This window comes from Pseudomonas sp. MDV22-iso1 (genome assembly GCF_058145095.1).
The window spans coordinates 1-57,671 of the sequence record NZ_JBYVMF010000012.1 but is presented as its reverse complement, the minus strand read 5'-3'; the positions used below and the strand labels follow the sequence as shown (position 1 = coordinate 57,671).

General features: G+C 57.9%; 52 protein-coding genes and 2 tRNA genes (1 of these 54 running past the window's edge). 20 read left to right on the top strand and 34 right to left on the bottom strand.

Annotation, left to right across the window (positions count from 1 at the left end; translation table 11 throughout):
• A protein-coding gene (locus AC3ZVB_RS15285; RefSeq protein ID WP_162439080.1) for a DUF481 domain-containing protein crosses the window boundary here: on the bottom strand, positions 1-537 show its 5' portion. It extends 471 nt beyond the left edge of the window; 537 of the gene's 1,008 nt are visible here — the first part of the coding sequence; it begins with the start codon at positions 535-537; its stop codon lies beyond the left edge, outside the window.
• Between the two features lie 164 nt (positions 538-701).
• On the opposite strand from AC3ZVB_RS15285, the gene AC3ZVB_RS15280 reads away from it, so the two are divergent.
• From AC3ZVB_RS15280 to AC3ZVB_RS15265, 4 genes are all read left to right on the top strand, one after another.
• A complete protein-coding gene (locus tag AC3ZVB_RS15280; protein ID WP_162439081.1) occupies positions 702-1,055 on the top strand; it encodes an MGMT family protein in 354 nt (117 codons plus the stop codon).
• A gap of 43 nt (positions 1,056-1,098) precedes the next feature.
• On the top strand, positions 1,099-2,658 hold the full coding sequence (locus AC3ZVB_RS15275) for an AmpG family muropeptide MFS transporter (RefSeq protein ID WP_162439082.1): 1,560 nt from the start codon (positions 1,099-1,101) through the stop codon (positions 2,656-2,658).
• A 141-nt stretch (positions 2,659-2,799) separates the two neighbouring features.
• Positions 2,800-4,515 carry a proline--tRNA ligase gene (locus tag AC3ZVB_RS15270; protein WP_194691206.1) on the top strand — a complete coding sequence of 572 codons (1,716 nt, stop codon included), beginning with the start codon at positions 2,800-2,802 and terminating at the stop codon, positions 4,513-4,515.
• A gap of 17 nt (positions 4,516-4,532) precedes the next feature.
• Positions 4,533-5,486 carry a hypothetical protein gene (locus AC3ZVB_RS15265; RefSeq protein WP_162439084.1) on the top strand — a complete coding sequence of 318 codons (954 nt, stop codon included), beginning with the start codon at positions 4,533-4,535 and terminating at the stop codon, positions 5,484-5,486.
• Between the two features lie 122 nt (positions 5,487-5,608).
• On the opposite strand, the gene dinB is transcribed toward AC3ZVB_RS15265, so the two are convergent.
• Positions 5,609-6,670, bottom strand: coding sequence for a DNA polymerase IV (gene dinB, locus AC3ZVB_RS15260; RefSeq protein ID WP_490147004.1), 1,062 nt, complete (start codon positions 6,668-6,670; stop codon positions 5,609-5,611).
• A gap of 282 nt (positions 6,671-6,952) precedes the next feature.
• On the opposite strand from dinB, the gene AC3ZVB_RS15255 reads away from it, so the two are divergent.
• The 4 genes from AC3ZVB_RS15255 (at position 6,953) to AC3ZVB_RS15240 (ending at position 11,555) form a co-directional block, all read left to right on the top strand.
• Positions 6,953-7,029 (top strand) — tRNA-Met (locus AC3ZVB_RS15255).
• Between the two features lie 233 nt (positions 7,030-7,262).
• Positions 7,263-7,339 (top strand) — tRNA-Met (locus tag AC3ZVB_RS15250).
• 278 nt (positions 7,340-7,617) lie between these two features.
• Complete coding sequence (gene mprF, locus AC3ZVB_RS15245; RefSeq protein ID WP_162439086.1) at positions 7,618-10,260, top strand: bifunctional lysylphosphatidylglycerol flippase/synthetase MprF; 2,643 nt, start codon at positions 7,618-7,620, stop codon at positions 10,258-10,260.
• Positions 10,260-11,555: a virulence factor family protein gene (locus AC3ZVB_RS15240; protein WP_490147003.1), complete on the top strand. Its 1,296-nt coding sequence runs from the start codon at positions 10,260-10,262 to the stop codon at positions 11,553-11,555. The genes mprF and AC3ZVB_RS15240 overlap by 1 nt, the downstream gene beginning before the upstream one ends.
• A gap of 554 nt (positions 11,556-12,109) precedes the next feature.
• Here the strand turns inward: AC3ZVB_RS15240 and AC3ZVB_RS15235 are convergent.
• Complete coding sequence (locus AC3ZVB_RS15235) at positions 12,110-14,011, bottom strand: potassium transporter Kup (RefSeq protein ID WP_490147002.1); 1,902 nt, start codon at positions 14,009-14,011, stop codon at positions 12,110-12,112.
• A 289-nt stretch (positions 14,012-14,300) separates the two neighbouring features.
• On the opposite strand from AC3ZVB_RS15235, the gene rimO reads away from it, so the two are divergent.
• The 6 genes from rimO to tsaA all read left to right on the top strand — a co-directional run bounded on the left by rimO (position 14,301) and on the right by tsaA (position 19,380).
• The gene (gene rimO / locus AC3ZVB_RS15230; protein ID WP_162439089.1) at positions 14,301-15,638 is read left to right on the top strand and encodes a 30S ribosomal protein S12 methylthiotransferase RimO; all 1,338 of its coding nucleotides are present in this window, start codon (positions 14,301-14,303) and stop codon (positions 15,636-15,638) included.
• 112 nt (positions 15,639-15,750) lie between these two features.
• Positions 15,751-16,224 (top strand): acetyltransferase, encoded by a 474-nt coding sequence (locus AC3ZVB_RS15225; RefSeq protein ID WP_490147001.1) that lies wholly within the window; start codon positions 15,751-15,753, stop codon positions 16,222-16,224.
• Positions 16,225-16,409: 185 nt separating this feature from the next.
• A complete protein-coding gene (locus AC3ZVB_RS15220; RefSeq protein WP_162439091.1) occupies positions 16,410-17,120 on the top strand; it encodes an rRNA pseudouridine synthase in 711 nt (236 codons plus the stop codon).
• Between the two features lie 76 nt (positions 17,121-17,196).
• Entirely contained in the window at positions 17,197-17,667 is a 471-nt protein-coding gene (locus AC3ZVB_RS15215; RefSeq protein ID WP_162439092.1) for a YehS family protein, read from the top strand.
• Between the two features lie 156 nt (positions 17,668-17,823).
• Complete coding sequence (locus tag AC3ZVB_RS15210) at positions 17,824-18,594, top strand: SDR family oxidoreductase (RefSeq protein ID WP_490147000.1); 771 nt, start codon at positions 17,824-17,826, stop codon at positions 18,592-18,594.
• 87 nt (positions 18,595-18,681) lie between these two features.
• A complete protein-coding gene (gene tsaA / locus AC3ZVB_RS15205) occupies positions 18,682-19,380 on the top strand; it encodes a tRNA (N6-threonylcarbamoyladenosine(37)-N6)-methyltransferase TrmO (RefSeq protein ID WP_490146999.1) in 699 nt (232 codons plus the stop codon).
• Positions 19,381-19,561: 181 nt separating this feature from the next.
• Here tsaA and fpr read toward each other — a convergent pair whose 3' ends face one another.
• Positions 19,562-20,341 (bottom strand): ferredoxin-NADP reductase, encoded by a 780-nt coding sequence (fpr, locus tag AC3ZVB_RS15200; RefSeq protein ID WP_008054100.1) that lies wholly within the window; start codon positions 20,339-20,341, stop codon positions 19,562-19,564.
• A gap of 122 nt (positions 20,342-20,463) precedes the next feature.
• Between fpr and AC3ZVB_RS15195 the strand changes: the two genes are divergently transcribed.
• Positions 20,464-21,390: a LysR family transcriptional regulator gene (locus AC3ZVB_RS15195; protein ID WP_162439095.1), complete on the top strand. Its 927-nt coding sequence runs from the start codon at positions 20,464-20,466 to the stop codon at positions 21,388-21,390.
• Here AC3ZVB_RS15195 and AC3ZVB_RS15190 read toward each other — a convergent pair.
• The 3 genes from AC3ZVB_RS15190 to AC3ZVB_RS15180 all read right to left on the bottom strand — a co-directional run bounded on the left by AC3ZVB_RS15190 (position 21,387) and on the right by AC3ZVB_RS15180 (position 23,427).
• Positions 21,387-21,749 (bottom strand): diacylglycerol kinase, encoded by a 363-nt coding sequence (locus AC3ZVB_RS15190; protein WP_092272298.1) that lies wholly within the window; start codon positions 21,747-21,749, stop codon positions 21,387-21,389. The two genes, AC3ZVB_RS15195 and AC3ZVB_RS15190, sit on opposite strands and share 4 nt — an antisense overlap.
• Positions 21,750-21,824: 75 nt before the next feature.
• Positions 21,825-22,475 (bottom strand): response regulator transcription factor ErdR, encoded by a 651-nt coding sequence (gene erdR, locus AC3ZVB_RS15185; protein ID WP_162439096.1) that lies wholly within the window; start codon positions 22,473-22,475, stop codon positions 21,825-21,827.
• Between the two features lie 208 nt (positions 22,476-22,683).
• A complete protein-coding gene (locus tag AC3ZVB_RS15180; RefSeq protein ID WP_162439097.1) occupies positions 22,684-23,427 on the bottom strand; it encodes a tRNA-uridine aminocarboxypropyltransferase in 744 nt (247 codons plus the stop codon).
• Positions 23,428-23,613: 186 nt separating this feature from the next.
• On the opposite strand from AC3ZVB_RS15180, the gene AC3ZVB_RS15175 reads away from it, so the two are divergent.
• A complete protein-coding gene (locus tag AC3ZVB_RS15175) occupies positions 23,614-24,036 on the top strand; it encodes a PA3611 family quorum-sensing-regulated virulence factor (protein ID WP_194691214.1) in 423 nt (140 codons plus the stop codon).
• Here the strand turns inward: AC3ZVB_RS15175 and AC3ZVB_RS15170 are convergent, their stop codons facing one another.
• Positions 24,037-24,231: a hypothetical protein gene (locus AC3ZVB_RS15170; protein ID WP_490146998.1), complete on the bottom strand. Its 195-nt coding sequence runs from the start codon at positions 24,229-24,231 to the stop codon at positions 24,037-24,039.
• A 366-nt stretch (positions 24,232-24,597) separates the two neighbouring features.
• Here AC3ZVB_RS15170 and AC3ZVB_RS15165 point away from each other — a divergent pair, with 366 nt between their 5' ends.
• Positions 24,598-25,716: an LOG family protein gene (locus AC3ZVB_RS15165; RefSeq protein ID WP_194691215.1), complete on the top strand. Its 1,119-nt coding sequence runs from the start codon at positions 24,598-24,600 to the stop codon at positions 25,714-25,716.
• A gap of 42 nt (positions 25,717-25,758) precedes the next feature.
• Here AC3ZVB_RS15165 and recX read toward each other — a convergent pair whose 3' ends face one another.
• The 3 genes from recX to AC3ZVB_RS15150 form a co-directional block, all read right to left on the bottom strand.
• On the bottom strand, positions 25,759-26,226 hold the full coding sequence (gene recX, locus AC3ZVB_RS15160) for a recombination regulator RecX (protein WP_162439101.1): 468 nt from the start codon (positions 26,224-26,226) through the stop codon (positions 25,759-25,761).
• 8 nt (positions 26,227-26,234) lie between these two features.
• The gene (recA, locus tag AC3ZVB_RS15155; RefSeq protein ID WP_162439102.1) at positions 26,235-27,287 is read right to left on the bottom strand and encodes a recombinase RecA; all 1,053 of its coding nucleotides are present in this window, start codon (positions 27,285-27,287) and stop codon (positions 26,235-26,237) included.
• Between the two features lie 83 nt (positions 27,288-27,370).
• Positions 27,371-27,877, bottom strand: a complete 507-nt coding sequence (locus AC3ZVB_RS15150; RefSeq protein ID WP_490146997.1) for a CinA family protein — start codon at positions 27,875-27,877, stop codon at positions 27,371-27,373.
• 224 nt (positions 27,878-28,101) lie between these two features.
• Here AC3ZVB_RS15150 and mutS point away from each other — a divergent pair, with 224 nt between their 5' ends.
• Both mutS and fdxA read left to right on the top strand, forming a co-directional pair.
• A complete protein-coding gene (mutS, locus tag AC3ZVB_RS15145; RefSeq protein WP_194691218.1) occupies positions 28,102-30,681 on the top strand; it encodes a DNA mismatch repair protein MutS in 2,580 nt (859 codons plus the stop codon).
• Between the two features lie 141 nt (positions 30,682-30,822).
• Positions 30,823-31,146, top strand: a complete 324-nt coding sequence (gene fdxA / locus AC3ZVB_RS15140; RefSeq protein WP_128872800.1) for a ferredoxin FdxA — start codon at positions 30,823-30,825, stop codon at positions 31,144-31,146.
• Positions 31,147-31,620: 474 nt separating this feature from the next.
• Here fdxA and rpoS read toward each other — a convergent pair whose 3' ends face one another.
• From rpoS to AC3ZVB_RS15100, 8 genes are all read right to left on the bottom strand, one after another.
• Entirely contained in the window at positions 31,621-32,628 is a 1,008-nt protein-coding gene (gene rpoS / locus AC3ZVB_RS15135) for an RNA polymerase sigma factor RpoS (RefSeq protein WP_490146996.1), read from the bottom strand.
• A 105-nt stretch (positions 32,629-32,733) separates the two neighbouring features.
• The gene (locus tag AC3ZVB_RS15130; RefSeq protein ID WP_194691219.1) at positions 32,734-33,591 is read right to left on the bottom strand and encodes a peptidoglycan DD-metalloendopeptidase family protein; all 858 of its coding nucleotides are present in this window, start codon (positions 33,589-33,591) and stop codon (positions 32,734-32,736) included.
• A gap of 200 nt (positions 33,592-33,791) precedes the next feature.
• Positions 33,792-34,427, bottom strand: a complete 636-nt coding sequence (locus tag AC3ZVB_RS15125; protein ID WP_178114317.1) for a protein-L-isoaspartate(D-aspartate) O-methyltransferase — start codon at positions 34,425-34,427, stop codon at positions 33,792-33,794.
• A gap of 41 nt (positions 34,428-34,468) precedes the next feature.
• Positions 34,469-35,218: a 5'/3'-nucleotidase SurE gene (surE, locus tag AC3ZVB_RS15120; RefSeq protein WP_162439108.1), complete on the bottom strand. Its 750-nt coding sequence runs from the start codon at positions 35,216-35,218 to the stop codon at positions 34,469-34,471.
• A complete protein-coding gene (gene truD, locus AC3ZVB_RS15115; RefSeq protein WP_162439109.1) occupies positions 35,206-36,264 on the bottom strand; it encodes a tRNA pseudouridine(13) synthase TruD in 1,059 nt (352 codons plus the stop codon). Before truD ends, surE begins: the two co-directional genes overlap by 13 nt.
• Positions 36,261-36,734: a 2-C-methyl-D-erythritol 2,4-cyclodiphosphate synthase gene (gene ispF, locus AC3ZVB_RS15110; RefSeq protein WP_162439110.1), complete on the bottom strand. Its 474-nt coding sequence runs from the start codon at positions 36,732-36,734 to the stop codon at positions 36,261-36,263. Before ispF ends, truD begins: the two co-directional genes overlap by 4 nt.
• A 108-nt stretch (positions 36,735-36,842) precedes the next feature.
• A complete protein-coding gene (gene fghA / locus AC3ZVB_RS15105) occupies positions 36,843-37,697 on the bottom strand; it encodes an S-formylglutathione hydrolase (RefSeq protein ID WP_490146995.1) in 855 nt (284 codons plus the stop codon).
• Positions 37,698-37,705: 8 nt separating this feature from the next.
• Positions 37,706-38,818, bottom strand: coding sequence for an S-(hydroxymethyl)glutathione dehydrogenase/class III alcohol dehydrogenase (locus AC3ZVB_RS15100; protein WP_054616002.1), 1,113 nt, complete (start codon positions 38,816-38,818; stop codon positions 37,706-37,708).
• 106 nt (positions 38,819-38,924) lie between these two features.
• Between AC3ZVB_RS15100 and AC3ZVB_RS15095 the strand changes: the two genes are divergently transcribed.
• Positions 38,925-39,821: a LysR family transcriptional regulator gene (locus tag AC3ZVB_RS15095; protein ID WP_490146994.1), complete on the top strand. Its 897-nt coding sequence runs from the start codon at positions 38,925-38,927 to the stop codon at positions 39,819-39,821.
• A 68-nt stretch (positions 39,822-39,889) separates the two neighbouring features.
• On the opposite strand, the gene ispD is transcribed toward AC3ZVB_RS15095, so the two are convergent.
• From ispD to bamA, 15 genes are all read right to left on the bottom strand, one after another.
• Positions 39,890-40,597 carry a 2-C-methyl-D-erythritol 4-phosphate cytidylyltransferase gene (gene ispD / locus AC3ZVB_RS15090; protein ID WP_490146993.1) on the bottom strand — a complete coding sequence of 236 codons (708 nt, stop codon included), beginning with the start codon at positions 40,595-40,597 and terminating at the stop codon, positions 39,890-39,892.
• Positions 40,594-40,872 (bottom strand): cell division protein FtsB, encoded by a 279-nt coding sequence (ftsB, locus tag AC3ZVB_RS15085; protein ID WP_008028992.1) that lies wholly within the window; start codon positions 40,870-40,872, stop codon positions 40,594-40,596. Before ftsB ends, ispD begins: the two co-directional genes overlap by 4 nt.
• A 170-nt stretch (positions 40,873-41,042) precedes the next feature.
• Entirely contained in the window at positions 41,043-42,332 is a 1,290-nt protein-coding gene (eno, locus tag AC3ZVB_RS15080) for a phosphopyruvate hydratase (RefSeq protein WP_162439114.1), read from the bottom strand.
• Positions 42,333-42,488: 156 nt separating this feature from the next.
• Complete coding sequence (gene kdsA, locus AC3ZVB_RS15075) at positions 42,489-43,334, bottom strand: 3-deoxy-8-phosphooctulonate synthase (RefSeq protein ID WP_162439115.1); 846 nt, start codon at positions 43,332-43,334, stop codon at positions 42,489-42,491.
• A gap of 5 nt (positions 43,335-43,339) precedes the next feature.
• Positions 43,340-44,971: a CTP synthase gene (gene pyrG / locus AC3ZVB_RS15070; protein ID WP_162439116.1), complete on the bottom strand. Its 1,632-nt coding sequence runs from the start codon at positions 44,969-44,971 to the stop codon at positions 43,340-43,342.
• Between the two features lie 274 nt (positions 44,972-45,245).
• Entirely contained in the window at positions 45,246-46,574 is a 1,329-nt protein-coding gene (tilS, locus tag AC3ZVB_RS15065; protein ID WP_490146992.1) for a tRNA lysidine(34) synthetase TilS, read from the bottom strand.
• A 133-nt stretch (positions 46,575-46,707) separates the two neighbouring features.
• Positions 46,708-47,655 carry an acetyl-CoA carboxylase carboxyltransferase subunit alpha gene (locus tag AC3ZVB_RS15060; RefSeq protein WP_162440996.1) on the bottom strand — a complete coding sequence of 316 codons (948 nt, stop codon included), beginning with the start codon at positions 47,653-47,655 and terminating at the stop codon, positions 46,708-46,710.
• A gap of 152 nt (positions 47,656-47,807) precedes the next feature.
• The gene (gene dnaE / locus AC3ZVB_RS15055; protein WP_490146991.1) at positions 47,808-51,329 is read right to left on the bottom strand and encodes a DNA polymerase III subunit alpha; all 3,522 of its coding nucleotides are present in this window, start codon (positions 51,327-51,329) and stop codon (positions 47,808-47,810) included.
• A 76-nt stretch (positions 51,330-51,405) separates the two neighbouring features.
• A complete protein-coding gene (gene rnhB / locus AC3ZVB_RS15050) occupies positions 51,406-52,032 on the bottom strand; it encodes a ribonuclease HII (protein WP_162441002.1) in 627 nt (208 codons plus the stop codon).
• 14 nt (positions 52,033-52,046) lie between these two features.
• The gene (gene lpxB, locus AC3ZVB_RS15045) at positions 52,047-53,174 is read right to left on the bottom strand and encodes a lipid-A-disaccharide synthase (protein ID WP_490146990.1); all 1,128 of its coding nucleotides are present in this window, start codon (positions 53,172-53,174) and stop codon (positions 52,047-52,049) included.
• A 2-nt stretch (positions 53,175-53,176) separates the two neighbouring features.
• Complete coding sequence (gene lpxA / locus AC3ZVB_RS15040; protein ID WP_162440999.1) at positions 53,177-53,953, bottom strand: acyl-ACP--UDP-N-acetylglucosamine O-acyltransferase; 777 nt, start codon at positions 53,951-53,953, stop codon at positions 53,177-53,179.
• A complete protein-coding gene (fabZ, locus tag AC3ZVB_RS15035; RefSeq protein WP_007907157.1) occupies positions 53,950-54,390 on the bottom strand; it encodes a 3-hydroxyacyl-ACP dehydratase FabZ in 441 nt (146 codons plus the stop codon). Before fabZ ends, lpxA begins: the two co-directional genes overlap by 4 nt.
• A gap of 108 nt (positions 54,391-54,498) precedes the next feature.
• Positions 54,499-55,554 (bottom strand): UDP-3-O-(3-hydroxymyristoyl)glucosamine N-acyltransferase, encoded by a 1,056-nt coding sequence (gene lpxD, locus AC3ZVB_RS15030; protein WP_162441000.1) that lies wholly within the window; start codon positions 55,552-55,554, stop codon positions 54,499-54,501.
• A 3-nt stretch (positions 55,555-55,557) separates the two neighbouring features.
• On the bottom strand, positions 55,558-56,061 hold the full coding sequence (locus AC3ZVB_RS15025; protein ID WP_008028980.1) for an OmpH/Skp family outer membrane protein: 504 nt from the start codon (positions 56,059-56,061) through the stop codon (positions 55,558-55,560).
• A gap of 45 nt (positions 56,062-56,106) precedes the next feature.
• Positions 56,107-57,671: outer membrane protein assembly factor BamA (gene bamA / locus AC3ZVB_RS15020; RefSeq protein ID WP_490146989.1), on the bottom strand; the 1,565-nt coding region annotated here is incomplete at its 5' end.

The window sequence follows — 57,671 nt, the reverse complement described above, 5'->3', positions numbered from 1 at the left end:
ACGCCAGTTGTCAGTCGTGACGACATCATCCTGAAATTCCCGGTTGTACTCGCCTTCTGCCGTGTGACGCCACCGGCCATGGCGAGCAGTGGTCTTGAAGTCTACGTCGTAGTCATCGGTGTCTTTCTCTGCTCGCTGATAGTCCAGCGCCAAGTCGACATTCCCCTTCCACACCAGGTCTTCGACCACCGGTTTGGGCTTGAGGATCTGCTGGATGCTGGCCAGCTCGACGGTTTTTGGAGCCTCGCCATTGGCCAGTATCACCTTGCCTTCGTCCGCCGCGTGCAGGGACTTGGCCCTTTCGCCGGTGTAAGCGTCCTGTTTGACCAGCAACTCCTGGTCGCTTTCCAACGTTTTGACCTGTTTCCAGTCAATCGGAATAGCACCAGCGTACTCCGTCTGAATCAATAGCTTGCCGCCATCGAACAGGGTGATTTTGCCGCTCAGCTTGTCACCGTTCTTTAACCATACGGTGTCGGCGAGCAAGGGTGTGGATGCACTGAAGACAGCGAGGCACAGCAGGGTTCTGGACACCATAAGCAAATACAGGCTCAAGTTTGCGAAAAAAAGTCGGCATTATCCTTACGAATAAGACCCTAGCAAGGACTGACCCGACTATTTCTATTGAGTTCATTTCTCAACTGGCAATTCAGGACTTACTCTAAAGGCAGGAATGCGACCCTTCTTCAGGAACTGCGCACGTGACAGACCCGACCACTGAAATTGAAAGCGCCGCACAAATCAGACGTACGGCCCTCTACCTGACGTTGGCTCAAGTGCCCGAAGGCAAAGTCGTCAGCTATGGTCAACTGGCGGAACTGGCTGGACTCGGTCGTGCTGCCCGCTATGTCGGACGCACACTGAGCCAACTGCCCGGTGACACCAAACTGCCATGGCACCGGGTCCTCGGTTCTGGTGGGCGGATCAGCCTGCCTGTGGGCAGCGCTTCCGGGGATGAACAGCGTGCTCGATTGCGCGAGGAAGGCATCAGTATCCTGAATAATCGTGTTGATATTCAGCGCCATGGCTGGCGTCCGGTAGAGCACAGCGGTTAGAGTGCGCGCTTTGTTTCCGTAATCTTGAGGCAGACTCCAGCCCATGCCCCGTAAAACCTGGCGCGCCGCGCTCGCCGCCTATGCCAGCCCTTCAACACTCGTGCTGTTGCTGCTGGGTTTCGCCGCCGGCCTGCCGTACATGCTGGTGTTTTCAACACTTTCCGTCTGGTTGCGTGAAGCCGGTGTGGCTCGCGAAACCATCGGCTATGCAAGCCTGATCGGTCTGGCCTACGCCTTTAAATGGGTCTGGTCACCGTTGCTGGATCAATGGCGCCTGCCATTTCTCGGCAAACTCGGTCGTCGACGCTCCTGGCTGGTGCTTTCACAAGCCCTGGTGATCCTCGGTTTGGTCGGGATGGGTTTCTGCGACCCGCAAAAACACTTGTCCTGGTTGATCGCAATCGCGGTCATCGTAGCCTTCGCCTCGGCCACGCAAGACATCGCGGTCGATGCCTATCGGCTGGAAATCGCCGAAGACAGTCGCCAGGCAGCACTGGCCGCTGCCTACATGTCCGGCTATCGAATCGCCGCACTGCTGGCCACCGCTGGCGCGCTGTTCTTTGCAGAAGGCTTCGGCTCCACCGGCTTCAATTATCAACATTCGGCCTGGGCCGGCACGTATGTGTTGTTCGGCGCCCTGATGATTCCAGCGCTGTTGACCACCCTGTTCATGCGCGAGCCTCCGGTGCCCCTGCGCACTCAACTTCAAGCCGGGCGTTACAGCTTTGCGCATCAATTGATGTCCGTGTTTGTGCTGATCGTGCTGCTGGTCTCCGTACCGGCCATGTTCACGCAGCTCTATAACACCGACTTCGCCAGCGTACTGTTCGAGGGCGTGAGCCTGCTGGACCTGCTGCTACAGGACCGCGCCTTCTTGCGTGCGATCCTTTACACCACGCTTACCTTGATGTGCTTGTCCGCCGTAGGCCGTCGCGGCCTCGCGCCGGTACTCACGCCGGTGAACGACTTCATTCTGCGTTACCGCTGGCAGGCGTTCCTGCTGCTTGGTCTGATCGCCACCTATCGAATGTCCGATACGGTAATGGGCGTCATGGCCAACGTGTTCTACATCGACCAGGGCTTCACCAAGGATCAGATCGCCAGCGTCAGCAAGATTTTCGGCCTGATCATGACGCTCGTCGGCGCCGGCATGGGTGGCCTGCTGATCGTTCGTTTCGGTATTTTGCCGATACTGCTCATCGGCGGCATTGCGTCGGCCGGCACGAACTTGTTGTTCCTGATGCTCGCCGACATGGGCGCCAACCTGAACATGCTGATCGCCACCATCTCCCTGGACAACTTCAGCTCGGGGCTGGCGACTTCAGCGTTTGTCGCCTACCTGTCGAGCCTCACCAACCTCAAGTTCTCGGCCACCCAGTACGCCTTGCTGAGCTCGATCATGCTGTTGTTACCGCGCCTGATTGGTGGCTACTCAGGGGTCATGGTGGAAAAGTTCGGTTATCACAATTTCTTCCTGATCACCGCCCTGCTAGGCGTTCCCACGCTTCTGCTGATCATCTTGCACTGGTACCAGGAAAGCCGTCGTGCGGGTCCGACGCCGACGCCGGATCCGATTCCTACGCAGGTAGCGGAAGAGTCCTAGGACGCTACCCGCAAAGTCTCGCAGGGGCGCAGTGATTCGCTCGCCCCTGCGACACCACCGACCGCACGCCTGTACGCCAGCGGATCTCGCCCGTACAATGCTCCGTCATTTCTCGTCATCAGCAACCGACAACGGCCAACCATGCGCACCAGTCAATTTTTGCTCGCCACACAGAAAGAAACGCCTTCCGACGCGGTCGTCATCAGCCACCAGCTGATGCTGCGCGCCGGCATGATCCGCAAACTCGCTTCGGGCCTGTACACCTGGCTGCCCATGGGCCTGCGAGTGATGCGCAAGGTTGAAGCCGTCGTTCGTGAAGAAATGAACGCCGCGGGCTCTCTCGAAGTGTTGATGCCGAGCACCCAACCGGCTGAGCTGTGGCAGGAATCCGGTCGCTGGGAAGAGTACGGCCCCGAGCTGCTGCGCTTCAAGGATCGTCACGGTCGCGATTTTTGCGCCGGCCCGACTCACGAAGAAGTGATCACCGACCTGATGCGCAACGAGTTGAGCAGCTACAAACAGCTGCCAATCAACCTGTATCAGATCCAGACCAAATTCCGTGATGAAATCCGCCCACGCTTCGGTTTGATGCGCGGCCGCGAGTTCATCATGAAGGACGCCTATTCGTTCCACGCTGACCAGCCTTCGCTGCAGGTCACCTACGATCGCATGCACCAGGCTTACTGCAACGTGTTCACTCGCCTGGGCTTGAAATTCCGCCCGGTTGAAGCTGACAACGGTTCCATCGGTGGCGCCGGCTCCCACGAATTCCACGTACTGGCCGAATCCGGCGAAGACGACATCGTCTTCAGCAACGGGTCCGACTACGCCGCGAACATCGAGAAAGCCGAAGCAGTGCCCCGCGAAACATCCCGCGCAGCACCGGCCGAAGAGCTGCGCCTGGTCGACACGCCGAACGCCAAGACCATCGCGCAACTGGTCGAAGGCTTCAACCTGCCGATCGAAAAAACCATCAAGACCCTGGTGGTTCACGCTGAAGAAGAAGGCAAGCTGATTGCCCTGATCATCCGCGGCGACCACGAGCTGAATGAAATCAAGGCGGCGAACCAGCCAGGCGTTGCCAGCCCGCTGGTCATGGCTTCCGAATCCGAACTGCGCGACGCCATTGGCGCCGGCGCCGGTTCGCTCGGCCCGTTGAACCTGCCACTGCCAATCATCATCGACCGCTCCGTCGAGCTGATGAGCGACTTCGGCATCGGTGCCAACATCGACGACAAGCATTACTTCGGCGTGAACTGGGAACGCGATCTGCCAGTTCCGACCGTTGCCGACCTGCGCAACGTCGTGGCGGGTGACCCTAGCCCGGACGGTAAAGGCACACTGGAAATCAAGCGCGGCATCGAAGTCGGGCACATCTTCCAGCTGGGCAACAAGTACAGCAAAGCGATGAAATGCGAAGTGCTGGGCGAGAACGGCAAGCCGGTCACCCTGGAAATGGGCTGCTACGGCATTGGCGTTTCCCGCGTGGTGGCTGCCGCCATCGAGCAGAACAATGACGCCAACGGGATCATCTGGAGCGACACGCTGGCGCCGTTCCAGGTTGCACTGGTCCCTCTGCGCTACGAAACCGAACAGGTTCGCGAAGCCACTGACAAGCTGTACGCAGAACTGACGGCTGCCGGCTTCGAAGTGCTGTTGGACGACCGTGACAAGAAAACCAGCCCGGGCATCAAGTTCGCGGACATGGAACTGATCGGTATTCCTCACCGGATCGTGGTCAGTGACCGCGGCCTCGCCGAAGGCAACCTGGAATACAAGAGCCGTACCGAGCCTGAAGCGCAAGCGCTGCCGGTTGCTGACGTGCTGTCCTTCCTCCAGGCCCGTATCCGCCGCTGACACCAGATAGAGAAGTCATGTTCAAGCGAAACACCTTAGGCCTCGGTGGTGCTGCCCTGTGCGGCACCCTGCTGGTCAGCGGCTGTGCCAATCACATGTCGCAACGCAGCGAGCACGAGGAACGTGTCGAGCGCAAATTGCTCGATCACAGCCTGCAGATCGATGTCGGCGAGCCCAAGGTGCTTGAGCTGCCACAACGTCGGGTGAAGATCCACGAGCAGAAAACGTTCGAAGTCACCGAATTTGAAGTGACGCGTCACTACGATCGCTACACCCCATACCAACCCTGGCGGGAGGCTTACGAAATTCCGCTGGGTGCGGTTGCGGTCGTGGCAGGCGTGGGTGCGAATGTCGTCAATGTGTTTGCTCTTGGCAACCTGCCGGACAGCGTGACCAAAGATTGGCTGAGTTACGGTTTCGCCGGGCTTAATCCGTTCATGAACGTGCAATCCCATGGTCGTGCGCAGCAAAACCTGGCGGGCATCGACGAAGTCCAGCAGGACAAGCGTACCGAGTACTCAAGCCTGCCTTGGAGCGAGCGTCCGGTGCAGGTCAAGGCTGGCAAGGAAACGTTTGAGCTGACCACCGACAAGAACGGTGTTTTACGCCTGAACCTGCTGGACAGCCCGTTCGCTGAACATGACATCAATCATCTGAGTCGGCTTCTGATCAGCGTCGAAGATGGCCAGGGCGATGTGCACACTGATCTGCCCCTCATGGTCAGCAGCTCTTTGCGTGGAAAGTTGCTGGAAGCTCACGGGCTGATTTACGACGATCTCGAAGACGACGAAGTGAGCCAGTGGGTCCACCGGGTCAAGCGCCTGTCGGAGCTGGGCCTGGAAGAGGAAGCCAGTGAACTGGAACAGAGCCTGATCGAATTGACGCGCAACGACCCTGAACTGCAGACCGAATTCCTCAAGTCACTGACCAAGGATGCCGGGCGCCTGGTGGCGGATCCGGGACCGAATTAAACCGCTTAAAGATCGTCCGAACGCGGCCCGAGCCTGCGGCAGCTCCTACAGAAGAACGCATTCTCGTGTAGGAGCTGCCGCAGGCTCGGGCCGCGTTCGGACGATCTTTTGATCTTAAGACCTCAACGCTCAAACAACTCCATCTGCTCGAACCCGCCTCGCAAATCCTCCAGCCTGACCCCTATCCCCAGCAATCGCACCGGCTTCGCGCCGCGGTTGAATGCCTGGGTCAGCAACAACTGATAACTCCCAAGATCCCGCCCTGCCCCGGCCTGCTCCAGCGTGGTCTGGGTGAAATCATGAAACTTCACTTTGACGAAAGGCTTGCCCGGCCGGTAACTGCTGTCGATCCGTGACATGCGGTTACTCAACGTTTCGAGCAACTCGGGCAACTTGTCCAGGCAACTCACCAGATCCGGCAGATCCACGTCATAGGTGTTCTCGACACTGATTGACTGGCGACGACTGTCGTTGTGCACCAGTCGATCATCAATCCCACGCGCCAGACTCCACAGTCGTTCCCCGAAGCTGCCGAACTCGCGCACCAGCGCCAACTTGTCCCAGTCGCGCAAATGCGAGCAGTCGACGATGCCCAGCCTGCCCAGCTTGTCCGCGGTCACCTTGCCGACCCCGTGCAGCTTGCTGACCGGCAAACCACTGACGAAGTCCTCCACCTGATCCGGCGTGATGACGAACAAACCGTTGGGTTTCTTCCAGTCGCTGGCGATCTTGGCCAGGAACTTGTTCGGCGCCACGCCAGCCGAGACCGTGATGTGCAGCTGATTGGAGACACGCCGACGGATTTCCTGGGCGATACGCGTCGCACTGCCGCCGAAATGCGCACTGTCCGACACATCAAGGTAAGCCTCATCAAGGGACAGCGGCTCGATCAGGTCCGTGTAATCGCGAAAGATCGTATGGATTTCCTTGGACGCTTCTCTATAGGCGTCCATACGCGGCTTGACGATCGTCAGGTCTGGGCACAGTTTCATCGCGTGCCCGGACGACATGGCCGAGCGCACGCCATACGCCCGCGCTTCGTAGTTGCAGGTGGCGATCACCCCGCGCCGATCCGCCGAACCACCCACGGCCAAGGGTTTTCCGGCCAGCTTCGGTTCGTCACGCATCTCGATGGCGGCATAGAAGCAATCACAATCGACGTGGATGATTTTTCGCTGGGTCATATAAAGGTGGTGAGGAGTATCGGCGAGTCGGATCGGCAGTATCTCACTCACACCTGTATATAGCACCAGTGGTCAGAATCTTCTTTTTTACGCGTAGGAAAAAAGATGAATTTGTTTTTTCAATCGAAAACCATCCGTCAATAGAGCTGAAAGCCTTGTAGCGCCTGACCTGCAGGCCTTTTTACAGCACTCTTTTTGAGCTAAGCGATTGAACCACCACAGGTTTTCTCGGATTTCATGGTTGACACACCTGCGATCCTCTGTAGAATGCCGACACACAGACGCGGGATGGAGCAGTCTGGTAGCTCGTCGGGCTCATAACCCGAAGGTCGTCGGTTCAAATCCGGCTCCCGCAACCAAACATCAAAAAAGGCTACTCGAAAGAGTGGCCTTTTTTGTGGGCGCTTGTTTTGTACGCCTAAGCGCGACATTAAGCAGCTAGGCAAATAACAGGCACTGAAGAGAAATCGTTCCGATTCCGAAACTTATGTCTCCAAGACAACCACTCCGCCGCTCATTTACGCTTATTTGGCTTCTTTCTGGATTAACGGTTGACACCCCGGCGTATCTCTATAGAATGCCGCCACACAGACGCGGGATGGAGCAGTCTGGTAGCTCGTCGGGCTCATAACCCGAAGGTCGTCGGTTCAAATCCGGCTCCCGCAACCAAACATCAAAAAAGGCTACTCGAAAGAGTGGCCTTTTTTGTGTCTGTTGAAAAAGTCCTTTCGCAACAATGATCTGTCATCGTGAAGGTGAGCCGTTAGTGGTCACTCCGTGCCGAGTTCAGACTATGCTCATCCCAGGCAGCCCCCCTCTTCGCCTGATGATGCGCCTTCACCCGATGACGGTGAGAGGCGTTAATATTTGTAATTATTTTTTTCTACAGGGATTGGTAACTTGGCTGGATACCCCCATCCTGTCGCGCACAATCCAAGAGGTGATTGATGCGCGCCAACTCGTCTGATCCACAAGACACCGTTACAGCCACACAACCGATCAAAGCAGAGCGTCTGCGCCTGCTGGATCTGGTCAGCAAATATCGCCAGCCTATCGGCCTGGCGGTGACGGTGCTGCTGTTTGCTATCGCGCTGATTGCCTGTCGCCATCTGTTGAGCGAACTCGACCTCTACGCCCTGCATGACTCGATTCTCGAAGTTCCGAAGCCCGCGCTACTCGGTGCACTCGCAGCCACCGTGGTCGGCTTCATCATATTGCTGGGTTATGAGTGGTCGGCCAGTCGCTATGCCGGTGTGACACTGGCGCCTCGAATCCTGGCACTGGGCGGATTCACTGCGTTCGCGATCGGCAATGCGATCGGCTTGTCGATGCTATCGGGAGGCTCGGTTCGTTACCGTCTATATGCACGGCATGGCCTGGGGGCCTCCGAAGTCGCGCATATGACGCTGTTCGCCAGCCTCTCGCTAGGTTGCGCGCTGCCGCCACTGGCAGCGCTGGCGACGCTCAGCGACCTGCCAGCAGCCTCTGCGGCCCTTGGGCTGTCCGAAATGTTACTCGGAGCGGTGGCAGCCGCTGTGCTGTTGCTCTTCAGCGTATTGGCCATAGGCATCTACCGCCGCCGCCTTCCGGATCAACCTTACAAGGACAACTTGCTGGTCAGGGTTGGACGCCGCACCTTGCGCCTGCCAGGCCGTCGCCTGACCTTCCTGCAACTGATCATCACGGCCCTGGACGTCGCAGCTGCCGCAACCGTTCTCTATTTGCTACTGCCCGAAGCTCCACCTTTCGGGGCGTTCCTGCTGGTCTACTTGTTGGCGCTGGCGGCCGGTGTGCTCAGCCATGTACCCGGCGGCGTCGGCGTATTCGAAGCGATCCTGCTGGCAGCCTTCGCCGATAAGCTCGGAGCCGCGCCGCTGGCGGCCGCACTTCTGCTCTATCGGTTGATTTACGTCATCCTTCCCTTGCTGGTGGCCTGCCTATTCCTGTTGATCAATGAAGGACAGCGCCTGTTCCAATCCCGTCAATCCCTGCGCGTCGCGTCCGGTTTGGCCGCCCCGATTCTGGCGGTACTGGTGTTCCTGTCGGGCGTGGTGCTGTTGTTTTCCGGCGTGACGCCTGAGATCGACACCCGCCTGGAGCACATCGGTTTTCTGATTCCTCATCGCCTGGTCGACGCCTCGCACTTCGGCGCCAGCCTGATTGGCGTGCTCTGCCTGTTGCTGGCTCAAGGCCTGCGCCGCCGTCTCTCTGCGGCGTGGATGCTCACGACCATCTTGTTGCTGGTGGGCGCCCTGCTCTCCCTGCTCAAAGGGTTCGACTGGGAAGAAGCCTGCCTGCTGACGCTGACCGCCAGCCTGCTGGGGGTTTTCCGTCGCTCGTTCTATCGCGCGAGTCGACTGACGGAATTACCGTTCTCGCCGCTGTACCTGGTCGCCAGCGTTTGCGTGCTCGCAGCGTCGATCTGGCTGTTGCTGTTTGCCTATCAGGATGTTCCCTACAGCCATCAACTGTGGTGGCAGTTCACCCTCGACGCCGACGCACCTAGGGGCCTGCGCTCGCTGCTCGGCGCCGCTGTGTTGCTGGTGGTGGTCTCCCTGACCTGGCTGCTGCGCACCGCGCGCCCCGTGATCCACCTGCCAACACAGGACGAACTGGACAGGGCCATAAAGATCCTCATGGCCTCCTCCCAGCCGGATGGTGGTCTCGCGCTGACCGGTGACAAAGCGCTGCTGTTCCATCCCGACGACCAGGCCTTTTTGATGTACGCCCGTCGTGGACGCAGCCTGGTGGCGTTGTACGACCCGATCGGACCGACCCAGCAACGGGCCGAGATGATCTGGCAGTTCCGTGACCTGTGCGACATCCATCACGCCCGGCCCGTCTTCTATCAAGTGCGCGCCGAGAATCTGCCGTACTACATGGACATCGGGCTGACCGCGATCAAACTGGGCGAAGAAGCCCGGGTCGATCTGCATCGCTTTGACCTTGAAGCCAAGGGCAAAGAGATGAAGGACCTGCGTTACACCTGGAACCGCGGCACGCGCGACGGTCTGTCGCTGGAGATCTTCGAGCCGGGACAGGCGCCTATGGACGAGCTCAAGGTGATTTCCGATGCCTGGCTGACCGGCAAGAACGTGCGCGAGAAAGGCTTCTCCCTTGGCCGTTTCAGCGATGACTACCTCAAACATTTCCGCGTAGCCGTCATTCGTTTCGAAGGACGCCCAGTGGCGTTTGCCAACTTGCTCGAGACTTTCGGCCACGACCTGGCGAGCCTCGACCTGATGCGGGCGCACCCGGACGCCCCGAAGCTGACCATGGAATTCATGATGGTCGGTCTGATTCAACATTATAAAAATCATGGATACGCGCGCTTCAGCCTGGGCATGGTGCCGTTGTCGGGGTTGCAACCCCGTCGTGGCGCACCACTGACTCAGCGTCTGGGCTCGATGGTTTTCCGCCGTGGTGAGCAGCTTTACAACTTCCAAGGTTTGCGCCGCTTCAAAGACAAATTCCAGCCTGACTGGGAACCCCGCTATATGGCCGTGCCCGCCGGACTCGATCCGCTGGTAGCCCTGGCCGACACTGCTGCCCTGATTGCGGGCGGCTTGACTGGATTGGTGAAACGCTGATGATTCAACGCTCCCTGCGGTATGTACTGGCCACACTGGTAGTGCTGGCCCTGATTCTCGGTGGCGGTTACTGGTACCTCAAACGCCCGGCACCGGCACCGACCCTCGAACGGCTGACACCGGCCGATGGCACCGTCATGACCCGTGTCATCCCGGGCACCACGCCGGCGGCTCAGGTGCTGGTGGCGGTGAACGACGATCAGAAACTCAGCGACCAACAACTGATGACCCTGAGTCGTTCGGCCTCGGCGCAAATTGTTCAAGTGATTCTGCCCAAGGAGTGTCTGCTGCAAAGTCGCGCACTCCAAACGGGCCTGCGGGAATTGAAAGGCCCGGCGACCCTGGTCAGCGGCATTGGCCCCGGCGCCGTACTGGCGTGGCGCTGGTTGTCCGAGCAGAAGGATGACAAAGCCCAGGCAGTGTCAGTCGACCTGGCGCTGGAAAAGCCCGGCTGCACCCACCTGCTGCCGAAAAGCGCCGCCCACGGCCACTGGCTGGTGGCCTGGAACGATAACCCGGACGACGCCAGCGCAGGCTTCGTGCGCGATCAACCCAACGCCGAAACCAGCATCAGCGACTACGACATCAACCTGCCGCAAGTGCTGAACAACGAACTTCGCAAAATCCTGGTCGGTGGCGACAAGGCCGCCGGTGGCTTGCAGATCCCGGTGGTGGAAGTACCGGCGGGGCAAGCCAAGGACACCGTCACCCTGTTCCTTTCCGGCGATGGCGGCTGGCGCGACCTCGACCGCGATGTAGCAGGCGAGATGGCAAAGATCGGCTATCCGGTCGTCGGCATCGATACCCTGCGCTATTACTGGCAGCACAAGAGCCCTGAGCAAAGTGCGCTGGATCTGGCCGAGCTGATGCAACACTACCGGCAGAAATGGGGCACCAAGCGCTTCATCCTGACCGGTTACTCCTTCGGCGCCGACGTACTGCCGGCGATCTACAATCGCCTGGAGCCATCAGAACAACAGCGCGTCGACGCAATCATTCTGCTGGCGTTCGCCCGCACCGGCAGCTTCGAAATCGAAGTCGAAGGCTGGCTGGGCAACGCCGGCAAAGAAGCCGCCACCGGCCCGGAAATGGCCAAGTTGCCACCGGAAAAAGTGGTGTGCATCTACGGTGAAGAGGAAGCCGACGAAAGCGGCTGCACCGACAAAACCGCAGTGGGCGAAGCGATGAAACTGCCCGGCGGCCACCACTTCGACGAGAACTACCCGAAACTGGCGCAGCGGTTGGTGGACGTGATCGAGAAGCGACAAGCCAAGGATGAGACGGCTCAGGAGTGATCTGAAACTCGCCGACAAAAAAGCCCTCGCAGCCTATGGTTGCGGGGGCTTTTGGGTTAGATACAACGCTCTGCTGCTGCGTAAACTTCTTCGTCACGTCGAGCACCAACGGCAACGATCAATACCTGAATCGCCTTGCCATCTACTCGATAAACAATGCGCGTGTCGCCTGTTCGGAACCGCTTACAGCCTGCAAAACTGGCCCTTTGGGGCTTGCCGCATAGCTAGACACACCAAGTGTCCACATTCCATAAAACATGGATACTTGCGCCGTTGGAAATAACGAGCCGTCAAGGATTTTCAAGATTTGTCAGATTTCTCTTGGAGGCAGGACTTTTGTCTGCCGATTTTCCAAATAGATAATGTTCACTCCGGTTTCATTCGTCAGCGGGAACCAACATCAGCGACTTGCAGTGTGAATGCCTTGGAGCTGCTGCCATCATCGCGGGCAAGCCCGCTCCCACAGGGTCCTTCGCTGGGTCCAGGCTAGACGCCCAGGCACAAAAAAGCCCCCGCTGCCGCACTGGCAACGGGGGCTTTTTGATGTGGCGGACCTACATCTCGACCTGCGTCCCCAATTCAATCACCCGGTTCAGCGGCAGATTGAAGAAGCGCAAGTTGCCGTTAGCGTTCTGCAACATGAAGGCGAACAGCGCCTCACGCCAGCGCGCCATGCCTTCAAGCTTGGAGGCGATGACGGTCTCGCGGCTGAGGAAATAGGTGGTGCGCATCGGGCTGAAGTCCAGATCATCGAGGTGACACAACTTCAGCGCTTGCGGCACGTCCGGCTCGTCGACGAAGCCGAAATGCAGGATCACCCGGAAGAACCCTTCGCCGTAGGAATCGACCTCGAAGCGCCGGGTCGGCGGTACCCGCGGGATGTCTTCGTACACCACGGTCAGCAACACCACTTGCTCGTGCAGCACCTGGTTATGCAACAGGTTATGCAACAGTGCGTGTGGCACGGCGTCCGGCCGTGCGGTCAGGAACACGGCGGTGCCCTGCACGCGATGCGGCGGTTGGACGCGAATACTGCTGATGAAGATCGGCAGCGGCAATCCGCCTTCATCCAGCCGCTCGACCAGCAGTTGCTTGCCGCGCTTCCAGGTGGTCATCAGCACAAACAACGCGATACCGGCGATGACCGGGAATGCACCGCCCTGAACGATTTTCGGCACGTTGGCAGCGAAGTACAGACCGTCCACCAAGAGGAAACCGAGCAACACCGGCACGGCGAGGATCGGTGGCCATTTCCACAGCAGCAGCATCACGGCCGATACTAGAATGGTGGTCATCAGCATTGTGCCCGTCACCGCCACGCCATAGGCCGAGGCCAGGGCTCCGGAGGATTCGAAACCGAGCACCAACAGAATCACGCCGACCATCAGCGCCCAGTTAACCGCGCCGATGTAGATCTGGCCTTGTTCGGCGCTGGACGTGTGGCGGATGTGCATGCGCGGAATGTAGCCGAGCTGGATCGCCTGACGAGTCAAGGAGAACGCACCGGAAATCACCGCCTGAGAGGCGATTACCGTGGCCATGGTCGACAACCCCACCAACGGAATCAACGCCCAGCTCGGAGCCAACAGGTAGAACGGGTTGCGTGCAGCTTCTGGATCACCGAGCAGCAACGCACCCTGGCCGAAGTAGTTCAGCACCAGCGCCGGCAGCACCAGGATGAACCAGGCACGGGCAATCGGCTTGCGACCAAAGTGGCCCATGTCGGCGTACAGCGCTTCAGCACCGGTCAACGCCAGCACCACCGCACCGAGGATCGCCACACCCATGCCCGGGTGAACGATGAAGAAGCGCACGCCCCATACAGGGTTCATCGCCTTCAAGACTTCCGGGTGTTGCATGATGCCGTAGACGCCGAGCGCCCCGAGCACCACAAACCAGGTCACCATGATCGGCCCGAAAAGAATGCCGATCCGCGCAGTGCCATGACTTTGAATCAGGAACAGTGCCACCAGCACGATCAGCGACAGCGGCACCACCCAATGGTCGATGCCATCGAATGCCAACCCCAGGCCTTCAATCGCAGAAAGGACCGAAATGGCCGGTGTGATCATGCTGTCACCGTAGAACAGCGCTGCACCGATCAGCCCGCACACCACCAGCAAGCTGCGCAACTTCGGGTGCCCCGCCGCTGCCCGCCGGGCCAGCGCCGTCAAGGCCATGATCCCGCCTTCGCCCTGGTTGTCGGCACGCAAGACAAACATCATGTACTTGATCGAGACGACCCAGATCAGGGACCAGAAGATCAACGCCAGGATGCCCAACACACCGTCATGGTTGACCGGTACGCCATAGGCACCGGAAAACACTTCTTTGAGGGTATACAACGGGCTCGTGCCGATATCGCCATAAACCACCCCGACTGCCGCGACCAGCATGCCTATCGGCTTTGCTACCGAATGCTCGGCACCTGCCGCCTGACTACTTGCCTGACCCATCTACCACTCCTACTACCCAGACCGGGCTTCTTTGGAAGAAGCACTATGCTTTGCCACGCAGCATGCGCTGATTTACTTACGGTTACAGACGTTTTATTGACTATAAAAATTCGGTAAAGCGTAACGGCGCGAAGCATAGCGCAGCACTCGTCGTATTTCCCTCCATAAAGCTGGTCAAGTGCGCCCGCCATCGCTAGAATTGCGCACTTTTTGATCAGAGGCGCGATAAAGCGCCCGTCAGTCGCCTTGCCGTTCCCGGCTGGAGGCGTCACAAATACCGAGGTTAGACATGTCCACCACTCCTGCGCCGGCCAATCCAAAGGTTGGCTTCGTATCCCTGGGTTGCCCCAAAGCACTGGTCGATTCCGAGCGCATCCTTACCCAGCTGCGCATGGAAGGTTATGACGTTGTGTCCACTTATCAGGACGCCGACGTCGTGGTGGTCAACACCTGCGGTTTCATCGACTCGGCCAAGGCTGAATCCCTGGAAGTGATCGGTGAAGCGATCAAGGAAAACGGCAAGGTCATCGTGACCGGCTGCATGGGTGTCGAAGAAGGCGCCATCCGCAACGTGCACCCAAGCGTGCTGGCCGTTACCGGTCCGCAGCAGTACGAGCAGGTGGTCAATGCCGTGCACGACGCCGTGCCACCGCGCCAGGATCACAACCCGCTGATCGACCTGGTGCCACCTCAAGGCATCAAGCTGACCCCGCGCCACTACGCCTACCTGAAGATTTCCGAAGGCTGCAACCACAGCTGCAGCTTCTGCATCATCCCGTCAATGCGCGGCAAACTGGTCAGCCGTCCGGTGGGTGATGTGCTCGACGAGGCCCAGCGTCTGGTCAAGGCCGGCGTCAAAGAGCTGCTGGTGATCTCCCAGGACACCAGTGCCTACGGCGTCGACGTGAAGTACCGAACCGGTTTCTGGAACGGCGCGCCGGTCAAGACCCGCATGACCGAACTGTGCGAGGCCCTCAGCACCCTCGGTGTCTGGGTGCGTCTGCACTACGTTTATCCGTACCCGCATGTGGACGAGCTGATCCCGTTGATGGCGGCCGGGAAGATCCTGCCGTATCTGGACATCCCGTTCCAGCACGCCAGCCCGAAAGTCCTGAAAGCCATGAAACGCCCGGCCTTCGAAGACAAGACCCTGGCGCGCATCAAGAACTGGCGCGAGATCTGCCCGGACCTGATCATCCGTTCGACCTTCATCGTCGGCTTCCCGGGCGAAACCGAGGAAGACTTCCAATACCTCCTGAACTGGCTGACCGAAGCCCAGCTCGATCGCGTTGGCTGCTTCCAGTACTCGCCGGTCGAAGGCGCACCGGCCAACTTGCTGGACGCGGCGATCGTGCCGGACGACGTCAAGCAAGACCGTTGGGACCGCTTCATGGCCCACCAGCAGGCCATCAGCTCGGCTCGCCTGCAAATGCGCGTTGGCCGTGAAATCGAAGTGCTGGTCGATGAAGTCGATGAGCAAGGCGCCGTGGGTCGCTGCTTCTTCGACGCCCCGGAAATCGACGGTAACGTGTTCATCGACAACGGCAGTAACCTCAAGCCGGGCGACAAGGTCTGGTGCAAAGTGACCGACGCCGACGAGTACGACTTGTGGGCTGAACAGATCTAAACGCAAAAAATATAAAAAGCCCTGCTTTCTTGACGAGATGCGGGGCTTTTTTACGTCTATCGTTTTGTAACGAAAGGATTCTTTTCATTCACTTCGCAAGGGGCATTGGGCCATGCGCCACCATTCGGTTATCCACACACCGAAACACAGTGATTACGATGAACTCGTGCAAGTCTGGGAAGCCTCGGTGCGAGCGACCCATGACTTTCTCCCGGACAGCTACATCGAACTGCTGAAGAACCTGGTGCTGACCCGCTATCTGGATGCGGTCATGCTGATCTGCACCACCGACTCACGCCAGCGCATCACCGGGTTCGCCGGTGTCGCGGCAGGCAAGATCGAAATGCTCTTTATCGACCCGGCGCACCGTGGCCAGGGTCTGGGAAAACAACTGCTGCACTATGCCATGGAACATCTGAATGCCGATGAACTGGACGTCAACGAACAGAATCCGCAGGCATTGGGGTTCTACTTCAAACAGGGCTTTGAGGTGATTGGTCGCTCAGAGCATGACGGCATGGGCCAGCCTTATCCCTTGTTGCATATGCGGCTGCGCCAGACGCAACAAATAACGCGAAATGGCTAATTAACCTTGAACACTGTGGGAGCTGGCTCGCCGGCGATAGCATCAACTCGGTCCAACAGACAACCGTGTCGCTTGCATCGCCGGCAAGCCAGCTCCCACATTAAAAGCACCTACAGTAAATGGAGCCGGGATTAACCGGCGCCCAGCAGGTACAATGCCCACCCCTTTTTTGTTACGGCCCTGTCATGACTGACCCGATTCGTCTCTCCAAACGCCTCATCGAACTCGTCGGCTGTTCCCGTCGGGAGGCTGAGCTGTTCATCGAGGGCGGCTGGGTCACCGTGGATGGCGAGGTCATTGACGAGCCACAGTTCAAGGTCGACACCCAGAAAGTCGAACTCGATCCAGAAGCCAAGGCCACCGCGCCAGAGCCGGTGACGATCTTGTTCAACGTTGCGGCAGGCATGGATGCGGAAACGGCCATGGCGACCATCAGCGCTGAAACCCTGAGCGAAGAACACCGCTTCAGCAAGCGGCCGCTCAAGGGTCACTTCCTGCGCCTGACCGCCAGTACCGATCTGCAGGCCAATGCCAGCGGTCTTCTGGTGTTCACCCAGGACTGGAAGATCCTGCGCAAGCTCACAGCGGACGCCGCCAAGATCGAGCAGGAGTATGTGGTCGAGGTGGAAGGCGAGATGGTCGCTCACGGCCTCAACCGCCTGAACCACGGCCTGACCTACAAGGGCAAGGAGCTGCCGGCGGTGAAAGCCAGCTGGCAGAACGAGAACCGCCTGCGTTTCGCCATGAAGAATCCACAACCGGGCGTGATCGCCCTGTTCTGCCAGGCCGTCGGCCTGAAGGTCGTCGCCATTCGTCGAATCCGTATTGGCGGCGTGTCCATCGGCAAAGTGCCCGTGGGGCAATGGCGCTACCTGTCCGGCAAAGAGAAGTTCTAAGACTTCTCTCGCCGCCACACATTTTCGGCGCCGCTGCTTATGCGGCGCCCACTGCTGAATATCAGGATTGCACACCATGATTCACAACGACGTACTGCGCAGCGTGCGCTACATGCTCGACATCAGCGACAAGAAAGTCATCGAGATCATCAAGCTCGGCGGCATGGACGTGTCCCTGGAAGACCTGTTGACCTATCTCGATAAGAAAGAGGAAGACGAAGAAGGCTTCGTACGCTGCCCGGACGAAGTCATGGCGCACTTCCTAGACGGGCTGGTGATCTTCAAGCGCGGCAAGGACGACAGCCGTCCACCGCAGCCGATCGAAGTGCCGGTCACCAACAACGTCATCCTGAAGAAACTGCGCGTAGCCTTCGAACTGAAGGAAGACGACATGCACGCCATCCTCAAGGCCGCCGAGTTCCCGGTGTCCAAGCCTGAGTTGAGCGCGCTGTTCCGCAAGTTCGGCCACACCAACTACCGTACCTGCGGTGACCAGTTGCTGCGCAATTTCCTCAAGGGCCTGACCCTGCGCGTTCGCCCGCAGTAATAGTCTGCCAACTGTAGGAGCGCACGCCGGCTCCTACAGAGGCGGTGGCGTTTCAGGGCTTAACCGAAATGCTTCCCCATTCCTCGCAAAAATAGTGGCTCCGCTTTCAGCGGCTGACGACTAGGGTGTATTGACCCTCAGCTCTCAGGACTCGCCATGCATCCCTACTTTTCCCTGCAAGGCCGCACCGCTCTGGTGACCGGTGGCACCCGCGGTATCGGCAAAATGATCGCCAAGGCTTATGTCGAAGCGGGTGCGACGGTGTACGTCTGCGCACGGGATGCCGAGGCGTGCCTGCAGACCGCCGAGGAATTAAGTGCCTTCGGCCAATGCCACGGGATGGCAGCCAATCTCGCCACCGAAGAAGGTGTTCTGCAGCTGGCGACGCGCCTGGGTGAGCACATCACTCACCTCGATATTCTGGTGAACAACGCAGGCACTACTTGGGGCGCACCGCTTGAGAGTTACCCCGTGAAGGGCTGGGAAAAGGTCATGCAGCTCAACGTGACCTCCGTGTTCAATTGCATTCAGCAGTTCCTGCCGCTCTTGAAAAAGGCCGGCTCAGCCGCGAACCCGGCGCGAATCATCAATATCGGTTCAGTCGCGGGGATCTCATCCTTTGGCGAGCAGGCCTATGCCTACGGCCCCAGTAAAGCGGCTTTGCATCAACTGTCGCGAATTTTGGCGCGGGAACTGGTGAGTCAGTACATCAACGTCAACGTCATCGCACCGGGACGCTTTCCGAGCAAGATGACGCAGCACATTGGCGATGACGAGCAGGCTCTGGCGCAAGACACGGCGTTGATTCCGATGAAGCGCTGGGGACGCGAGGAAGAGATGGCGGCGTTGGCTATCAGCCTGGCGAGTACAGCTGGGGCGTACATGACCGGGAATATTATTCCGTTGGATGGTGGGTTCAGTCTCTGAGATCAGCGATGGCGGGCTGACAGTCAGCCCCGATCCTGAGGTCGATCGGGTTATCATGCCCCCCCTCATCCCGCTTCGACCCTCATCATGACCTACAGCGTTTCCCCCATCGGCTTCGTGCGCTCCTGCTTCAAGGAAAAGTTCGCCATCCCGCGTCAGCCACAACTGGCCCCGGCCGCTCGCGGCGTGCTGGAACTGGTGGCACCGTTCGATCAGGGGGACGCCGTGCAGGGACTGGAGCAGGTCAGCCACGTCTGGCTGCTGTTCCTGTTCCATCGGGCGCTGGAAGAAAAACCCAGGCTGAAAGTCCGCCCGCCCCGTCTTGGCGGCAACAAGTCCATGGGCGTGTTCGCCACCCGCGCGACGCATCGGCCCAATGGCATCGGTCAATCCGTGGTGAAACTCGACAAGGTCGAAGCCAATCGACTGTTCATCTCCGGCATCGACCTGCTGGACGGCACACCGATTCTCGATATCAAACCGTACGTACCCTACGCCGACATCATCGACACAGCCTCCAACAGCATTGCCAGTGACGCCCCCCAATTGATTCCCGTGCAGTGGACGGACTCGGCACTGAAACAGGCTCACGGGCATGCTCAGCGGCTGGAAGAGCCATTGGTCCAGCTGGTTGAGCAATGTTTGGCGCAGGATCCACGGCCGGCGTATCAGACGCCTGTTCCTGAGCGGGAGTATGGCGCGCAGTTCTGGGATGTGGATGTGCGGTGGCATTACCCCGAATCAGGGATCATCCGCGTCCTGGAAGTCATTCCCGCCAAAGCCTGATCGCCAGAAACGAAAAAGCCCGCATGACCATCTCAGGCCATGCGGGCTTTTCTTTGCGCTACACATCTATTGTAGGAGCGAGCTTGCTCGCGAAAAACACCAAGTCAACGCATTCATTCTGGCTTCACGCGTCATCGTTCACGACCATCGCGAGCAAGCTCGCTCCTACAGGTGACCTAGGTCACTTCTCGACGAACGCGCGCTCGATCAGGTAATCACCCGGCTCGCGCATCCGCGGCGAGACTTTCAGGCCGAAGCTGTTCAACACTTCGCTGGTCTCATCAAGCATGCTCGGGCTGCCGCACAGCATGGCACGGTCGTCCTGCGGGTTGATCGGTGGCAGACCGATGTCGCTGAACAGCTTGCCGCTACGCATCAGGTCAGTCAGACGACCTTCGTTCTCGAACGGCTCACGGGTCACGGTTGGGTAGTAGATCAACTTGTCACGCAGTGCATCGCCGAAGAACTCGTTCTGCGGCAAGTGCTCGGTGATGAATTCGCGGTAAGCGACTTCGTTGACGTAACGCACGCCGTGGCACAGGATCACTTTTTCGAAACGCTCGTAGGTTTCCGGGTCCTGGATGACGCTCATGAAAGGCGCCAGACCGGTACCGGTGCTGAGCAGGTACAAGTGCTTGCCAGGCTTCAAGTCGTCCAGCACCAGCGTGCCCGTAGGCTTTTTGCTGATGATGATCTCGTCGCCTTCCTTCAGATGCTGCAACTGGGAAGTCAGCGGACCATCAGGCACCTTGATGCTGAAAAACTCGAGATGCTCTTCCCAGTTCGGGCTGGCAATCGAGTAAGCGCGCATAAGCGGGCGGCCATTGGGCTGTTGCAGGCCGATCATCACGAACTGACCGTTCTCGAAGCGCAGGCCCGGATCGCGGGTGCACTTGAAGCTGAACAGAGTGTCGTTCCAGTGATGAACACTGAGGACACGCTCGTGGTTCATGTTGCTCATGTACGGGGGACTCCTGGAGATTTTGCCTGCGCCGACGAGGTGCGCAATTGCATCGCATTCTAATCGCAGCGACAATATCTGTTAAATGGATTATTAAGATAAGGGTTATCGGTTATATCGATATGCGATTTACTCTCCGTCAACTTCAAGTATTCGTCGCTGTCGCCCAGCAGGAGAGCGTGTCCCGTGCTGCGGGCCTGCTTAACCTTTCGCAATCGGCGGCGAGCACCTCAATCACCGAGCTAGAGCGTCAGTGTAGCTGCCAGCTGTTCGACCGAGCCGGCAAACGGCTGAGCCTCAATGCCCTGGGTAAACAGCTATTGCCCCAAGCGGTGGCGCTGCTCGATCAGGCCAAAGAGATCGAAGACCTGCTTAATGGCAAGTCAGGTTTTGGCTCACTGGCAGTTGGCGCGACACTCACCATCGGTAATTACCTGGCAACTTTGCTGATCGGCAGCTTCATGCAGCGCCATCCGGAAAGCCAGGTGAAGCTGCACGTGCAGAACACTGCCAATATCGTGCAACAAGTCGCTCACTATGAAATTGATCTGGGTCTAATCGAAGGCGACTGCAGCCATCCGGACATCGAAGTGCAAAGCTGGGTCGAGGATGAGTTGGTGGTGTTTTGCGCACCGCAGCATCCCTTGGCCGTAAAAGGCACGGCGACCATGGAAGAACTGTCCCACGAGGCGTGGATTTTGCGCGAACAAGGCTCTGGCACGCGCCTGACCTTTGACCAAGCCATGCGCCATCATCGCAGCGCGCTGAACATTCGCCTGGAGCTTGAGCACACGGAGGCGATCAAACGCGCTGTGGAATCCGGTTTGGGGATTGGCTGTATTTCGCGGCTGGCGCTGCGCGATGCTTTCAGGCGTGGCAGCCTGGTACCGGTCGAAACACCGGACCTGGACCTGGCGCGGCAGTTCTATTTCATCTGGCACAAGCAGAAATACCAGACGTCAGCGATGCGCGAGTTTCTTGATCTGTGCCGCGCCTTCACCGCCGGGGTTCAGCGCAGCGACGAGATCGTCCTGCCCAACATCGCTTAAAGCAGAATGACTGCCCACACCAAAGCGATCATGGTCAACGCCACAAACTGAGCGGCGCTGCCCATGTCCTTGGCGTTCTTGGACAGCGGGTGCAATTCGAGGGAGATACGGTCAATGGCCGCTTCCACCGCGGAATTGAGCAGCTCGACAATCAGTGCCAGCAGGCACACGGCAATCAGCAGCGCCTGTTCGACGCGGCTCACGTTCAAGAAGAACGACAAGGGGATGAGCACGACGTTGAGCAACACGAGCTGACGAAAAGCCGCCTCGCCAGTGAAGGCAGCGCGCAAGCCGTCCAGTGAATAGCCTGAAGCATTAAGGATGCGTTTTAGGCCGGTCTGGCCTTTGAAAGGAGACATAAAGTAGTCAACTGAACCAAAAAGAAGTGGGAAAGCTAGATCAAGCGAAGTCAAAAAAGCGTGAACATGCGCGCTTTAGTGACTCGAAATTGACTCAAGTTGTTGCAAGAGCAGCGCGGCCTGGGTCCTGGTCCGCACATTGAGCTTACGGAAGATGGCGGTGACGTGAGCCTTGATGGTCGCTTCCGACACACTTAACTCGTACGCAATCTGCTTATTGAGCAACCCTTCACAGACCATCGTCAACACCCGGAACTGCTGGGGTGTCAGACTTGCCAGCCCTTCACTCGCGGCCTTGGCTTCATCAGAAACACTGACGGCTTCGAAGGCTTGAGGGGGCCAGAATACGTCGCCATCCAACACAGCCTTCACGGCTTTTTGAATGACGCTCAAGTCACTGGACTTGGGAATAAAACCGCTGGCGCCGAATTCACGGGACTTGACCATGATCGAGGCTTCTTCCTGGGCCGACACCATGACCACGGGAATTTGCGGGTACTGACCACGCAACAGCACTAACCCGGAAAAACCATAGGCACCGGGCATGTTCAGGTCCAGCAACACCAGATCCCAGTCAGATTTTTCGTCCAGGCGGGTTTCCAGCTCGGCGATACTCGCCACTTCCACCAGGCGGACATCCGGGCCAAGGCCCAGGGTCAACGCTTGATGCAGCGCGCTGCGGAAAAGAGGGTGGTCATCGGCAATCAGGATTTCGTATGTGGCCATTTTTCAAATGATCCTGTTTTTCAAACAACTCGAGGTGCCGCCACGGAGCGGCACCAACAGGGCACGTTCAACACCAATAACGTGGTTCTTCACGTAAGAAAACGGCGTATCAAACTTTGGCCGCGCCCTAATCGGCGCCAAGCATGCCCAGCGAAGACGGGGTGGTCAAGTTTCATGGCCGTCCCGTTCGTTGCAGTATGGGCGAAGCTCAGCACATCACCGGCGCAGTGCTCTGCACATAAGGCATGAGCTCGGCGTGAGCCGGTGTTGAAACGTTCATGTCCAGCTGATGTTTTGCATCGAGGTAATGCTGGCTGAACACGTCAAAATAAGCGTCCAGCGCTGACGCAGCGTCGGTATCGCCCGCAAGATCCAGACACAGGGCCGCCACTTCGGCGGTGCATAAATGTTCGCTGCGAGTGGAGCGCCGTAGCCGGTAGCGAGAAAGCTTTTCCGGCAGCAGACTCAGGATTGGCAGCCGATCGAAATACGGGCTCTTGCGGAAAATCTTCCTGGCTTCGGTCCAGGTGGCATCCAGCAAGATGAACAGCGGCCGTTTGGTGCTATCGACGTCAACACTGTTAGTCACGCGCTCAGGTTCGACATACTCGCCGGGAAACACCAGATACGGCTGCCATTGGGGGTCAGACAACAATGACAGGAGCTGCTGATCGACTTCGGTCCGAGACCAGATGAAGGCGTGGTTATCGCGTATCACATCGGCGATCAGCCAACCGGTGTTGCTTGGTTTGAACACCTCCTTGTTGGTCATGATCAGGCACACGCCGGAGCGGGCGTCGACTTGCGGACGCCACGCGCACAGGCAGTGACTCTCTATGACACGACAGGCACGGCAGCGCGGCGCCCTCCAGCCGCGCGCCTGAATCGGCTTGATACCCTCCTCCTCACGTTGGTCGCGCAAGCGGGCTACGGCGTTGGGGGCATGATTCATCTTGGGTAACACCGACAGACAGGAAAACTCGACACGAACGGCACTCGGGGCAATAAATGCCGGCAGTTTATCAGAGCTGCCAGCACAAGCCTGTACCGTCCAGACCACCTCCCCTATAATTCGCGACCACTGAACGCACAGTCATGTGACGGGTCGAAGCACCAGTCACTGAACCAGGAGAGTTTCATGCTGCGCCTTATCGTTCCCACCGCTGCCATTCTGCTAGCGTCGTCCTTCAGTGCTCAGGCTGCGTCTTTGAGTGAGCAGAATCTCAACCGAGAGCTGCGCAACGTTGCCGCTCAAAGCAGCGTCGGCACGCCACGGGCGATCAACGAAGATATTCTCGACCAGGGTTATACCGCTGAAGGCAATGTATTGATCAACCACTTGAGCGTGCAAAGCAGCCACGCCGAGAAGATGCGATCTGACCCGAAAGCGGTGTACTTCCAGCTGGGCGCCTCTGTCTGCCGGAATCCGGGATTCCGCAAGCTGATGGCCAAGGGGGCGGTCATGCGCTACGACTTTACCGAGGTGAAAACCAATCGCGCTGTCGGCTCCGCCAGCTTCCAGGAATCGGATTGCCCGAAAGCGACTCAGAAGAAAAAGTAATCAACGCGAGTTCTCGCGCCGCTGCTCATCCTCGGCGCGCAGCTCTGCCACCAGTGCCTGCAGATACCGTGACTGTCGCTCGGCTCCCGCGAGGCGCCGGCAACACTCCTCCTCAAGACTCAGATGATGGGTCTCGGCTGATAATTTCAGCAATCGATACAGTTGCGTATCGATCTCCAGAATGACTCTGGCCATCGTGTGACGCCTCCCTGCCCTTCGCCGTTGATTGCGCGATAAATCCTTTGAACTGCCTGTACCGAGCGTCTTGCTCTGGACGCAAAAGTCTGGTGACACCTCTGTCATTTAGTAAATCAGAGTAACGGACGCTCAGCTCGCGTTCAGACGAGCGGTGAAATCACTTTGCAAATCCTCAATAAGCGGTTGCCAGGAAAGACATTGCAGCGCAATGATCAATTCAGCGCAACTGATCGCGAGGGACTAGATTTAACGTATCCACCTTTATATTTGAGGGCCGAAAAGGAGCAGCCCGTTGTGCGTTTTGTTGCGAAGGTTTTTTTCATTCATCGAAAAAAACACAGCCTGTATGCAAGGAGAAGCTGAATGCCTTACCAACCGAATGACCTCCTTAGCCGTCATTTTGCAGAAGGCGGCCACGACCTCACCAGCAAGGTCGAAGAACAACTCAACCTGGTTTCACCCAACAGCCCGAACATACCGATTTACCGTGACATGATCCTCACCGTGCTGCGTATGGCTCAGGAAGATCACAATCGCTGGAATGCCAAAATAACCCTGCAAGCCCTGCGCGAACTGGAGCATGCCTTCCGAGTGCTTGAACCGTTCAAGGGTCGACGCAAAGTGACTGTGTACGGCTCTGCCCGAACGCCAATCGAACACCCTCTTTATGGCCTGGCTCGAGAGCTCGGTGCAGCATTGGCGCGCTCGGACATGATGGTGATCACAGGTGCTGGCGGCGGCATCATGGCGGCAGCCCACGAAGGTGCCGGCCTGGAACATAGCCTGGGATTCAATATCACGCTGCCTTTCGAGCAGCACGCCAACCCGACGGTACAAGGCACGGCCAACCTGCTGTCCTTCCATTTCTTCTTTACCCGCAAGTTGTTCTTCGTCAAGGAAGCCAATGCACTGGTTCTTTGTCCTGGAGGATTTGGCACGCTGGACGAGGCGCTGGAAGTGCTGACGCTGATTCAGACCGGTAAAAGCCCGCTGGTGCCAGTAATACTGCTGGACACGCCAGGAGGTAAATTCTGGCAAGGTGCGCTGGATTTCATTCACCACCAGCTGGAGGAAAATCGCTACATTCTGCCCACGGACATGAAGCTGGTGAGCCTGGTTTACAGCGCTGAAGAGGCGGTGGAGCAGATCAACCAGTTCTACAGCAACTTCCACTCCAGCCGCTGGCTCAAGCACCAGTTCGTTATTCGCATGAATCATAAACTCAGCGATCAGGCCCTTGAGCACATGCAGGAGGCATTTGCCGACCTGTGCCTGAGCGACCATTTCCATCAGCATGTTTACAGTGGCGAAGAACACGACGAAGAACAGTTCAGCCATTTGGCGAGACTGGCCTTTACCTTTAATGCACGTGATCACGGACGTCTGCGGGAACTGGTGGACTACATCAACCTGCCGGAAAACTGGGCCCAGACAAAACCGCAAGCGCAACAGCGCGCGCGTGAGCCTTCCAAGGTGATTTGAGACAAAAAAATGGCCCGTTATCGAAATAACGGGCCATTTAGTTTAATCATCCATTGCTCGACCACTGAACAACCGGCCGATCATTTCCATGGAATATCCGCGATAACTCAGGAACCTGCCCTGTTTGGCACGTTCTCGCGCATCAATCGGCAAATGCCCGGAGAACTTGCGTCGCCAGGTGTCTTCCAGCTGTGCCTGCCAACTGATACCGCTCTCGCGTATAGCAAGTTCGATATCAGTACGTTGCAAGCCGCGCTGACTCAACTCTTCTCGAATACGCAAAGGTCCGTATCCGGATCGGGCTCGGTAGGAAACGAAACTTTCGAGGTAACGGGCTTCGGATAACAAGCCCTCCTCCGTCAAACGGTCGAGTGCAATGTCGATCATTTCAGGGAGAGCGCCGCGCTGACGCAGTTTACGCGTCAGCTCGACTCGACCGTGCTCGCGTCGCGCGAGCAGGTCCATTGCAGTTCGCCGCACCGCGACGAGTGTATCGAGTACGGCGGTCATCAGATCATTCAGATATCAGCGTCTGCCAGGTCATCAGCAGTCTCTTTGACTGGCGATGCTTTAACGTCCGGCGCTGGAGTCAGCAGCTTGTCACGCAGTTGCTTCTCAAGCGTCGCGGCGATGTCCGGATTATCTGCCAGGTATTTCGCCGAGTTGGCTTTACCCTGACCGATTTTGGTGCCGTTGTAGGCATACCAGGCACCGGATTTTTCAACAAAACCGTGCAGAACGCCCAGGTCGATCATCTCGCCATTGAGATAGATGCCTTTGCCGTAAAGAATCTGGAACTCAGCCTGACGGAACGGCGAAGCCACTTTGTTCTTCACAACTTTGACGCGGGTTTCGCTACCAACGACTTCGTCACCTTCCTTCACCGCGCCAGTACGACGTATGTCCAGTCGAACCGAAGCGTAGAACTTCAGCGCGTTACCACCGGTGGTGGTTTCCGGGCTGCCGAACATCACACCGATTTTCATACGGATCTGGTTGATGAAGATAACCAGGCAGTTGGCGTTTTTGATGTTACCGGTGATTTTACGCAGCGCCTGGGACATCAAGCGGGCTTGCAGGCCCACGTGCATATCACCCATTTCGCCTTCGATTTCAGCCTTTGGAACCAGAGCAGCCACGGAGTCGACGATAATCACGTCAACCGCGTTGGAACGCACCAGCATGTCGGTGATTTCCAGAGCTTGCTCACCGGTGTCCGGCTGGGAAACCAGCAGGTCATCGACGTTGACGCCCAGTTTGCCGGCGTACTCAGGGTCGAGGGCGTGTTCGGCGTCAACGAATGCGCAGGTCGCGCCGGCTTTTTGAGCCTGGGCGATCACCGACAGTGTCAGCGTAGTTTTACCGGAGGATTCAGGACCGTAGATTTCAACGATACGACCTTTTGGCAGACCGCCAATGCCGAGCGCGATGTCCAGACCCAGAGAGCCAGTGGAGATAGCCGGGATCGCCTGACGGTCTTGATCGCCCATACGCATTACGGCACCCTTGCCGAATTGACGTTCGATCTGACCCAGGGCCGCAGCCAAGGCTTTCTTCTTGTTGTCGTCCATTAAAGTCCTCACGTAATCAATAAGGCCTGACGGCCAACACCTGTATAAGTAGACAGTATTATTCCACAGCGATTCAGGATCGCCTACCCCTGATTTGAGATTTCTAAAGCAGCGTGGCGCAGCAGCCCCTCTAGCGCGGCCTTCACCGTTTGTCGGCGGACCTCGTCACGGTTTCCAGAAAAGTACTGAACCTCGCTGAATGACTGCTCTCCGACACCCCAGGCCAGCCAAACCGTGCCGACCGGCTTGTTCGGGGAACCGCCATCGGGGCCCGCCACACCACTGACCGCCACCGCAAAACGCGCCCGGCTTTTAACCTGTGCGCCTTTTACCATGGCCTCGACCACCTCGCGACTGACCGCCCCGACGGTCGAAAACAGCTCGTCAGGAACACCCAGTTGCTCGGTTTTCTGACGGTTGGAATAAGTAACATAGCCGGCCTCAAACCACGCCGAGCTCCCCGGGATCCGGGTGATTGCCTCCGCAATCCCGCCACCGGTGCAGGATTCGGCGGTAGTGACGTGGGCATTGAGAACCTGCAAGCGTCTGCCGAGTTCAGCGGCGAGCTGGGTGATTTCTTTCACGGTCATCTCCTGATCGGGCGGAATGAGAACCACCGTACACGAGCAGATTGCGCTTGCAAGGCACAGCATCAATCAAAATGTGAAGAAGAAGAGAGAGCCTGAATGCCTCGCCCGGCTTTCATGCCTGCGTCGAGCGGACCGCACATGGTAACCTTGCGCCCATCGCGGAAAAGCCGGGCCCCCGCCCCTCCTTTGCCCTACACCTTTCAACGAATTTGCCTGATTATCCGATGAATAAAGCGCTCTCCGATCTGTCCTCCCACACGCCGATGATGCAGCAATACTGGCGCCTGAAGAACCAGCACCCCGACCAGCTGATGTTCTACCGCATGGGCGACTTCTACGAGATCTTTTATGAAGACGCGAAGAAGGCCGCCAAGCTGCTGGACATCACTCTGACAGCCCGTGGGCAGTCTGCGGGGCAGGCCATTCCGATGTGTGGAATTCCTTACCACGCGGCAGAAGGCTATCTGGCGAAACTGGTGAAACTCGGCGAGTCGGTGGTGATTTGCGAACAAGTCGGCGACCCGGCTACCAGCAAAGGCCCCGTCGATCGACAAGTGGTGCGCATCATCACACCGGGTACGGTCAGCGACGAGGCACTGCTGGATGAGCGCCGCGACAACCTGATTGCCGCGGTACTGGGTGACGAACGTTTGTTCGGCCTGGCAGTACTGGACATCACCAGTGGCAATTTCACGGTGCTGGAAATCAAAGGCTGGGAGAACCTGCTGGCTGAACTGGAACGAGTGAATCCGGTAGAGCTGATGATCCCGGATGACTGGCCAAAGGATTTGCCGGCGGAGAAGCGTCGCGGGGTTCGTCGCCGTGCACCGTGGGATTTCGAACGTGACTCGGCGCTGAAAAGCTTGTGCCAGCAGTTCTCCACCCAGGACCTGAAAGGCTTCGGCTGCGAGAACCTGACCCTGGCAATCGGTGCTGCCGGCTGCCTGTTGAGCTACGCCAAGGAAACCCAGCGCACGGCCTTGCCTCATTTGCGCAGCCTGCGTCACGAACGACTGGACGACACCGTCGTGCTGGATGGCGCGAGCCGTCGCAACCTGGAACTGGACACTAACCTGGCGGGTGGGCGCGACAACACTTTGCAGTCGGTGGTGGACCGCTGCCAGACCGCCATGGGCAGCCGCCTGCTGACTCGCTGGCTGAACCGCCCGCTTCGCGATCTGACCGTATTGCTGGCGCGCCAGACTTCGATCACCTGCCTGCTCGACGGCTACCGTTTTGAAAAGCTGCAACCGCAGCTCAAGGAAATCGGCGACATCGAGCGGATTCTGGCGCGTATCGGACTGCGCAATGCCCGCCCTCGAGACCTTGCCCGCCTGCGGGACGCACTCGGTGCCTTGCCTGAACTGCAAGTAGCGATGACCGAGCTCGAGGCGCCACACATCATTCAATTGGCCAACACCACCAGCACCTATCCGGAACTGGCGGCACTGCTGGAAAAAGCCATCATCGACAACCCACCTGCGGTCATCCGTGATGGCGGTGTGTTGAAAACTGGCTATGACAGTGAACTCGATGACCTGCAATCGCTCAGCGAGAATGCCGGACAATTCCTGATTGATCTCGAAGCACGCGAGAAAGCACGCACGGGATTGTCGCACCTGAAGGTGGGCTACAACCGCATTCATGGTTACTTCATCGAACTGCCGAGCAAGCAAGCCGAATCAGCGCCGGCAGATTACATTCGGCGCCAGACACTCAAGGGCGCTGAACGCTTCATCACCCCGGAGCTGAAGGCGTTCGAAGACAAGGCGCTGTCAGCCAAGAGTCGCGCACTGGCTCGCGAGAAAATGCTTTACGAAGCATTACTTGAAGACCTGATCGCACAACTCCCGCCTCTGCAAGACACTGCCGCCGCACTTGCCGAGCTGGATGTGCTGAGCAACCTCGCCGAGCGAGCGCTGAATCTGGACCTGAACTGCCCGCGCTTTGTCGAAGAGCCTTGCATGCGCATCAGCCAGGGACGTCACCCGGTTGTCGAGCAGGTACTGACCACGCCGTTCGTGGCCAATGACCTGAGCCTCGATGACAACACTCGCATGCTCGTGATCACGGGTCCGAACATGGGTGGTAAATCCACTTACATGCGTCAGACCGCGTTAATCGTGTTGCTGGCCCACATTGGCAGTTTTGTCCCGGCAGCCAGTTGTGAGTTGTCGCTGGTGGACCGCATTTTCACGCGTATTGGCTCCAGCGATGATCTCGCCGGTGGGCGCTCGACCTTCATGGTCGAAATGAGCGAAACCGCGAACATTCTGCACAATGCGACCGAGCGTAGCCTGGTACTGATGGACGAAGTCGGTCGCGGCACCAGCACGTTTGACGGTTTGTCCCTGGCGTGGGCAGCAGCTGAGCGCCTGGCGTATCTGCGGGCTTATACATTGTTTGCCACCCACTACTTTGAGCTGACGGTGCTACCCGAGGCCCAGCCATTGGTGGCCAACGTGCACCTCAATGCCACTGAGCACAACGAACGTATCGTGTTCCTGCACCACGTTCTGCCTGGCCCTGCGAGTCAGAGCTATGGCCTGGCTGTTGCGCAACTGGCTGGCGTGCCGAGCGAAGTGATCGTGCGTGCCCGCGAACACCTTGGCCGCCTGGAAGCGACCGCGCTGCCTCATGAAGTTCCAAAGCCAGCCAAAGGCAAACCGGCCGCGCCGCTACAGAGCGATATGTTCGCCAGTCTTCCGCACCCGGTGCTGGATGAGCTGGCCAAAATTGATCTGGATGACCTGACACCCCGTAAAGCTCTCGAAATGCTCTATGCACTAAAGACACGGATCTAACGCAGTTGCTTGCAAGCTGTTAGAATCTCGCGCGGTTTGGGATGCTGCAGGCTACAGCCTGGCCTGCAGACTATCGCTCCCAAACCCGGCGACCCCAACGTGAAGGGGCTCCGCTGCCGCCGCCTGAGGAGAAAATTAGAAATGACCTTCGTCGTCACCGACAACTGCATCAAGTGCAAGTACACCGACTGCGTAGAAGTCTGTCCGGTGGACTGCTTTTACGAAGGCCCGAACTTCCTGGTGATTCACCCGGATGAGTGCATCGACTGCGCATTGTGCGAACCAGAATGCCCTGCTGTGGCCATCTTCTCCGAAGATGAAGTCCCGGAAGACATGCAGCAATTTATTCAGCTGAACGTTGAGCTGGCGGAAATCTGGCCCAACATCACCGAGAAGAAAGAATCGATGCCCGATGCCGAAGAGTGGGATGGCGTCAAAGGCAAGATCAAAGATCTCGAACGCTGATTCCCCCGCGTTCTCGAAAAGGCCCCTTGTGGGCCTTTTTGCTTTTCTGCAGGCAAAAAAAAAGGGGCGGTTTGACCCGCCCACATTTTTTCCCTAGTCCCTGTATTCCTTTTTCATCATCCTGATGAATCGCTCCTGCGATTTCCTTTCCCTTCATCCTGGAAGGGTGTGTCTATCCGTTGACACACGTTGGATATTAGCGAGTTCCCGGTCGACGGCAATCACTCCCCAATGCAGATCGGGAACATTAAAATGGAGACGATAAAAATAATTATCCTTTAAATTCAACTACATAGTTTCAGCAATGGAAGTGCACGGCCGATTGGCAGGTTGTAAAAATAACGAACACTTACGAAAAGAGTAAGCGAAGACTTACAACAGCAGACTCAAATCCGGGGATATTCCTCACCGGACTGCAGCCAACAAAAAGCCCCGAACCAGTCGGGGCTTTTTGCTGCTTACCTGGCGATACGCTTACTGAAACAGCGACTCGCTCGATAAGCCATTTTTCTCCAGGATCTCCCGAAGACGCTTCAGACCTTCAACCTGTATCTGTCTGACCCGCTCACGAGTCAGGCCGATTTCCAGGCCCACATCTTCAAGGGTGCTGCTCTCATGTCCGCGTAGACCGAAGCGACGAATAACCTCTTCGCGCTGCTTGTCGGTCAGCTCTGAGAGCCATTGATCGATGCTTTGAGAAAGGTCGTCGTCCTGCAGGAGTTCGCAGGGATCAGTAGGACGGTCATCAGTAAGCGTGTCCAGCAGGGTCTTGTCCGAATCCGGCCCCAGCGAGACATCGACCGAAGAAACCCGCTCGTTCAAGCCCAGCATGCGCTTGACCTCGCCCACCGGTTTTTCCAGCAGGTTGGCAATTTCTTCGGGGGAAGGTTCATGGTCGAGCTTTTGCGTAAGCTCGCGTGCAGCCCGAAGGTACACGTTCAGCTCTTTGACCACATGAATCGGCAACCGGATGGTCCGGGTCTGATTCATGATTGCGCGCTCGATGGTCTGACGGATCCACCAGGTAGCGTAGGTCGAAAAGCGAAAGCCTCGCTCAGGGTCGAACTTTTCCACCGCCCGGATAAGCCCGAGGTTGCCCTCTTCGATCAGGTCCAACAGCGACAGCCCACGATTAACGTAACGCCGGGCGATTTTCACCACCAGCCGCAGGTTACTTTCAATCATGCGTTTGCGCCCGGCCGGATCCCCACTTTGCGACAAACGCGCAAAATGAACTTCTTCTTCGGGGGATAGCAGAGGGGAAAAGCCGATTTCGTTGAGATACAACTGCGTGGCATCAAGTGCACGCGTGTAGTCAATATACTTGTGTTGCTTTAGCGAGGCGGAGTGTTTGGATTTGGCACGAACGGAAGGTGGAGCAGCCCCTTCATCATTCGACATCGAATCCGTGCCGACGCCGGTCTCCATCAGGAGAACCTCATCGTCGATGTCAAACTCCGGCACTTCTTTACTGAGAGCCATTGTTATAGTCCTTTGGTGAGTTCGACCTCAAGCTCAAGCGGCGCCCTTATCCTTGGCAACGCTGGAGCCTGTTCCCTCTACGTGACGGAACAGGCTGGTAACAAATCAACGACGTGGCAGGAATTGCAGCGGATCTACTGGTTTACCTTGCCGGCGAATCTCAAAATGCAGTTTCACCCGGTCTGTACCCGTTGACCCCATTTCGGCAATTGTCTGTCCGACCTTGACCTGCTGCCCCTCCCGAACCAACAGCCTGCGGTTATGTCCGTAGGCACTGACGTAGGTATCGCTGTGTTTGATGATGACTAATTCGCCGTAGCCCCTTAAGCCACTCCCGGCGTATACCACCGTCCCATCAGACGCAGCTAAAACAGGCTGTCCCAAATCCCCGGCGATATCAATTCCTTTATTCAAACTGCCGTTTGAAGAGAATTTTCCAATCAGAATGCCATTAGATGGCCATCCCCAGCCGGTCGGGGCTGGGCCCGCAGGCGGTAGCGGAGCAGGTGCAGGCTTATTGGCGACGGACGGTACAACCACCGCTGTTCCCGCTGCCGCACCGTTTACAGGCCGACGAAAGACTGTGGTTTTACTCGATGATGACGGTGTTGAACTGGACGAACTGGCAACCGCTGTCGGTGTTGAACCGGTGCGCCCGTCAAAGCGAATTGTCTGACCCGGATGGATCGTATAGGGCGCAGGAATATTGTTTCGTGCGGCCAGGGCTTTGTAGTCCCAGCCATAGCGAAAGGCGATCGAGAACATCGTATCTTTGGGGCGTACGACGTACTGACCTGTGGTCACTGCCGGACGCTGAGCGGCTGCTTTGTTCCGATCGACGACGCGTACGTCACTGGATTTATTGCTGGAACAACCGACCAGCAAGGTGCTCAAGACAAGGCCAGTCACCAGGCGCTGAAAGCTCGTTATACCCATTCGCTGCGCAATGACTGTGAGACTCACCCGCCGCTCCCTTTGTGGTGGCTGAAAATTTGAATTGCCGTATCCGGCTCAAGTGTCGCAAGTATAACGGGCCGCGCCGGGTTTACCTTTAATGACGCGAGGCACACGTTTGCTAACCGACGTTGAATCCCGTTTAAAACTGGTGTTGCCGCTGTAAGACAGGGGCAAACGAATAGAATTCATCGCGTTGAAACAAATGCTCAGGCCAGTGGCCCATTCAGCAAAGGAACGAAACGAACGGCCCCCAGGACATGCCTGGAAAAACCCTGCTCTTCACGGATGATCAGCATCAGTTGTTGAACCTCGCCAGAACCCACCGGTATCACCAGCCGGCCACCCGGCGCGAGTTGATCGAGCAGCGCCTGTGGCACATCAGTCGCCACCGCCGTCACGATGATGCCGTTGTACGGCGCCAGTGCTGGCCAGCCCTCCCAGCCATCACCCCAGCGAAACACGACGTTGCGCAGGTTCAGTTCGACCAGCCGCTCCTTGGCCCGGTCTTGCAAGACCTTGATGCGTTCTACCGAGAAGACCCGCTCGACCAGTTGCGAAAGTACCGCGGTCTGATAGCCCGAACCGGTGCCGATCTCCATTACCTTGTCCAAAGGCCCCGCTTCCAGTAGCAACTCGCTCATGCGAGCCACCATGTAGGGCTGGGAAATGGTCTGGTTATGTCCGATCGGCAGCGCCGTATCTTCGTAAGCGCGATGGGCCAGAGCCTCGTCGACGAACAGGTGTCTCGGTGTACGGCGAATAACCTCCAGCACTTTGGCGTTGGAAAGGCCCTCGTCATAGAGGCGCTGAATCAGGCGCTCGCGGGTACGCTGGGAGGTCATCCCGATGCCGCGACGCAGAATGTCGTCGTGTTCACGGGCCATCAGCGCAAACCCTCCAGCCAGCCATCGAGACTTCTGAAGGCATCATTGAAGGTTCGATCCAGTTGCAGCGGCGTTATCGAAACATAGCCCTGCATCACCGCATGGAAATCGGTTCCCGGGCCGCCGTCTTCCGCGTCGCCGGCTGCAGCGATCCAGTAACCGGATTTGCCACGGGGGTCTACCACCTTCATCGGAGCAGCGGCACGAGCGCGATGCCCGAGGCGGGTCAGCTGAATTCCGCGGATATGATCCAGCGGCAAGTTGGGAATGTTCACGTTCAGCACCGTTCGCGGGGGTAACTCAAGATCAGCATGGGCTTCTACCAGCTTGCGAACAAAGTAAGCCGCTGTGGGAAGATTCTCCACCTGCCGTGAGACCAGCGAAAATGCGAACGAAGGACGTTCCAGAAAGCGTCCTTCCAGAGCAGCCGCCACCGTGCCGGAATACAGCACATCATCGCCCAGGTTAGCGCCCAGGTTGATGCCGGAAACCACCATGTCCGGTTGACGCTCCAGCAAGCCATTCAAGCCCAGATGCACGCAATCAGTGGGGGTGCCATTGATGCTGATAAAGCCATTGGCGAGCGTTTGAGGATGCAACGGACGGTCGAGCGTCAGCGAGCTGCTGGCGCCGCTTTTGTCCTGGTCCGGGGCGATAACCACGCATTCGGTGTAATCCGCCAGCGCAGCATAAAGCGCGGCAAGACCGGGTGCGGTTACCCCATCGTCGTTAGAAATCAGAATACGCATGGGCTGTCCGTCTGCCCCACCGGCACCAGATCGACAAGCTCGCGCACCAATACGGTGGCGAAGCATCCGGCCGGCAGGACGAATTCCAGTTGCAGAATGTCAGGCTCGGGATAATGCCACGTCAACCCACCAATGGGCAGCCGAAGGATACGACGTTCGTGGCTCATTCCGGCGTTAACCAACCAATCGCGCAAGTCTGCTTCGCGAGTGGCGATTGCCTGCTCCAGTTCATGGACAACACCAGTGGCCGGTGAGTCACCTTCGCCCCACTGTGGACCCGTCGGGTGCAAATCCAGAATCGCCAGACGCGGATCACTGCACTCTGCTTCACCTGCCGGAAAAAAACTGCGACTGTCGGTGAATGCCAACAGATCGCCGACCTGCGCACGGTCCCAGCTACCCTCAGCGACGCGTGCCGCCAGCACTTGGTTAAACAGGAAACTGCGCGCGGTAGAGAGCAAACGAGAACGAACGTTGCGTTGTTCCGGCAACGCCTTGCGCGCGGCCCAGGAACGGGCGTCCACCACATTACCGCCGTCGAACCCGAATCGCTGGGCGCCGAAATAATTGGGGACACCTTGTTTAACGATCAGCTGCAAACGCTCTTCAATCGCTTCTTTGTCGCCAGCGAACTGGGTCAGGCGCAACGTAAAACCGTTGGCTGAATGAGCCCCGCGTTGCAACTTGCGCTTATGCCTACCGGTTTTGAGGATTTTGAGTGTGTCGTTTTCGGCTGCCGACAAATCAGGATCCGCCTTGCCTGGCAGTTGCACGCTGAACCATTGGCGAGTCAACGCCTGACGATCCTTGAGTCCCGCGTAACTGACAGTGCGCAATGGAACACCTGCAGCCTTGGCGATCCGCCGGGCCGCTTCCTCGGTGTTCAAACCGCGCTTCTCTACCCAGATCCACAAATGCTCACCATCGCCACTGAGGGGGATGTTAAGCACTTCATCAACCTGGAAATCTTCCGCGGTGGCTTTCAATACAGCGGTGCCGAGCGCTTCACCATAGGCCCGCGGGCCGAGCAATTGCAGTTCGTTCATGCGCGCAGCAACAAGGCAACGGCGTGCACGGCAATGCCTTCTTCGCGACCGACAAAGCCAAGCTTTTCGGTGGTGGTAGCTTTCACGTTCACTTGATCCAACTCAACTTGAAGATCCGCAGCAATCAGCGCGCGCATCGATTCGATATGCGGGGCCATTTTTGGCGCCTGGGCGACGATGGTGTTATCGACGTTGCCGATTTTCCAGCCCTTGGCATGGATCAATGCAACGACGTGACGCAACAGCACTCGACTGTCGGCGCCCTTGAAAGTAGGGTCGGTGTCCGGGAAATGCTTGCCGATATCACCGAGCGCGGCAGCGCCGAGCAACGCATCGCTCAAGGCGTGCAGCAGGACGTCACCGTCGGAGTGAGCGAGCAGCCCGAAGCCGTGTGCAATGCGCACGCCGCCCAGAGTAATGAAATCGCCTTCAGCGAAACGATGCACATCATAGCCGTGGCCAATACGCATAAAAAAACGCCCCGATTTTTGTCAGGGCGTGATTCTACCTGCATTAGACGAGGGGGTGCTCTCAATTAGTGCCCCCTGCACAACTGCAGGCCCGCAGCGGTGGGAAAACTAACCGGGAGCCCTTCCCAGGGCGCGGCCGTGATGCTGCAAGTGGTCATCGATGAAACTGGCGATGAAGAAATAGCTGTGGTCGTAGCCGGGTTGCAGGCGCAACGTCAGCGGATGTCCGGCCAGTTTAGTCGCCTGTTGCAAGGCTTCAGGCTTGAGTTGGGTAGCCAGGAAGTCGTCGCGATCGCCTTGATCAACCAGCAGCGGCAGCTTCTCGTCGGCGTCGGCAATCAATGCACAGGCATCCCATTCGCGCCATTTCGAGCGGTCTTCTCCCAGGTAGCGGGAAAAGGCCTTCTGACCCCACGGGCAATCCATCGGGTTGTTGATTGGCGAAAACGCCGACACCGACAAATAACGTCCAGGATTACGCAATGCGCAAACCAGCGCACCGTGGCCGCCCATCGAGTGTCCGCTGATACCGCGCTTGTCCGACGCAGGGAAATGGGCTTCGACCAATGCCGGCAATTCCTGCACGACGTAGTCATGCATCCGATAGTGCCGGGACCAGGGTTCCTGTGTGGCATTCAGATAAAAACCCGCACCAAGACCGAAGTCCCACGCCCCATCCGGATCTCCCGGCACATCCGCACCCCGAGGACTGGTGTCCGGGGCGACGATGATCAGGCCCAACTCAGCCGCCATGCGCATGGCGCCGGCCTTTTGCATGAAGTTCTCATCGGTGCAGGTCAGGCCGGACAGCCAATACAGGACCGGCAGTTTTCCGCCCAGCTCCGCTTGTGGCGGCAGGTATACAGCAAACACCATGTCGCAGCCGAGCACGTCGGAACGATGCTTGTAACGTTTGTGCCAGCCACCGAAGCTCTTCTGGCAGGAGATATTTTCCAGGCTCATGAGCGACCTCAGAAATGGATGACCGAGCGGATGCTCTTGCCTTCGTGCATCAGGTCGAATGCCTTGTTGATATCTTCCAGGCCCATGGTGTGGGTAATGAAGGTATCCAGCGGGATCTCACCGGTCTCAGCCATTTCCACATAACTTGGCAATTCGGTACGACCTCGCACGCCACCGAACGCCGAACCGCGCCAGACGCGACCGGTGACCAGCTGGAATGGACGGGTAGAAATTTCCTGGCCTGCACCGGCCACGCCGATAATGACGGACTCGCCCCAGCCTTTATGGCAGCACTCGAGTGCAGCGCGCATCAGCTGGACATTGCCGATGCATTCGAAGGAAAAGTCGACGCCGCCATCGGTCATGTCAACGATGACTTCCTGAATCGGACGGTCGAAATCTTTCGGATTGACGCATTCGGTTGCACCGAGCTGTTTGGCGATTTCGAACTTGGCCGGGTTGATGTCGATGGCAATGATCCGTGCTGCTTTGGCTTTGGCTGCACCGATGACCGCAGAGAGACCGATGCCACCAAGGCCGAAGATCGCGACGGTATCACCTGGTTTTACTTTGGCGGTATTGAGCACCGCGCCGATGCCGGTGGTGACACCGCAACCGAGCAGGCAAACTTTTTCCAGTGGTGCTTCTTTAGGAATCTTGGCGACGGAGATTTCCGGCAACACGGTGTATTCGGAGAAAGTCGAGGTGCCCATGTAATGGAAAATCGGTTGGCCCTTGTAGGAAAAACGCGACGTGCCATCTGGCATCAAGCCTTTGCCCTGGGTCGCACGAATGGCCTGGCACAGGTTGGTTTTACCTGACAGGCAGAATTTGCACTGGCGGCATTCCGGGGTGTACAGCGGAATCACATGATCGCCCACGGCGACCGACGTCACGCCCTCACCAATGGCTTCCACCACTGCGCCGCCTTCGTGACCCAGAATCGACGGGAAGATGCCTTCAGGATCAGCACCGGACAAGGTGTAAGCATCGGTATGGCAGACACCGGACGCAACTACACGCAAGAGAACTTCACCGGCCTTCGGCATGGCGACATCAACTTCGACGATCTCGAGGGGCTTCTTGGCTTCGAAAGCTACGGCGGCGCGCGACTTGATCATGTGCTTCTCCAGTGAATAAAAACGAGAGGGGGAGTGTAATAGACCGCTTAACGATGAATAATCCGGACAAAAGCAAAACATTATTGCCACACAGGGATAATCGCGAATGTCGGAAAATCGCTGGGAAGGTATCGACGAATTCGTCGCAGTCGCCGAGAACAGCCAGTTCACCGCAGCTGCGGAACGTCTGGGGGTCTCGTCTTCCCATATCAGTCGACAAATAGCACGCCTTGAAGAACGCCTTCAAACTCGCCTGCTTTACCGCAGTACCCGTCGGGTAACGCTGACCGAGGCTGGGCAAACCTTCCTGCAACATTGCCAACGTCTGCAGGATGGACGCGAAGAAGCATTGAGAGCGGTCGGCGACCTGACCAGCGAGCCCAAGGGCATGCTGCGCATGACCTGCGCGGTAGCGTATGGCGAACGATTCATCGTACCGCTGGTAACCCGGTTCATGGGGCTTTATCCGCAGTTGCGTATCGACATCGAATTGAGCAATCGACAGCTCGACCTGGTGCATGAAGGCCTGGACCTGGCGATCCGGCTGGGTCGACTGCAGGATTCCCGATTGGTCGCCACTCGGCTGGCGCCAAGGCGCATGTACTTGTGCGCGTCGCCGTCCTACCTGGAACGCTACGGTCGCCCACACAGCCTGTCGGAGTTAAGCCGGCATAACTGCCTTATCGGCAGTACTGACCTGTGGCAACTGGAGCAGAACGGGCGTGAATTTTCCCAGCGGGTACAGGGCAACTGGCGTTGCAACAGTGGGCAGGCGGTATTGGATGCTGCGCTACAGGGAGTGGGCTTGTGTCAGTTGCCCGATTATTACGTGCTGGAGCACCTGAAAAATGGTGAGCTGGTTTCACTGTTGGAAACCCATCAGCCGCCAAATACGGCCGTGTGGGCGCTTTATCCACAGCAACGGCATTTGTCGCCGAAAGTGCGCAAGTTGGTGGATTACTTAAAGGAAGGGTTGGCCGACCGGCCGGAGTATCGAAGCTGATGCACATCATTGCCGGATTTGTTGTCTGATCCACCGCTATCGCGAGCAGTACACAGCCAACGAGTCATTCAGCGGCGATTGGCCCAACGCTGACGCAACCATTCGAGGTCTTCCGGACGCGTGACCTTGAGGTTGTCGGATCGACCTTCGATAAGGCGCGGTGCCAGCCCCGCCCACTCCATCGCCGAAGCTTCATCGGTTATAACCGCGTCGGCCACCAGGCTATCAGCCAGCGCCCGATGCAATGCGCCCAGGCGAAACATCTGCGGCGTATAGGCTTGCCAGATCACGCTGCGATCTACGGTTTCGACAACTCGACCATGCTTGTCGACCCGTTTCAAGGTATCGCGTGCCGGAATCGCCAGCAGCCCACCAACCGGATCGTCAGCCAGTTCACTCAGCAACTTGTCCAGATCATCACGGCTCAGGTTCGGTCGGGCAGCATCGTGAACCAGCACCCAATCCTCATCTTCAGCACCTAGCGCATGCAGATGCAAAAGCGCATTGAGCACAGACCCGGATCGTTCGGCACCGCCCTCCACTCGTTGAATACGAGCGTCGCCAGCACACGCCAGGTTTGGCCAGTAAGGATCATCAACAGCAAGACTGACCACCAACCCTTTCAGGGAAGGGTGATCAAGGAAACAGCCGAGGCTGTGTTCGAGAATAGTGCGCCCGCCCAATTGCAAATACTGCTTGGGACGGTCTGCAGCCATACGGGCACCAATGCCCGCAGCAGGAATGACGGCCCAGAAGGCCGGCAACAACGTGTTCATTGAGCCAATTGGTAAAGGGTTTCACCGTCCTTGACCATGCCCAACTCATGGCGAGCCCGCTCTTCGACGGTCTCCATGCCTTTTTTCAACTCACTGACCTCGGCGTCCATGACCCGATTGCGCTCCAGCAATCCTTCGTTCTCAGCATGCTGATCCGCAATCTGCTGAGTCAGCTCGGCCACTTGCGCCAGACTGCCATTACCCACCCAAAGGCGGTATTGCAGGCCAGCCAGCAGCAGGAGCAAGACGAGGAACAACCAATTGGGACTGCGCATCGAATATCGGGTTTCCAGTGAAAAAGACAGCCATGCCAAAACGTGAAGCTTCTGATAGCACGAAGCCTGGAAGACCCAGGCTTGTGCTAGTAAGGCATCAGATTAGTGGCAAATCCATCGCTGTAGCGATTTTTCCGACACAATCCGGTGTCTTTTTTTCTATTTGCCAATCAGCCGCGGAACTCGCTGCGACCGTTGTACTTGGCTTTGCCGTTCAACTGCTCTTCGATACGCAGCAGTTGGTTGTACTTGGAGACGCGATCGGAACGGCACAGAGAGCCGGTTTTGATCTGGCCAGCCGAGGTGCCCACAGCCAGGTCGGCAATGGTCGAATCTTCGGTTTCGCCGGAGCGGTGCGAGATTACGGCGGTGTAACCAGCGGCCTTGGCCATCTGGATGGCTTCCAGGGTTTCGGTCAGGGTGCCGATCTGGTTGAACTTGATCAGGATCGAGTTGGCGATCTTCTTATCGATGCCTTCTTTCAGGATCTTGGTGTTGGTTACGAACAGGTCGTCACCTACCAGTTGGACTTTCTCGCCGATCTTGTCGGTGAGGATTTTCCAGCCAGCCCAGTCGGACTCGTCCAGACCGTCTTCGATCGAGATGATCGGGTAACGCTCGGTCAGACCTTTCAGGTAGTCGGCGAAACCTTCGGCGGTGAACACCTGGCCTTCGCCGGACAGGTTGTATTTACCGTCTTCGTAGAACTCGCTTGCCGCGCAGTCCAGTGCCAGGGTCACGTCGGTGCCCAGGGTGTAACCGGCGTTGGCCACGGCTTCGGAGATCACTTTCAAAGCGTCTTCGTTGGAAGCCAGGTTAGGTGCGAAACCACCTTCGTCACCGACGGCAGTGCTCAGGCCACGGGCCTTCAGAACGGCTTTGAGGTGATGGAAAATCTCGGTGCCCATGCGCAGACCTTCCGAGAAAGACTTGGCGCCAACTGGCTGAACCATGAATTCCTGGATGTCGACGTTGTTATCGGCGTGCTCGCCACCGTTGATGATGTTCATCATCGGAACCGGCATCGAGTAAACACCCGGGGTGCCGTTCAGGTTGGCAATGTGAGCGTACAGCGGCAGGTCCTGGTCCTGAGCTGCTGCCTTGGCCGCGGCCAGGGAAACGGCGAGGATTGCGTTAGCACCCAGGGAGCCTTTGTTTTCAGTACCGTCGAGCTTGATCATCGCGTGATCCAGCGCCTTCTGGTCGCTTGGGTCCATACCTTTCAACAGGTCGCGAATCGGACCGTTGATGTTGGCGACGGCTTTGAGCACGCCTTTACCCAGGTAACGGCTCTTGTCGCCATCACGCAGCTCGAGCGCTTCACGCGAGCCAGTGGAAGCACCGGACGGCGCGCAAGCACTGCCGATGATGCCGTTATCGAGAAGCACGTCCGCTTCCACGGTGGGGTTGCCACGGGAGTCGAGAACTTCACGACCTTTGATGTCGACGATTTTTGCCATTGTTGTAAACACTCCAAAGTTGACGAAAACGACGCAGCTAGAGGAAAACTTTTACCGTCGGCAAGTGGTGTACAGCGGGCAGACTTGCGGACGATAACGCTCAGACCCGAGGGCCTGAGCATTAAATCGTGCGGTACTTTACCGGAGAATTGAGGCTTACGCGGTTTCTACCGTCGGAAAACTCTTCACCAGTTCGTCCAACGCTTTGAGCTGGGCCAGGAATGGCTCCAGTTTGTCCAGACGCAAGGCGCAAGGGCCGTCGCATTTGGCGTTGTCCGGGTCCGGGTGGGCTTCGAGGAACAAACCGGCCAGCGACTGGCTGATGCCGGCCTTGGCCAGGTCGGTCACCTGGGCGCGACGGCCGCCAGCGGAGTCGGAACGACCGCCAGGCATTTGCAGCGCATGGGTCACGTCGAAGAATACCGGGTATTCGAACTGCTTCATGATGCCGAAGCCGAGCATGTCGACGACCAGGTTGTTGTAGCCGAAGCTCGAACCACGTTCGCAGAGAATCAACTGATCATTACCCGCTTCCACACACTTGTTCAGGATGTGTTTCATCTCCTGAGGGGCGAGGAACTGGGCTTTCTTGATGTTGATCACGGCACCGGTCTTGGCCATCGCGACCACAAGGTCGGTCTGGCGCGACAGGAAGGCCGGCAACTGAATGATGTCGCAGACCTCGGCAACGACCGCAGCCTGGTCAGGCTCGTGGACGTCGGTGATGATCGGCACGCCGAACGCTTGCTTGATGTCCTGGAAGATCCGCATGCCTTCTTCCAGGCCCGGACCACGGTAAGAAGTCACAGAAGAACGGTTGGCTTTGTCGAAGCTGGCCTTGAACACGTAAGGGATACCGAGTTTCTCAGTAACCTTCACGTACTCTTCGCAGACCTGCATCGCCATGTCGCGGCTTTCCAGCACGTTCATGCCACCGAACAGCACCATTGGCTTGTCGTTGGCAATTTCGATGTCGCCTACGCGGATGATCTTCTGTGCCATCAGGTTTACGCCTTCTTCTGGTGTTGAGCCAAAGCAGCTTTGACGAAACCGCTGAACAACGGGTGACCATCGCGCGGCGTCGAAGTGAACTCAGGGTGGAACTGGCAAGCGACGAACCAAGGATGATCAGGTGCTTCAACCACTTCGACCAGCGCACCGTCACCGGAGCGACCGGAGATTTTCAGGCCGGCCTCGATCAGTTGCGGCAACAGGTTGTTGTTCACTTCATAGCGATGACGATGACGCTCGACGATCACGTCCTTGGCATAGCAATCGTGCACCAGGGAGCCGGCTTCCAGCAGGCAGTCCTGAGCGCCGAGGCGCATGGTACCGCCCAGGTCGGATGCTTCGGTACGGATTTCAACAGCGCCGGTGGCATCTTCCCACTCGGTGATCAGGCCCACGACCGGATGGCCGCTGGCACGATCGAACTCGGTGGAGTTGGCGTCTTTCCAGCCCAGCACGTTACGAGCGAACTCGATAACAGCCACTTGCATACCCAGGCAGATACCCAGGTACGGCACCTTGTTTTCACGAGCATATTGAACGGCGGTGATCTTGCCTTCCACGCCACGCAGGCCGAAACCGCCCGGTACGAGGATTGCGTCTACGCCTTCCAGCAGCGCGGTGCCCTGGTTTTCGATGTCTTCGGAGTCGATGTAGCGCAGGTTGACCTTGGTACGGTTGCTGATGCCGGCGTGACTCATCGCTTCGATCAGCGACTTGTAGGCGTCCAGCAGCTCCATGTACTTGCCGACCATGGCGATGGTGACTTCATGCTCAGGGTTGAGCTTGGCGTCGACCACGGCTTCCCACTCGGAAAGATCAGCACCGCCACATTGCAGGCCGAAACGCTCGACGACAAAATCATCCAGGCCCTGGGAATGCAGGATGCCCGGGATCTTGTAGATGGTGTCGGCGTCTTCCAGCGCGATTACCGCACGTTCTTCAACGTTGGTGAATTGCGCGATCTTGCGACGCGAGGAGATATCGATCGGGTGATCAGAGCGGCAGACCAGCACGTCTGGTTGCAGGCCGATGGAACGCAGTTCCTTGACCGAGTGCTGGGTAGGCTTGGTTTTGGTTTCGCCAGCGGTGGCGATGTACGGTACCAACGTCAGGTGCATCAGCATCGCGCGCTTGGCGCCGACTTCGAAACGCAATTGACGGATGGCTTCAAGGAACGGTTGCGACTCGATATCGCCCACGGTGCCGCCGATCTCGACCATGGCCACGTCGGCATCGCCGGCGCCCTTGATGATCCGGCGCTTGATTTCGTCGGTGATGTGCGGAATCACCTGGATGGTTGCACCCAGGTAATCACCACGGCGCTCTTTGCGCAGGACGTGTTCGTAAACGCGGCCAGTGGTGAAGTTGTTGTTCTGGGTCATGGTCGTGCGGATGAACCGCTCGTAGTGGCCCAGGTCCAGGTCGGTCTCGGCGCCGTCGTGGGTGACGAACACTTCACCGTGCTGGAACGGGCTCATGGTGCCCGGGTCGACGTTGATGTACGGGTCCAGCTTCAGCATGGTGACCTTAAGTCCCCGCGCCTCCAGGATCGCCGCCAATGAAGCCGATGCAATGCCTTTCCCCAATGAAGAAACAACACCGCCCGTGACGAATATGTAGCGCGTCATGAAAAACCCTAGAAGTCTGCGTTAAAGCGGTCCGAGCCGCCGGGGAAAGCGAAGGAAGGCCGAAGCCCCCGATCACCTGCATTAATCACAGTGCACCTTTCAAAAAAACCGCCGCGTTGGGACAGACCGGAAGATGAAACACCGGTACGTTGCTCGCTACACATTTTTTGGAATCGCCCAGCAAAGACTGCTTGGTAATCGGCAACTCCTGCAATTCAGGCGAATCCACAGAAGTTGTATCAAGAAGGGAGCGTAGTCTACCGGAAAGCCCCTTTCAGCTCAAACCTTGATCTTCGCTCAATGGGGCCCAATGCAAATGCCAGCCTTCGCGCTCGCAGCCACTTAAACCCCGCAGGTTCGCCACCGCCAGCAATTGCCCGCCTCGGTAGAGCAGCGGCAATCTGCCACGGACGAAGCCAGGAACACCCCTCTCGTTGAGCAAGCGCTTCAGATCACGATGCCCCCGATCCTGCAGAGCCATGACTTCTCCTCCCTCACGATAGCGGATTTGCAGCGGGCCACCGGGCTTTTGACCGCTGAAACTGAGCACACCGTTTTCCGGCAGCACCAGCGGTTGCGAGGGATCGCGCCACTCACCTGCGTCAGGCGCAGGGCGTAGCCAGCCGCCGGACAACCACCAGATCCGTGCGCCAGCCCGGTGCAGCTCACCCTCTGCCAGGCGCCAGATCGGGCGGGCATCGGCCGCGGCATCTCGCAGATCGTCCCAACCCGACCAATGGTCGCTGTCCGGTAGCCGGGTCAGCGTGACGAGCCAATGACTGAGTGCGTTGCGCTGGCGAGCAGCAGAAAGTACTGCCAGCGGCGCCAACGCCAATGACGGCACGCCCAGCCAGTCGAAATCACTCTCGGCGCGGGCGCGGGCCAGGTCGATTTGCGCCAGGTCATCGAGCAGGCCTCGCGCCTCGCTCAGATGCGCGGCGCTGCGAGCCATGGTCGCCACGGCTTGCGGCCAGCGCTCGGTCAAGACCGGGAACACTTGATGCCGCAGGTAATTGCGCGAGAACTGTCGATCCTGGTTCGAAGGGTCTTCGATCCAGCTCAACTGATGCTCAGTTGCGTAAGCCTCAAGCTCGGCACGCGGGATATCCAGCAACGGACGCAAAAGGTGCCCGCGCCCCAGAACCCGCTTGCCAGGCATGCCGGACAAGCCCCTCACCCCTGCCCCGCGCAGTAGCCGAAACAACAGGGTTTCCGCCTGATCATCGCGGTGTTGCGCGGTCAGTAGCAGTTCATTCGCTTGAGTGGCTTGAAGGAAGGCGCCATAGCGCGCCTCACGGGCTGCACGCTCGAGACTGGCACCGGACTGAACCTGAACGCGGACCACCTGTAGCGGTACGCCCAGCGCATCGCAGATCGATCGACAATGCTCCGGCCACCCGTCAGCAGCAGCCTGAAGGCCGTGGTGGACGTGGATCGCTCTTAAAGCCGGAAGGGATTCGGTTTTCGCGAGGTTCGCGAGAAGGTGCAGCAGGACGGTGGAGTCGAGGCCACCGGAGAAGGCGATGCGCCAGGTTGTGGCGTTGCGCCAAGGGGTTAGATTCAGCAGAAGCCGGGAAGGCAAATCAATCGTGGGCTGATCCATATCTTTCCCTTTGCACAAATCAAATGTGGGAGCGGGCCTGCTCGCGATTGCTGTTTAACGACCAACTGATTCGTTGAATGTTAAACCCTCATCGCGAGCAGGCTCGCTCCCACATGGGTACTGCGCGCCCGGCTTAGAGACCGTAGCTCATCAACCGCTCGTAACGACGAGTCAACAGTGCTTCGTTGTCGAACTTCTTCAACATCGCCAGTTGCGAGCTCAACTCGGCACGGATCGAGGCAGCCGCAGCAGCCGGGTCGCGATGTGCGCCGCCCAATGGTTCGCCGATCACCTTGTCCACGATACCCAGGCCTTTCAGGCGCTCGGCAGTGATGCCCATGGCTTCGGCAGCATCCGGTGCCTTTTCGGCGGTTTTCCACAGAATCGACGCGCAACCTTCCGGCGAAATCACCGCATAGGTCGAATACTGCAGCATGTTCAACTGATCGCAGACGCCGATTGCCAGCGCACCACCAGAACCACCCTCACCGATTACGGTAGCGATGATTGGGGTTTTCAGGCGGGCCATCACACGCAGGTTCCAGGCGATCGCTTCACTCTGGTTGCGCTCTTCAGCGTCGATACCAGGGTAAGCGCCCGGGGTGTCGATGAAGGTCAGGATCGGCATCTTGAAACGTTCGGCCATTTCCATCAGGCGGCACGCTTTGCGATAGCCTTCAGGACGCGGCATGCCGAAGTTGCGGCGCACTTTCTCGCGCACTTCCCGGCCTTTCTGGTGACCGATGATCATCACCGGCTCATCATCCAGGCGGGCAATGCCACCGACGATGGCAGCGTCGTCGGAGAAATGACGGTCGCCATGCAGTTCATCGAACTCGGTGAAGATGTGCTCGATGTAGTCCAGGGTATAAGGACGTTTCGGGTGACGTGCCAGACGCGCGATCTGCCAGCTCGTCAGCTTGCCGAAGATGTCTTCGGTCAACGTGCTGCTTTTGTCCTGAAGGCGGGAAATCTCATCGCCGATATTCAGCGAATTGTCATTACCGACCAAGCGCAACTCTTCGATCTTGGCTTGCAGGTCGGCGATCGGCTGTTCGAAATCTAGAAAATTCGGGTTCATAGGCGTCCGTCTTGGGTCGACGTCCAAGTGAGCTTGGGTCGGCCGGTTGTCTATTCGCGCCCTACCTTAAGGGACAGGCGCGTTCAGGTCGAGATTAAAAATTGGGGTCTGGATCAGGGCGCGTTCCAATGGTGAAGAATGGCACCTGACCGTTAACGGTATTGGAGGAAGACGTTGTCTCTTCCGAACTGGTCACGCAAGGCTTGAATCAACGCATCCGCCGGGTCGATTCGCCAGGTCTCGCCGAACTGCAGCAAGGCCTTCGCATCGGGGCTTGTGTACTCCATGGTGATCGGGCAGGCGCCGCGATGACGCTTGAACAACTCGCCCAACCAGCGTAGCTGATCGCCTTTCAAGTCTTTGGTCTGCAGCTTCAACCGCAAGCTTTCCGCCAGGTTGGTGCGTGCATCCTCCATGCTCATTACCCGCTTGACCCGCAACCGCAAGCCACCGGAAAAGTCATCGTTGCTGACTTCACCTTCCACCACCACCATCGCGTCGGTCTGCAACAGCGACTGCGCCGAGTGGAATGCTTCGGCGAACAGCGAGGCTTCGATCCGGCCAGAACGATCGTCGAGGGTGATGAAACCCATCTTGTCGCCTTTTTTGTTCTTCATCACACGCAAGGCGATAATCATCCCGGCGACGGTCTGAGTATCCCGGGCCGGCTTCAGGTCAATGATGCGCTGGCGGGCGAAACGACGGATCTCGCCTTCATATTCGTCAATCGGGTGACCCGTCAGGTACAGACCCAAGGTATCTTTTTCGCCCTTCAAGCGTTCCTTGAGGGTCAACTCCTTCGCCTTGCGATGATTGGCGTAGACGTCGGCATCTTCCTCGACAAACAGCCCGCCAAACAGGTCGGCATGCCCGCTGTCGTGGGTGCGAGCGGTTTGTTCAGCAGCCTTGATCGCCCCTTCCATCGCGTTCAGCAAGACCGCACGATTCTGGTCGATGCTCGCTTGATAGGCTTTCGGTTCGTCGTGGAAATAAGGGCCCAGACGATCCAGCGCACCACTGCGGATCAAACCGTCCAGGGTGCGCTTGTTGATACGCTTGAGATCGACCCGGGCGCAGAAATCGAACAGATCCGTGAAGGGGCCGTCCTGACGCGCTTCGGTAATGGCTTCAACCGGGCCTTCACCCACCCCTTTGATCGCGCCGAGGCCATAGATAATCCGGCCTTCTTCATTCACCGTGAACTTGAACTCGGAGGTATTCACATCCGGCGCGTCGAGACGCAGCTTCATGGTGCGAATTTCTTCGATCAAGGTCACGACCTTGTCGGTGTTGTGCATATCCGCCGACAGCACCGCCGCCATGAATGGCGCCGGGTAATGCGTTTTCAGCCACGCCGTCTGATACGACACCAGGCCATAAGCAGCGGAGTGAGACTTGTTGAAGCCGTAACCGGCGAATTTCTCTACCAGGTCGAAAATGTTACCGGCCAGGTCCGCGTCAATGTTGTCGGTCGCGCAACCCTCAATAAAACCACCGCGCTGCTTGGCCATTTCCTCGGGCTTTTTCTTACCCATGGCCCGACGCAACATGTCCGCACCACCGAGGGTGTAACCGGCCATGACCTGCGCAATTTGCATCACCTGTTCCTGATACAGGATGATGCCGTATGTCGGGGCCAGGACGGGTTTCAGTCCTTCGTACTGGTAGTCCGAGTGCGGGTACGCAAGTTCGGCGCGACCGTGCTTTCGGTTGATGAAGTCGTCCACCATGCCCGATTGCAGTGGCCCCGGACGGAACAGGGCCACCAGTGCGATCAAATCTTCCAGGCAGTCGGGCTTGAGCTTTTTGATCAGCTCTTTCATGCCCCGCGACTCAAGCTGGAACACCGCGGTTGTTTCGGCTTTTTGCAGCAGTTGGTAGGTCGGCTTGTCGTCCAGCGGGATGAATGCGATGTCCAGCGGCGCTTCATCGACCTTGGCGCGGTCGCGATTGATGGTTTTCAACGCCCAATCGATGACCGTCAACGTGCGCAGACCGAGGAAGTCGAACTTCACAAGGCCAGCAGCCTCAACGTCATCCTTGTCGAACTGGGTTACCAGGCCATCACCGGCCTCGTCGCAATAGATCGGCGAGAAGTCAGTCAGCTTGGTCGGTGCGATAACCACACCTCCCGCGTGCTTGCCAACGTTACGCACAACGCCTTCCAGCTTGCGGGCCATCTCCCAGATTTCGGCGGCCTCTTCATCGACCTTGATGAAGTCACGCAGGATTTCTTCCTGCTCGTAGGCTTTTTCAAGGGTCATGCCGACTTCGAAGGGGATCATCTTCGACAGACGATCCGCCAATCCGTAGGACTTGCCCTGCACCCGCGCCACGTCACGAACCACCGCTTTCGCCGCCATGGAACCGAACGTGATGATCTGGCTTACCGCGTTACGGCCGTATTTTTCGGCAACGTACTCGATAACACGGTCACGACCGTCCATGCAGAAGTCGACGTCGAAGTCGGGCATCGATACCCGTTCCGGGTTAAGGAAACGTTCGAACAGCAGGTCGTATTCCAGCGGATCGAGGTCAGTGATCTTCTGCACATAGGCCACCAGCGATCCGGCACCTGATCCACGACCTGGGCCTACCGGCACGCCGTTGCTCTTGGCCCACTGGATAAAGTCCATAACGATCAGGAAGTAACCGGGGAAGCCCATCTGGATAATGATATCCAGCTCGAAATTCAGCCGATCGACATACACCTGACGCTTGGCGTCGTAGTCTTCGGTGGTGTCCTTGGGCAAAAGAACGCTAAGGCGATCTTCGAGGCCATCGAATGAGACCTTACGGAAGTACTCGTCGATGGTCATGCCATCGGGAATCGGGAAGTTTGGCAGGAAGTGCTTGCCCAGCTTCACTTCGATGTTGCAGCGCTTGGCGATCTCTACAGTGTTTTCCAGTGCTTCGGGAATGTCACTGAACAGCTCATGCATTTCCTCGGCGCTTTTGAGGTACTGCTGATCGCTGTAATTTTTCGAGCGTCGCGGATCGTCGAGGGCACGGCCTTCACCGATGCAAACGCGGGTCTCGTGAGCGGCGAAATCTTCCTGCTTGATGAAGCGCACATCGTTGGTCGCCACCAGTGGCGCACCGATTTTCTCGGCCAGGGCCACGGCGCCATGCAGTTGCTCTTCATCATTCGGACGATTGGTACGCTGGATTTCAAGATAGAAGCGATCCGGAAACACTGTCATCCATTCGCGCGCCAGGGCTTCCGCCTCTGCCGGATTGCCGCTCAACATCGCCAGGCCGATCTCGCCTTCTTTGGCGGCCGACAGCATGATCAAGCCTTCGCTGGCCTCGGCAACCCACTCACGTTCGATGATGATCGAGCCATTGCGCTGACCGTCAATGAAGCCTCGGGAAATGAGTTCGGTGAGGTTACGGTAACCCACGGCGTTCATTGCCAGCAGGCTGATCCGGCTCAAGGCGTTGTCCGGATCCTTGTTCGACAGCCACAGGTCGGCACCGCAGATCGGCTTGATCCCTGCGCCCATGGAGGCTTTGTAAAATTTGACGAGCGAACACATGTTGTTCTGGTCGGTAACCGCTACAGCAGGCATGTTCATGCCGACCAGCGTCTTGACCAGCGGTTTGATCCGCACCAGACCGTCGACCAGGGAATACTCAGTGTGCAGGCGTAGGTGAACGAATGAAGCCGGCATAGTGATCCTGTCTAGAAACGTGAAAACAACAAGGCCCGGATTGTACCGGGCCTTGGCAAAAACATCAGCCTTGCAACTAACTCACGATGAGACTTTCCCGCGCCTCGTACGCCAGACGTACCGGGGCAAAGGAGCGCCGGTGAATCGGCGTAGGACCCAGGCGGGCCAACGCTTCCAGATGAACGGGGGTTGGGTAGCCTTTGTGGCCGCCGATGCCATATCCCGGGTAAATCAATTCGAATGCCGCCATCTCACGGTCGCGACTGACCTTGGCCAGAATCGACGCAGCCGCAATGGCCGGCACTTTACCGTCGCCTTGTACGACGGCTTCGGCGCGCATGGACAACTTGGGGCAACGGTTGCCATCGATCATCGCGAGCTTCGGCTGAATGTGCAGACCTTCGATTGCGCGCTGCATGGCGAGCATGGTGGCGTGAAGGATGTTCAGCTCGTCGATTTCCTCGACTTCAGCCCGAGCGATACACCAGCTCAAGGCTTTTTCGCAGATTTCGTCATAAAGCTTTTCACGACGGGCCTCGGTGAGCTTTTTCGAGTCGTTCAACCCCAAAATAGGTCGATTCGGATCGAGGATTACCGCGGCCGTGACCACTGCACCGCACAGCGGACCGCGACCAACCTCGTCAACGCCAGCCACCAGGTCTTCCACCTCAGCGACCAGCGTGAAGTCCAGGCCCATCTGCATGCTTGCTTTACTCATTATGATTTGCCGATCAGTTTCAGTACCGCGTCCGCCGCCTGATTGGAGGCGTCCAGGCGCAAGGTACGGTGGATTTCGTCAAAGCCGCGAGTCTGCTCTTCGCCGCCTTCAATCAATGGGGACAAAGTCTGGGCCAACGCTTCGACCGTCGCATCATCCTGCAGCAACTCGGGCACCAACAAGCGTTGGGCCAACAGGTTCGGCAAGGATACGTAAGGACTCTTCACCATTCGCTTGAGAATCCAGAACGTCAGCGGCGCCAATCGATAAGCCACAACCATCGGCCGCTTGTACAGCAACGCTTCAAGCGTAGCGGTTCCAGAGGCAATCAACACCGCGTCGCACGCTGCCAACGCCAGGTGAGACTGGCCATTGAGCAAGGTCAGCGGTAGATCGCGACCGGCCAGCAACGCCTCAAGCTGTGCGCGGCGCTCGGGGTTGGCGCACGGCATGACGAACCGAACGCCCGGACGCATGGCTCTCAGGCGCTGAGCCGTATCGAGGAACAACGCCCCCAAACGACCGACTTCCCCCCCGCGGCTGCCAGGCATCAACGCGACCAGAGGCCCATCCGGCAATCCGAGTTCGGCCCGCGCCGCAGCACGATCAGCTTCGAGCGGGATCGCATCGGCCAGCGAGTGGCCAACAAATCGCACCGGGACGCCCTTCTCTTCATAGAATTTCGCTTCGAAGGGGAACAGCGTCAGCATCAAGTCGCAACCTTCGCGAATCTTCAACACGCGCTTCTGTCGCCACGCCCAAACCGACGGGCTGACGTAATGCACGGTTTTGATCCCGGCCTGACGCAGCTTGAGCTCGATGTTGAGATTGAAGTCAGGGGCGTCAATGCCGATGAACACGTCTGGCTTTTCGGCGATGAGGTCGTTGATCAGCTTTTTGCGGCGCTTGAGCAACTCGCGCAGCCGGCCCAGCACTTCCACCAGGCCCATGACAGACAGACGTTCCATTGGAAAATACGAGGTCAGGCCTTCGGCCTGCATCAACGGGCCGCCGACACCGATGAACTCGACCGCAGGATGCTGAGCTTTGAGTGCACGCATGAGACCGGCACCCAGAATGTCACCGGAAGCCTCTCCCGCCACCAGCGCAATACGCAGATTAGCCATGATTAACGAGTTATGCCGCGAGTCGAAGACTGGATGGAGTCACGGAACACCGCAACTTCCGGGAACTGTGCCGAAGGCTCGGCCAGCTCGGCGAGTGCCTGATCAACCGTCAGGCCCTGGCGGTAAACCACCTTGTAGGCACGGCGCAGGGCATGGATCGCATCTTCGCTGAAACCACGACGACGCATACCTTCGAAGTTCATGCTGCGTGCTTCGGCAGGGTTGCCGAACACTGTGACGTACGCTGGAACGTCCTTGCCGATGGCTGTACCCATGCCGGAAAAGCTGTGGGCGCCGATATGGCAATACTGGTGAACCAGGGTAAAGCCGGAAAGAATCGCCCAGTCTTCAACGTGCACATGGCCCGCCAATGCGGTGTTGTTGACCAGAATGCAGTTGTTTCCGATAACGCTGTCGTGGCCGATGTGGGCGTAGGCCATGATCAGGTTATGGTCGCCCAGGGTCGTCTCCGAACGGTCCTGGATGGTGCCACGGTGAATCGTCACGCCTTCGCGTATGACGTTATGGTCACCAATGACCAGACGTGTTTCTTCACCCTTGTATTTCAAATCAGGGGTGTCTTCGCCTACCGAAGAAAACTGATAGATGCGGTTGTGCTTACCAATTCGGGTCGGGCCCTTGAGAATCACGTGTGGCCCGATCACTGTCCCCTCGCCTATTTCCACACCTGCGCCGATGATCGACCAAGGGCCGACCTCGACGTCGGCGGCCAGAATGGCCGTCGGATCGATGATTGCGCGAGGGTCAATCAAACTCATAGCTTGCGTTCCGCGCAGATGATTTCAGCGGAGCAAACTGGTTTGCCGTCGACCGAAGCCTGGCACTCGAACTTCCAGATCTGGCGCTTGCAGCTCAGGAATTTGGCTTCAAGGATCAACTGATCGCCAGGCAGTACTGGCTGGCGGAAGCGCAGCTTGTCGGAGCCGACGAAATAGTAAAGGGTGCCATCGGCAGGCTTTACGTCGAGCATTTTGAAACCAAGGATCCCGGCAGCCTGAGCCATCGCTTCGATGATCAGCACGCCCGGCATGATTGGATGCGCAGGAAAGTGACCATTGAAGAACGGTTCGTTGATGCTGACATTCTTGTAGGCGCGAATGCGCTTGCCTTCCACATCCAGATCCACGACCCGGTCCACCAGCAGGAACGGGTAACGGTGAGGCAGGTATTCGCGAATCTCGTTGATGTCCATCATTTCGGGGGGAAGCCTATGTAAAGATTGGGGGCGCGCGACTGACGCACACCCCTCTAGCAAATCAAGGAGGCAGTCTAGCGGCTGTGCACACTTGATATGGAAATGGTATCAGCCATCTGATGAAGCATTACCGTCAGGGGTCACTTCCCCTACACGCTTTTCCAGCTGTCGCAGACGCCGCGCGATGTCATCGAGCTGACGGATGCGTGCCGCGCTTTTGCGCCACTCGGCAGCGGGTTGCATAGCCGTACCGGAAGAATAGGAGCCCTTTTCGGTAATCGAGTGGGTCACCATGGTCATTCCGGTAATGAAAACGTTGTCGCAAATCTCGATATGCCCGACCAGACCTACGCCACCGGCAAGCATGCAGTGCTTGCCGATCTTGGTGCTGCCGGAAATCCCAACGCACGCTGCCATGGCGGTGTGATCACCTATCTGGACGTTATGGGCAATCTGAATCTGATTGTCGAGTTTCACGCCATTACCAAGGACAGTATCGGCCAATGCACCACGGTCAATGGCGGTGTTTACGCCAATCTCCACGTCGTCACCTACCAGAACACCTCCAATCTGGGCGATTTTCTGCCACACACCTTTCTCGTTGGCGAAACCGAAACCCTCGCCTCCCAGTACAGCGCCTGACTGGATCACTACCCGCTTGCCGATGCGAACGTCGTGGTAAAGCGTCACTCGCGGAGCCAGCCAGCCGCCCTCGCCAATTTCGCAGCGCGCGCCAATAAAGCAATGAGCGCCAACGGTTACACCGGCCGCAATACGCGCAGCACTTTCGATCACCGCAAATGCACCGATGCTCGCTGCCGGATCAACCACTGCATCCGCTGCCACAACGGCTGTCGGATGAATACCCGCAGCCGCCTTTGGTTTAGGATCGAACAGGTGGGAAACCCGTGCGTAGGCCAGATAAGGATCAGGCACCACCAGTACATTACCCGCGAAACCCTCAGCATCAGCGGCCTTCAGCAACAGTGCTGCGGCCTGACTGTCCGCCAGGAATTTACGGTACTGGGGGTTTGCGAGAAAGCTCAACTGAGCTGGGCCAGCCTCTTGCAAAGTGGCTAGCCCAGTAATTTCTTTCTCAGGGTCGCCACGCAGTGTGGCGCCGAGGAACTCGGCCAACTGGCCGAGCTTGATAGTCGCTGTCATGGATTACTTCAGCTGATTCATGCGCTCGATGACCTGGCGAGTGATGTCGTACTGAGGTTTGACATCAATCACTGCACCACGCTCGAAGACCAGGTCAAAAGCACCTTTCTTGATGACTTCTTCCACAGCGCTGTCCAGTTTCGGCTTGAGCTGCTTCAGCATTTCACGGTCCGCAACGGCTTTGGCTTCGTTCAATTCCTTGGACTGGAACTGGAAGTCACGGGCCTTTTGCTTGAATTCAAGCTCCAGGCGCTCACGCTCGCCTTGCTGCATTTTGTCACCACCGGCCATCAGACGATCCTGAATGCCCTTGGCGCTGCTTTCCAGAGTCTTGAGTTTGGTCAGTTGAGGACCGAACTTCTTCTCGGCATCCACGGCGTATTTCTTGGCCGCGTCGGATTCCAGCAGTGCCATTTGATAGTTCAGAACGGCGATTTTCATGTCGGCAAAAGCCGGACCTGCTACCAGTACGGTCGCCAGGAGAACCAATTGAGTCAACTTACGCACGATGCACTCCTACAAAATCCATTGTCGTTATCTTGGGTCAGACGCTTAGAACGTCTGGCCGAGGGAGAATTGGAACACTTGAGTTTCAGCGTCATCCGGTTTCTTCACTGGCATTGCCAGGGCGAAGCTCAACGGACCCAGTGCTGTGACCCAGGTCACACCGACACCAACGGAACTGGCCATGTTGCTCAGGCTGATGTCGTTGCACTTGGTACTGGACGGCGAGCCATCAGCATTGGTGGTGTCCTTGCACTGCGAATCGAACACGTTACCCACGTCCCAGAAGACCGAAGTCCGCAGCGAGCGTTGATCCTTGACGAACGGCAGTGGAAACAGCAGTTCCACGCCACCCTGGATCAGGACGTTACCACCGAACGGCAGTGGATCTTGGTCCGGATCTTCGGCAGTACCCGGGTTCCGGCCACGACTCGGTGTACTGCGAGGACCCAGAGTGCTGTCCTTGAAACCACGAACCGAGTTGAAACCACCAGCATAGTAGTTTTCATAGAATGGCAAGCCATCGGTCGAACCGTAACCGTCGCCATAACCCAATTCGGTGTGCAGGCGCATGGTGTAGTTTTCGCTCAGCGGCTGGAACAACTGGCCGCGGTAATCGAGCTTGAAGAACGACAGGTCACTGCCAGGCGTAGTGGTTTCCAGGGTCAGGCTCTGGGAACGACCACGGGTAGCCAGCACACCTTTGTTCAGGGTCGACTCGGACCAGCCGGCCGACGCCTTGAAGTTCAGGTACTTGTCGCCTTCCTTGTTCACGAAGTCGAAGATTTCATCAACGGTGTAGACACCGGTCTTGATGGTGTCTTGCTGCGCGGTCAGGCCGAAGGTCAGGCGCGAAGTCTCGCTGATCGGGTAACCCACGCTCACGCCGGCACCGAGGCTGTCTACCGCATAGCTGGCGATGTCAGTTTCGAGCTCGTCATAGTCAGTGGTGCGATAGAAAGCGTTGTAACCCAGACTCACGCCATCAGTGGTCCAGTACGGGTCGACATAACCGAAGTTATAACGGCTCTGGTATTCACTGCGGGTCAAGCCGATGCTGACCTTGTTACCGGTACCCAGGAAGTTGTTCTGGGTGATCGAACCACCGAGGATCAAACCGGCGCTCTGTGCGAAACCGACACTGGCGGTAATCGAACCGGAAGCCTGTTCTTCAACGCTGTAGTTCACATCAACCTGATCGTCGACGCCTGGCACAGCTGGCGTTTCGACGTTGACTTCCTTGAAGAAGCCCAGACGCTCAAGACGGGTCTTGGATTGGTCGATCAGGTAGGTCGAAGCCCAGCCCCCTTCCATCTGACGCATTTCACGACGCAGCACTTCGTCTTCCGACTTGGTGTTACCGCGGAAGTTGATGCGGTTCACGTAAGCACGCTTGCCCGGATCGACCGCGAAGGTGATGTCGACGGTGTGATCATCGTCGTGAGGCACCGGTACGCCGTTGACGTTGGCGAAGGTATAACCCTCGTTACCCAGGCGACGCGTGATCAATTCGGACGTGGTGGTCATCAGCTTGCGCGAGAACACCTGGCCTTTCTGTACCAGCAGGAGCGACTTGACCTGGTCTTCAGGGACTTTCAGGTCACCGCTCAACT

Bases quoted from the DNA above. Each gene is read 5' to 3' on its own strand.
- lpxB (WP_490146990.1), bottom strand. From the start codon at position 53,174: ATGGCTAATCTGCGTATTGCGCTGGTGGCGGGAGAGGCTTCCGGTGAC.
- AC3ZVB_RS15235 (WP_490147002.1), bottom strand. From the start codon at position 14,011: ATGGGTCAGGCAAGTAGTCAGGCGGCAGGTGCCGAGCATTCGGTAGCA.
- AC3ZVB_RS15100 (WP_054616002.1), bottom strand. From the start codon at position 38,818: ATGATCAAGTCGCGCGCCGCCGTAGCTTTCGAAGCCAAGAAGCCCCTC.
- ispF (WP_162439110.1), bottom strand. From the start codon at position 36,734: ATGCGTATTGGCCACGGCTATGATGTGCATCGTTTCGCTGAAGGCGAT.
- AC3ZVB_RS15265 (WP_162439084.1), top strand. From the start codon at position 4,533: ATGTTCAAGCGAAACACCTTAGGCCTCGGTGGTGCTGCCCTGTGCGGC.
- mprF (WP_162439086.1), top strand. From the start codon at position 7,618: ATGCGCGCCAACTCGTCTGATCCACAAGACACCGTTACAGCCACACAA.
- kdsA (WP_162439115.1), bottom strand. From the start codon at position 43,334: ATGGCACAGAAGATCATCCGCGTAGGCGACATCGAAATTGCCAACGAC.
- AC3ZVB_RS15220 (WP_162439091.1), top strand. From the start codon at position 16,410: ATGACTGACCCGATTCGTCTCTCCAAACGCCTCATCGAACTCGTCGGC.
- AC3ZVB_RS15060 (WP_162440996.1), bottom strand. From the start codon at position 47,655: ATGAACCCGAATTTTCTAGATTTCGAACAGCCGATCGCCGACCTGCAA.
- rpoS (WP_490146996.1), bottom strand. From the start codon at position 32,628: ATGGCTCTCAGTAAAGAAGTGCCGGAGTTTGACATCGACGATGAGGTT.
- eno (WP_162439114.1), bottom strand. From the start codon at position 42,332: ATGGCAAAAATCGTCGACATCAAAGGTCGTGAAGTTCTCGACTCCCGT.
- rnhB (WP_162441002.1), bottom strand. From the start codon at position 52,032: ATGCAGATGGGCCTGGACTTCACGCTGGTCGCTGAGGTGGAAGACCTG.
- AC3ZVB_RS15215 (WP_162439092.1), top strand. From the start codon at position 17,197: ATGATTCACAACGACGTACTGCGCAGCGTGCGCTACATGCTCGACATC.
- AC3ZVB_RS15195 (WP_162439095.1), top strand. From the start codon at position 20,464: ATGCGATTTACTCTCCGTCAACTTCAAGTATTCGTCGCTGTCGCCCAG.
- tsaA (WP_490146999.1), top strand. From the start codon at position 18,682: ATGACCTACAGCGTTTCCCCCATCGGCTTCGTGCGCTCCTGCTTCAAG.
- fdxA (WP_128872800.1), top strand. From the start codon at position 30,823: ATGACCTTCGTCGTCACCGACAACTGCATCAAGTGCAAGTACACCGAC.
- rimO (WP_162439089.1), top strand. From the start codon at position 14,301: ATGTCCACCACTCCTGCGCCGGCCAATCCAAAGGTTGGCTTCGTATCC.
- dinB (WP_490147004.1), bottom strand. From the start codon at position 6,670: ATGACCCAGCGAAAAATCATCCACGTCGATTGTGATTGCTTCTATGCC.
- recX (WP_162439101.1), bottom strand. From the start codon at position 26,226: ATGACCGCCGTACTCGATACACTCGTCGCGGTGCGGCGAACTGCAATG.
- AC3ZVB_RS15095 (WP_490146994.1), top strand. From the start codon at position 38,925: ATGTCGGAAAATCGCTGGGAAGGTATCGACGAATTCGTCGCAGTCGCC.
- erdR (WP_162439096.1), bottom strand. From the start codon at position 22,475: ATGGCCACATACGAAATCCTGATTGCCGATGACCACCCTCTTTTCCGC.
- AC3ZVB_RS15210 (WP_490147000.1), top strand. From the start codon at position 17,824: ATGCATCCCTACTTTTCCCTGCAAGGCCGCACCGCTCTGGTGACCGGT.
- AC3ZVB_RS15225 (WP_490147001.1), top strand. From the start codon at position 15,751: ATGCGCCACCATTCGGTTATCCACACACCGAAACACAGTGATTACGAT.
- surE (WP_162439108.1), bottom strand. From the start codon at position 35,218: ATGCGTATTCTGATTTCTAACGACGATGGGGTAACCGCACCCGGTCTT.
- ftsB (WP_008028992.1), bottom strand. From the start codon at position 40,872: ATGCGCAGTCCCAATTGGTTGTTCCTCGTCTTGCTCCTGCTGCTGGCT.
- dnaE (WP_490146991.1), bottom strand. From the start codon at position 51,329: ATGCCGGCTTCATTCGTTCACCTACGCCTGCACACTGAGTATTCCCTG.
- fpr (WP_008054100.1), bottom strand. From the start codon at position 20,341: ATGAGCAACATGAACCACGAGCGTGTCCTCAGTGTTCATCACTGGAAC.
- AC3ZVB_RS15170 (WP_490146998.1), bottom strand. From the start codon at position 24,231: ATGGCCAGAGTCATTCTGGAGATCGATACGCAACTGTATCGATTGCTG.
- AC3ZVB_RS15175 (WP_194691214.1), top strand. From the start codon at position 23,614: ATGCTGCGCCTTATCGTTCCCACCGCTGCCATTCTGCTAGCGTCGTCC.
- pyrG (WP_162439116.1), bottom strand. From the start codon at position 44,971: ATGACGCGCTACATATTCGTCACGGGCGGTGTTGTTTCTTCATTGGGG.
- AC3ZVB_RS15150 (WP_490146997.1), bottom strand. From the start codon at position 27,877: ATGACCGTGAAAGAAATCACCCAGCTCGCCGCTGAACTCGGCAGACGC.
- lpxA (WP_162440999.1), bottom strand. From the start codon at position 53,953: ATGAGTTTGATTGACCCTCGCGCAATCATCGATCCGACGGCCATTCTG.
- AC3ZVB_RS15190 (WP_092272298.1), bottom strand. From the start codon at position 21,749: ATGTCTCCTTTCAAAGGCCAGACCGGCCTAAAACGCATCCTTAATGCT.
- AC3ZVB_RS15275 (WP_162439082.1), top strand. From the start codon at position 1,099: ATGCCCCGTAAAACCTGGCGCGCCGCGCTCGCCGCCTATGCCAGCCCT.
- mutS (WP_194691218.1), top strand. From the start codon at position 28,102: ATGAATAAAGCGCTCTCCGATCTGTCCTCCCACACGCCGATGATGCAG.
- ispD (WP_490146993.1), bottom strand. From the start codon at position 40,597: ATGAACACGTTGTTGCCGGCCTTCTGGGCCGTCATTCCTGCTGCGGGC.
- truD (WP_162439109.1), bottom strand. From the start codon at position 36,264: ATGAACGAACTGCAATTGCTCGGCCCGCGGGCCTATGGTGAAGCGCTC.
- tilS (WP_490146992.1), bottom strand. From the start codon at position 46,574: ATGGATCAGCCCACGATTGATTTGCCTTCCCGGCTTCTGCTGAATCTA.
- AC3ZVB_RS15270 (WP_194691206.1), top strand. From the start codon at position 2,800: ATGCGCACCAGTCAATTTTTGCTCGCCACACAGAAAGAAACGCCTTCC.
- AC3ZVB_RS15240 (WP_490147003.1), top strand. From the start codon at position 10,260: ATGATTCAACGCTCCCTGCGGTATGTACTGGCCACACTGGTAGTGCTG.
- lpxD (WP_162441000.1), bottom strand. From the start codon at position 55,554: ATGACAGCGACTATCAAGCTCGGCCAGTTGGCCGAGTTCCTCGGCGCC.
- fabZ (WP_007907157.1), bottom strand. From the start codon at position 54,390: ATGATGGACATCAACGAGATTCGCGAATACCTGCCTCACCGTTACCCG.
- AC3ZVB_RS15125 (WP_178114317.1), bottom strand. From the start codon at position 34,427: ATGACCTCCCAGCGTACCCGCGAGCGCCTGATTCAGCGCCTCTATGAC.
- recA (WP_162439102.1), bottom strand. From the start codon at position 27,287: ATGGACGACAACAAGAAGAAAGCCTTGGCTGCGGCCCTGGGTCAGATC.
- fghA (WP_490146995.1), bottom strand. From the start codon at position 37,697: ATGAGCCTGGAAAATATCTCCTGCCAGAAGAGCTTCGGTGGCTGGCAC.
- AC3ZVB_RS15180 (WP_162439097.1), bottom strand. From the start codon at position 23,427: ATGAATCATGCCCCCAACGCCGTAGCCCGCTTGCGCGACCAACGTGAG.
- AC3ZVB_RS15165 (WP_194691215.1), top strand. From the start codon at position 24,598: ATGCCTTACCAACCGAATGACCTCCTTAGCCGTCATTTTGCAGAAGGC.